Here is a 57,671-nt window from a genome sequence, read left to right on the forward strand (position 1 = left end):
CCCTCAGCCAGATTGGAGCGGTCAGATGCGTCGGCACGGTCCCCGTCATGGGAACCGTTTACGTCCTCGGCACGGTCCGCGCCGGCAGTGCCGCGGTCGTTTGCGCGGCTGGCATCGGCGGGTCGGGCCGAAGCGGCATTCGGATCAAGCTTTTCGGCATGCCGAAGATGTTCCTCGACGCGTCCGTGCGCTTCGTCGGCCTTTTCCGCGTGCTTTTCGGCGTCCATACGGAGCCGGTTCGCTTCGGCTTCAGCTTGCAAAGCATTGGCCTCGGCTTGGGCAGCATCCGCTTTGGCTTGATGGGCGCCAATGGCTTCTTCCTGCGCCTTTTCGCGCAATTCCTCGGCCCTGCGATGGTTGACTTCGGCCTTCTTGCGGCGTCCGACGACGACCGCGAAGATCACAGCGGCGATGACCACCACGGCCAGCACGATGATCAGTACCAGTTGTCCTGTATCCATAAGGATTACCTCCCTGGTGAGCGGGCTTCTGTGGGCGCCGCTCGCGGCCCTCGCTGTGCTTAATATCCGAGTCGTACCCAGATCGGGTTATTCCTAAACGTTTCCGGGTCCGCCTCTCCTTTATGGTAGCTAGTTATCAGGTTACTTACTAGTTTCAGCTGCCGGTCTCCTCCGGATCTTCCCTGGCGCGCTTCGCGTCCGGCGTCTCCCCGGAGTCATCCGGGACAAAAGTAGGGTCCAGTTCAGTTGTGAAGTCGCCCGATCCGGCGGTGCCTTTGTCATGTTCGACGGCGGCAGGCGCCTCTTGCCCGGACTGTTCCGCTGGCGTCTCTTCAGCCTTGTTTGCTTCCTCGCTCATGGCCTCAATGTAGGCTTCGCCGGGGAAGCCTGTCGAGAGCGGGCGACCTTGTGCCTCGGCATGATCTCTGTTTCGCTGGGAAGGTCTCCAGAAGAGCGGGACCCACCCCCAGCAGCACAGCAGGGAGATCCAAAAGTGAAAGCAGTGACATGGCAAGGCCGGCGCTCACTCAGCGTCGAAGACGTTCCGGACCCCTCCATCCAGGAGCCCACGGACGCGATTGTCCGCATCACCTCCACCGCCATCTGCGGCTCGGACCTTCACCTGTATGAAGTCCTTGGACCGTACATGCATAAAGGCGACGTCATTGGCCACGAGCCCATGGGCATCGTGGAAGAAGTGGGATCCGGGGTCCATCGCCTCAAGAAGGGCGACCGCGTGGTTGTCCCCTTCAACATTTCGTGCGGGCACTGCTACATGTGCAACCTCGGCCTGCAGTCCCAGTGCGAAACCACTCAGGTCAAAGCAAAGGGTTCAGGAGCGGCTCTGTTTGGCTATTCCGAGCTGTACGGCTCTGTTCCGGGCGGGCAGGCCCAGTACCTGCGGGTGCCCTTCGCGGACTACGGCCCCGTGAAAGTGGACTCGGACGCGCCGGACGAGCGCTATCTTTTCCTCTCCGATATTTTGCCCACCGCGTGGCAGGCAGTGGAGTACGCCAATGTTCCCGAAGGTGGAACCCTGGCGGTCCTGGGCCTGGGACCGGTAGGCCAGTTTGTCACCAGAATCGGCCTGCACAAGGGCTTCCGGGTCATTGGCGTCGATCCCGTTCCGGAACGGCGTGCCATGGCAGAGTCGCGTGGTGTGGAAACACTGGACTACAGTTCGGACGTTTCCGGAAAAGTCCGCGAGGAAACGCTTGGCCGGGGGCCCGACGCCGTGGTTGACGCCGTGGGCATGGAAGCGCATGGCTCCCCGGTGGCTTCCTTCCTTCACCGGGCAGTATCCCTCCTTCCGGACAAGCCCGCACAGGTCGCCATGGAGACCATGAGTGTGGACCGGCTTGCCGCGCTCCACACGGCCGTGGATATGGTCCGCCGCGGTGGCACCATTTCCTTGAGCGGCGTCTACGGCGGCCAAGCCGACCCCATGCCCCTCATGACCATGTTCGATAAGCAGATCCAGCTCCGCATGGGTCAATGCAATGTACGCAGCTGGATGGACGACCTGCTCCCGTTGGTAGAGGACGACGCCGATCCCCTGGGAGTGATGAACCTGGTCACGCACACCGGTGGCCTGGATGAGGCGCCTGCGCTCTACGAGAAGTTCCAGAAGAAGCAGGACGGCTGCATCAAGGTGGTGCTGAAGCCCTGACGGCGGGACGGGTATCCCGGACGCCTACGCCAGATGCTTTCCGCCCGTGACACCGATGACCGAGCCCGAAATGTAGCTGGAATCCTCGGTGGCCAGCAACACATAGGCAGCCGCGAGTTCGGCGGGCTGTCCGGCCCGGCCCAGCGGAATGCCCAAAGGGGACTCCCCCCGTTCTTCGTGGGCTGGGTTCTGCGCGGGCGGGGCGGACGGTTGCGCCGTTGTTCCTATGTCCCCGGGAGCAACGGCGTTGACGCGGATCCCCCGGGGTCCCAAGGCTTCGGCCAAGGAAAAAGTCATGCTGTTGACGGCTGCTTTGCTGGCGGCAAAGTCGATCAGCCACCGGCCGGGTTGGTAGGCCTGGTATGAGGAAGTGTTGATGATGGCAGCCCCGGGCTGCAGATGCGGCAGTGCAGCCTTGCAGAGCCAGAACAGGGCGTAGACGTTGGTTTTGAAGGTCCGGTCGAACTGTTCGTTGCCCAGGTCTTCAAGACCATGGCTGGTAAAGAGCTGATAGCCGGCATTGTTCACCAGGACATTGAGTCCGCCGAATTCGGCAACGGTCTGCGCTACGGCTTCCTGGCAGAATTCCTCGTCCTGCAGGTCACCGGGAAGGGCGAGCGCCCGACTTCCGGCGTCTTCGATGAGTTTGACGGTTTGCTCGGCCTCCTGCTCATCCTCCGGAAGATACGTAAAAGCGACGTCGGCGCCTTCACGGGCGTAGGCGAGCGCCACGGCCCTGCCGATACCGCGTTCACCGCCGGTGATCAACGTGCGCATGCCCATCATCCGGTGGTGGCCAACATAGTTGCGCTCGCCGTAGTCCGGGCGGGCAATCCCGGCCTCAGCCCACCCCGGGTCCTGGAGCTGAGGCCCGCTGGCTGCGGCCGGGTTTGCGCCAACAGGAGCTTCGGATTCCTGGGCGTCGTCTTCGGGAGGATCCTCGGAAGGGCGGATTACCTGGTTCACAAAGGCCATCGCGATGTCCTCATCCAAGTCCGCTTGTCCCGATTCCCCATTCGGGGTGTCCTGAACCATGGCTTCAGTGTAAGCATCCTGGCCGCTGGCGGAGTACGTTCAGGAAGTACCCAGAATTGCTCGTTAGCCTAGCAATTGTCAGCGTTGGACTACATCGAAGGAGATCCCATGGGACTCGGAGACAAGATCAGCAACAAGGCACAGGAAGTCACCGGCAAGGCCAAGGAAGCCTTGGGTGACGCCACGAACAACGAGAAACTGCAGGCCGAAGGTGTTGCCGACCAGGCAGCAGCCAAGACCAAGCAGGCAGGCGAGAACGTCAAGGACGCCGCGAAGGACGCCTTCGACAAGTAAGCCCCACAGCTCGACCAACAAACGCAGAACACACAGCAGAACGCCCCGGCTCCCCCAAAGGAAGCCGGGGCGTTCTGCGTCGGCCAAGCAGGTAGCAATCAATGCCGCCGGTTTCTGATAACCGCGTCGGCCGCTCCCCGTTGGGTGGGTCCGGCTACTTTTGAGCGGGAAGGACCAGGCCGCCCGACTTGTCCGTGGACAAGGCGAGGGACGAGATGTACTGCGGTTCGCCGTCGGGACCGTCCTGGCCGGAGCGGAGCATGTCGGGGCGTTCGAACTCCAGGCCTGTGACGTGGCAGAGGAGCTTGGCGTCGCTTGGGTTGCCGTCGGCGTCGAACATCGGCAGCTCGATGCCGTCGTCGGTGCGGCGCAAGTAGTAGCGGCCCTTGGTCGCCAGAGCCAGCACCGGCGGCAGCACCAACGCCAGGCCCACAGCGAAGATCGGCGAGAACGGCTGGACGGCGGAGCCGAAAGCACCGAAGAACACCGCGATGGAAACTCCGGCGGAAACCAGCATGGACACGAAGCCCACCGGGTTCACGGCGTACAGCATGCCGCGCCGGAATTCCGGAACCTTGGGCGAGATCTTCAGCAGGTACTTGTTGATGGCGATGTCCGAGGCTACCGTGACCACCCACGCCATGGCGCAGTTGGCGTAGAAGCCCAGAATGGTGTTGAGGAACTCGAACATGTTCGACTCCATGAGGATCAATGCGATCACCAGATTCACCACCACGAACACCATGCGGCCCGGGTAGGTCTTGGTGATGCGGGTAAAGGAGTTGGTCCAGGCAAGTGATCCGGAGTAGGCGTTGGTCACGTTGATCTTGATCTGCGAAATGACCACCAGCACCACGGCCAGGGTCATGGCGAGCCAGGCCGGCATCATCTCTTCGTAGACGCCCAGAAACTGGTGGACCGGCTCATTGGCGTGGACTGCGGCTGCGGGGTCGAGCTTGGCGATGAGGTAGATGGCGATGAACAGGCCGATGATCTGCTTGATGGCGCCGAAGATCACCCAGCCCGGCCCGGCGAGGATCACTGCACGCCACCAGGCGCCCTTGTTTTCGGCGGTCTTGGGCGGCATGAAGCGCAGGTAGTCGATCTGCTCGGCGATCTGGGCCATCAGGGACAGACAGACGCCTGCGGCCAGCATCACCGACGCCAGGTTGGGTCCGCCGTCGCCCGAAGCACCGGTGAACGCGAAGAAGGCGTCGATGCTCTCAGGGTGCGAAAGAAGAAGGTAGCCCACCGGAACCACCATCAGAAGGAGCCATAGGGGCGTGGTCCATACCTGCAGCGTGGCCAGGGTCTTCATCCCGTAGATCACCAGCGGAATGATGATGATGGTGGACACGGCATAGCCGATCCACTGCGGAATGCCCAGGCCCAGCTGGAGGCCCTGGGCCATGATGGAGCCTTCCAGGGCGAAGAAAATAAACGTGAAGGTGGCAAAGATGATGTTGGTGACCACCGAGCCGTAGTAACCAAAACCGGAGCCACGGGTGATGAGGTCAAGATCGATGTTGTAACGGGCCGCGTAGTAGGCAAGCGGAAAACCTGTGGCGAAGATGATCACTGCGGCCACGATGATGCCGAAGATGGCATTCACCGTTCCATAGGCAATCCCGATGTTCGCTCCAATGGAGAAGTCGGCCAGGTACGCAATTCCACCCAGGGCGCTGGTTGCCACCACGCCGGCGCTCCACTTCCGGTAGGAACGCGGTGCGAACCGGAGCGTGTAGTCCTCCAGGCTTTCTTTCGCTGCGCTCATTGCGTCGGCGTTGCCTGACGCTGGAACGGTTGAGGTGCCGTTGACGACGGCGGGGCCTGCCGCCGTCGTCGGCTCCAGCGTTGCGGTACTCGTCGTGTCGTCGCTCATGCGGGCTCGCTTTCTTCGTGGGTCCTGGGCTCGTCCACGACGCTAGTCACGCAGCGCGTCAATTCAGTCACGGGCGTGTTTCGCAGTTGTAACTTCTGCATCAGGGCTACCAAAGCTTCCATCACCAAAATCCCGGATCACCCTTTGTGCGCACCCCACAAAATGCCCTTCCACCTGCACGGATACCGTCGAGGACATGACCCACGCACCCCAGGAAAAGACCGTCCACGCCATTCTTGACACCGCCCGTCGGCAGGTCCTGGAACGCGGCGAGGGCCTGAACGAAGACCAGCTTGTCGAGATTCTGCGGCTGCCTGACGACGCCATCCCGGCGGCACTTCAACTCGCGCACGAAGTTCGGCTGAAACACTGCGGCGAGGACGTGGAGGTGGAGGGCATCATCTCCATCAAGACCGGCGGCTGCCCTGAAGACTGCCATTTCTGCAGCCAATCCGGGCTGTTCGACTCCCCCGTCCGCGGGGTCTGGCTGGACATCCCGGAGCTCGTCAAGGCAGCCAAGGAAACCGCCGCGACAGGAGCCACAGAGTTTTGCATCGTCGCTGCCGTGCGTGGCCCCGACATCAAGCTCATGAACCAGATCAACTTCGCGATTGACCGCATCAACGAAGAAGTGGACATCAACATCGCGTGCTCCCTGGGCATGCTCACCCAGCGCCAGGTGGACCAGCTGGCCGGGTGGGGCGTGCACCGGTACAACCACAACCTTGAAACGGCCCGCAGCTACTTCCCCGAAGTCGTCACCACACACAGCTACGAAGAACGCCTTGAAACCTGCGCCATGGTCAAGGCTGCCGGCATGGAACTCTGCTGCGGCGCCCTGATCGGCATGGGCGAATCCGTGGAGCAACGCGCCGAACTGGCCGCCCAGCTCGCCGCCCTTGAACCGCACGAAGTCCCCCTGAACTTCCTCAATCCCCGCCCCGGAACGCCTTTGGAGAACCAGGGGATCATGGACGGCAAGGACGCCCTCCGCGCCATCGCCGCCTTCCGCCTCGCCATGCCACGCACCGTGCTCCGCTACGCCGGAGGACGCGAACTGACGCTCGGCGACCTCGGCACCCGGGAGGGTCTCCTCGGCGGGATCAACGCCGTCATTGTCGGCAACTACCTCACCACCTTGGGCCGTCCTGCCAACGCCGACCTCAATCTCCTGGTGGAGCTGAACATGCCCATCAAGGAGCTCCAGAAGTCGCTGTGAGGGCCGCGGTGCCGCCCGCCTACTGCGGGCACTGCGGAGGTGAGGGCCCGACGTCGGACGCTCACCAAAGCTGCCGACAGCAGTTGGTGATGGAGCCGCCGCGCTATTGCCCGGCGTGTCGGAGGCGCATGAAGGTCCAGGTCACGCCGTTGGGATGGACGGCCGAGTGTTCACGCCACCCCCTCACGAGTTTTTGTACAGATAATGCTCCTAAAAGCGCTCCATAAGGCCATTATCTGTACAAAAACTCCCTGGGTAGAGTGGTCTTATGGGCGAAAGCCGGGACCTGTTAACACCGGAGCAGCGCAGCCGCAACATGTCCAAAATCCGGGGAAAGGACACCAAACCGGAGTTGCTGGTCCGCAGGCTCCTGCATGCCAAGGGCTACAGGTATCGCCTGCACGGCCAATCCGGCGGATCAAAGCTCCCCGGCCGGCCCGATCTGGTGTTCGCCGGCCGCCGCAAGGTCATCTTCGTCAACGGCTGCTTCTGGCATTTCCACGACTGCAAGGCCGGCCTGCATGCTCCTGCCGCGAATGCGGACTTCTGGGCGGCCAAGCGTTCCCGGACCCGGGAGCGGGATGCCCTGCAGCGGGAGCAACTCGGTGCGTCCGGCTGGCAGGTGCTGACGGTCTGGGAATGCGAGCTGAAGGATCTTCCGGTTCTCGAAAACCGCTTGACGGATTTCCTGGGCAGGCGCGCCGGCTACGGCCTGGAGGACGTTGAGGGGGCAGACTCGACGGGGTGATCGGAGCCAACACTGTGTGATCCCTGCTCCCAGAGAGCATAGGCCGCGGTCCCGCCGATGCCGAGGAGGATCGCCAGGCAAAAGGCAATAGTGACCATCAGCCCAGGCGATGGGCGAGCACTGCTGTCCACGCTTTTCCCCTCTCCTTGGTAGACGCTGGAAGGTCCCCCGGATCAGGGATTTCTTCTGTTCGCCCTACTCTGCGGCCCGGGAATCAAGACTCCCTCTGAGTCCGCTCAAGATTGGATCAAGCTTTGCTTTTATGGCACTTCCGCTGTTCCACGGGTTCTACTGTTGAAGCGTGAATCGATTGTTCGGAGGCGGGAGGGGTTTGGTGTCTGAGTATGACGAGTGCACAGACGCCTTGGTGGATCACACCGTTCTCACGGGACTCCAAGCCGAGCTCGGCGGCGACCCCACCATCATCCACGCGTTCGTTCGCAATTACGTGGCCCTGCTGCCCTGGCGGGTTTCCCGGCTGCATCGCGCCCTGGACAATCTCGACATCGAAGACGCCATGGACGCGGTCCTGAGCTTGAAGACGTCCAGCCATATGGTGGGGGCGATCTGCATGGAGCGCCTGGCGACGGAACTGGAGATGAGCATCCGGCTGCTGCCCACTGCCGATCACCTGCACGAACTGACGGATCAAGTCCGTGCGATCGAGAACTTCGTCTTCGGGACCATCCGGGAGTTGGAAACCCCGATTCCGTAAAATTCTTCACCTTAATGAAGAAAACCATTGACTCGCTAAAAATCTTCACTATAGTTGTGTGAGTTAGCTCACCAACGAAGGATGCGGCAATGACCACCGAGACTCCTGCCCCACCAGCCACCAGCGAACTGCTGGCGACTGTAGGAAACAAGGTGCGCACCATGCGCAAGGCAAAGGGCATGACCCTCGCCCAACTCTCGGACATTACAGGCCTCAGCCAGGCAATCGTCAGCCAGATCGAACGCGGCATGGCCAACCCATCCTTCACCACGTTGGCCCAGCTGGCCCACGGCCTGGACATCCCCGTAGGGAGATTCTTCATAGGCCAGGACGAATCAAAGTCCCCCGTGGTCCGCAGGTCCGATCGACGCAACCTGAAGAACGTCACGCGCGAATCCGTCGGTGAAGCAGTACATGAACTGCTCACCCCGAACCGCGATGGAAGCATCGAAGCACAGTGGATCAGCACGCCCCCAGGGCACGACACCAGCGACACCCCTTTTACCCACAGCGGTGAAGAGTTCTGCTACATCATCTCCGGCCGTAAAGACGTCTATTTGAACGGCGTCTGCTACAGCCTCGAAGAGGGCGACTCCATCACCTACTCCTCAGAGATCCCCCACTGGTACAAGAACAGCTACGAAGAGGTATGCGTAGCCATCTGGGTCAACGCACCACACGCGTGGTAACCCTGCCGCCGTACAACGGCGCCGGCGTTTTCCCTTAACCGTCCGGGCACGAACACGTGGCCGCTGACACTCCTTGCCACTTTCGCATCAAACGCCTCCAACGGGCGTTCCTGCGTCATACCCTCCCACGCCCTCCCGGGCGTCAGCGTAAGGACACTTCCATGCTCGACATCCAAACGGACAACGTAGTCCCCTCACCCAAAACCCATGAATCCACTGCCGTGAAGAACGCCAGGTTCACCCCGGAAGTCCGTAAGGGCCTCCTCGGACTTGGCCTGGGCAACGCCCTTGAATGGTACGACTGGATGGTCTTCGGCCTCCTGTCAGCCTTCATCGGCCCCAACTTCTTCCCCAATACCGATCCCCTCTCGGCAACGCTGAACGCCTTGGCCGTGTTCGCCGTCGGGTTCGCTTTCCGCCCCTTGGGCGGCATCCTCCTGGGCACGCTGGCGGACCGGATCGGCCGACGACGCGTCATGCTCCTGTCCATCATGCTGATGGCAGGCACCACCCTAATCATCGCTATCACCCCGAGCTACGCAACCATCGGCCCTGCCGCCGGCATCATCCTCCTGGTGTGCCGCGTCCTGCAGGGAATCTCGACCGGCATCGAAGCTCCGCTCTCCACGTCCCACGCCGTGGAACTGGCACCGGAAGGCCGCGAAGGGTACGTCGCAGGCATCATGTCCTTCTATGTGAACATCGGCATCCTCATGGCCTCCCTGGTCAGCTTCCTCTGCAGCCTGGTCATCGGCGGGACCGCCATGGGCGAGTGGGGTTGGCGGGTCCCGTTCATCATCGGCGCCCTCTTCGGCTTCGTGGTCCTCTACCTCCGCCGTTCCCTCCCGGAAACCCTCAAGCAGGAGGAAATGGCAACCAACACCCCCCGCGCAGTCTGGAAGGGCGTCGGCAAGCACTGGTTGTCCGTCCTGGCCATCATCTTCGTGGTGGGCGCGGCACAGGCCTACAACTACGCCTGGAACGTAGGCCTCCCCAGCGCCGCCCGCAGCGGATTCAAGGAAGATCCCACCGCTGTATTCGCCCTGACCACCATCCTGGGCGTCATCCTGGTCATTGGCAGCTGGGTCATCGGAAAACTCGCCGACGGCAAAGCGATGTCCACCTGGTTTCTGGTCACCCGCATCCTTGCCATCCCCGCGGTCTTCCTGATGCTGCTCTACGTACAGCCGGGCATCGGAGGCTTCGCCGCAGTCCTCCTGGGCGGCTCGATTGTCCTGGTGCTCAACATGACCCTCTACAACGTGGTCAGCTCCTCCCTGATGCCCAAGAACATCCGCGGCACCGGCGTAGCCCTTGGCTACGGCATCGGTGTGGCCCTCTTCGGCGGAACCGCCTCCTACCTCCTGGTCTGGTTCCAATCACTAAACCTCAGCTGGATCTTCCCGGTCTACGTGGCCGTCCTGTCCATCCTCAGCATCGTTTTCTACATCGCCGCCCGCCGCAGCAACGGCATCTTCGTCGGCAAGTAAGGACTTCACCATGAACCCGTTCGAACACCACACGTCCCTCGAACTCAGCACTTCGACGGCGGACCTCACCGCCCCGGTCATCTCCCGCTCCGATGTCCTCGTCGTAGGTGGCGGGCCCGCCGGTGTGGCCGCCGCCGTCACCGCAGCGCGCTCCGGCGCGAAGGTCACCCTGCTCGAACGCTACTCATCCCTGGGTGGCCTCGCCTCCGGCGGCATGGTCCTTGTCCTCGACGACATGATCAACGGCCAGGAAATCACCGTCACCGGTATCGTCTCCGAGTACGTCGAACGCCTGCAGAAGCTGGGCCTGGCCATCGTCCCGCCGGCCGATGACCGCAAGACCTCCGAGGAACTCTGGAACAAGTGGGGGCGCTTCGGCACCTTCGACTTCCACTCCCACACCAACCCCAAGCCCATTTGCTACGCCGCCGCCTTCGACCCCGACGGCTGGAAGCGCGTATCCAACGACCTCGTCCGCGAAGCCGGAGTGGACCTCCGCCTGCACTCCTGGTTCTCCCGTCCCATCGTGGACAACGGCGTGATCAAGGGCGTCATCTGCGAAACGAAACTTGGCCCGCAGGCCTTCATGGCCGACGTCGTCATTGACACCACCGGTGACATCGACGTCGCATCCCGTGCCGGTGCCAGCTACGCCAAGGACAACTACCTCACCACCTTGGTCTTCCGCCTCGGGAACGTCGATACCAACGCGGCCGAAGCCTTCGAGCAGGCCAATCCGAAGGAAGCCCGCGCCATCAACCGCAAGATCAAGCGCCTCCTCGGCGGCGCCTGGGAACTGTGGTGGCTCAAGACCCCCATCGACGGCGTCGTCTGGTGCAACGCCCCGCACATGACCGGTTTCGACGGTGTCGACCCCGCCGACATGACCGCAGCAGAGTTCGCTGCCCGCGACCGGATCTCCGAGGCCGTGGATTACGTCCGCGCCAACCTCCCGGGCTTCGAAAACTGCTACATGCTGGACGTCGCCTCCCAGATGGGCGTCCGCCAGACCCGGCTCCTGCAAGGCGAATACGTCATGACCAAGGACGACGTCACCCAGCGCCGCCACTTCGCAGACACCGTGGCACGCGGCCGGGACTACTACTACCCCTACCGTTCTTTGCTGCCCAAGGAAGTGGACCAGCTCCTGGTGGCCGGACGGCACTACTCGGCAACGCCCGAGGCCCAGAAGATGTCCCGCGAGATCCCGCCCTGCATGGCCATGGGCCAAGCCGTCGGCGTCGCGGCGGCTCTCGCCGTCGAGAACAACGTCCTGGTCCGCGATGTCGCGGCAGCGGACATCCAGCAGGGCATGCGCCGCCACGGTGCAGACCCGGGCGACGTCCCGTCGTCGAACGCCACCGTCGACTCCGAAGCAGCGGTGCCGGCATGAGCACCGTGACCCTGGAACAAGCAGAACACACGACGGCGGCACACGCCGCAGAGTCCCGGGCACCCATGCGGCTCCCCCTGGACGGCATCAAGATCGTGGACTTCACCCAAGTGTTCATGGGCCCGTCCTGCACCCAGCTGCTGGGCGACTACGGTGCCGACATCATCAAAGTGGAACGGCCCGGCGCCGGCGACATTTCCCGCAACTCCTTCCCGGACCAGGACGGGCAGGACAACCCGATCTTCCTGTCCATCAACCGGAACAAGCGCAGCGTCTCCGTAGACACCCGCACTGATGAGGGACGCGAGGTACTGCACCGGCTCATGGCCGACGCAGACGTCGTGGTCAGCAACTTCCGCTCAGGCGTCATGGAACGCATGGGCTTCGGCTACGAAGACCTGCGCGCAAAGAACCCTGGCATCATCTGGGCTTCCGGCACAGGCTTCGGCCCCGAAGGACCCTACTCCCACAAAGGCGGCCAGGATGCGATCGCCCAGGCCTATTCCGGCGTGATGTGGCGCCGCGAGTCCGAAGACGCCAAGCCGGCCATCTACCCCACCACCCTGTGCGACTACATCACCGGCATGCACCTCATGCAGGGCATCCTGCTGGCGCTGCGTACCCGGGAGACCTCGGGCACCGGCCAAAAGGTGGAAGTGACCATGTACGACTCCATGCTGCACCTCCAAATGCAGGAAGCGTGCATGCAGCTCAACCGCGGCTACGAGGTCAACTGGGGTGCCATGCCTTTGAGCGGAGTCTTCGAAACCACCAACGGCGCCGTGTGCATGGTGGGTGGCTTCACCCCGGACCCGTTGGCCCGGATCTCCGATGCGCTGGACCTCGACGAGGACCTCACCGAACGGCCCGGGTTCGCCACCTTGGAACAACAGTTCAAGAACAAACCCGCCCTCCAGGCAATCTTCCGGGAGCACTTCGCCACGAACACCACCGAATACTGGACCGCGAAGCTTGAGGAACAGGGCCTGCTGAACGCCCCCGTGCACACCTTGGAGCAAGCGCTCGCCGACGCACAGACCGAAGCCAACGGGATGATCGTCGAAGCTGAACATCCGACGGTGGGCACCGTGAAAATGCTGAATGCTCCCATCCGGCTCTCCGCCACCCCTCCCACCATCCGCAGGACAGCACCCCGGCTGGGCGAGCACAACGTCGAGGTCCTGCTGGAAAACGGCTTCGATGAGGAAACCATCGAACGCCTGCAGCAGTTGGGAGTCCTGCGATGAGCGTCGTGGTTGAAGAAACCGTGGACGAGGTCACGCTGACGATCACCGGTGGAGTCGCCACCGTGGTCATCGACCGGCAGGGCGTGCTCAACGCCGTGGACGGCGCCACGCACGCACGGCTCAACGAAATCTGGGCCCGGCTGGAGGCAGATCCATCCGTGCGGGCCGTGGTGGTCACCGGCGCCGGGCCTCGCGCGTTCTGCGTTGGCGCCGACATGTCGGCAGAGGCAGTGGACAAGACCGGGCTGGAATACTGGGCAGGGCTGGACCCCAACGGCTTCGGCGGCCTCAGCCTCCGCACCAGCCTGGACATCCCCGTCATCGCCCGGGTCAACGGGTATGCCTTGGGCGGCGGCATGGAAATCGTGCTCGGCGCAGACATCGTGGTGGCGGCCGATACCGCGAAGTTCGGTTTGACCGAACCCCGGGTCGGGCGCTTGGCGCTCGACGGCGGCATCCACCAACTGGTGCGACGCGTCCCCTACACGCAGGCCATGGGAATGCTGCTGACCGGACGCAAGGCCGATGCTGCCGAAATGCGTTCCATGGGGCTCGTCAACGAGGTGGTACCCGCCGAGGAACTCGACGCCGCAGTCCAGCGCTGGGTGGAGCAGATCCTTGCCTGCGCGCCCACTTCGGTCAAAGCCGTCAAACAAATGGTCAGCCGGACCGGCCACCTCACGGCCAAGGAAGCCCGGGGCATGCGTCTTCCCGCCCTGATGGCCGCGCTGGACAGCGAGGACTCCGCAGAAGGCGTCCGGGCCTTCCAGGAGAAGCGTCCGCCTGTGTGGCCCGGCCGCTGAGTAAGCGCCCACCACCAGCCACTTCAGGCACCACAGCACCGCATTTGCACTGAAAGGAACCACATGCCTCTCTCTTCTGCGCCCAAAAACCGTGAATCCCTCCCGCCCGGCGTATGGGGCGTTGTCGCCACGCCGTTCCAAGGCAGCACCCTGGACGTGGACCTGGACAGCCTCGCCGGACTCGTGGAGCACTACGAGGCCATAGGGACAACCGGCCTCACCGTCCTGGGCGTCTTCGGCGAAGCGGCCTCCCTGACACCGCAGGAACGCCGCGATGTCCTGGAAACGGTCATCGACAGCACCGCCCTTCCGCTGGTGGTGGGCATCACCGCTCTGGCCACCCGGCCGGCCATCGAAGAGGTCCTGGCCGCACAGCAGATCGCCGGCCCGCGCCTTGCCGCGGTCATGGTGCAAGCGAACTCGCCCCGCGCCGAAGCAGTCATCGCCCACCTTGATGCCATCCACCGGGCAACAGGGGCGAAGGTTGTCCTGCAGGACTATCCCCTCGCCAGCGGCGTCAGCATCCCGACACCGGCATTGATCACTGCGGTCAACGCCTGCGCCTCGGTCATCGCAGTCAAAGCCGAAGCCCCGCCCACCAGCGTGGCCATCGCGCAGCTGCGGGCCGCCGTCGGGGTTTCCATCTTCGGCGGCCTGGGCGGCCAGGGCCTCCTGGATGAACTCCTGGCAGGCGCAGCCGGTGCCATGACCGGTTTCTCCTATCCGGAAGCCCTCATTTCCTGCGTGCGGGCCTGGCAGGACGCCGGATATGCAGCCGCCGAACGCGAACTGCAGCCATACCTGCCGCTTATCAACTTTGAGCAACAGGCGAAAGTTGCCCTCGCCATCCGCAAGGAATGCCTTCGCGAGCGCGGCCTTATCAAGGACTCCGGCGTCCGTGCACCGGCGGCCGGATTCCCGGACGTGCTGCGCGAGGCCATGAACTTGCACCTGGCAGAAGCCGCTGCCGCACTGGCAGCACACACCACAGCAGGGAGCATCTGATGGATCTGGGCATCGCAGGAAAGACAGCGCTCGTAGCGGCCTCGACAGGCGGGCTTGGGTTGGCCGCTGCACGGGCACTGGCCGCCGAAGGCGTCCGGGTGGCAGTGGTGGGCAGACGGCGTGAGCGGGCCAAGGAAATCGTTGCCGAACTGCAGGCCGCCTACGGCACGGGAACTCTTGGCAGCACCGGCTTCGACGCGGTCGCGATCGAAGCTGACCTGGGCACTGAGGAAGGCATCGAATCCGCCGTGGACCAGACCGTGGCAAACCTCGGCCCGATCGACATCCTGGTCCTCAACGGTCCCGGGCCCAAGCCCGGCGCCGCCGCGACCCTGAGTTCGGCGGACATGGCAGCGGCTTTCGACCTCCTGGTCAAACCCCATCACGCCCTGGTCTCCAGGGTCTTGCCGGGAATGCGTGAACGCCGCTGGGGACGCATCCTGGCCATCGGTTCCAGCGGGGTCACTGCCCCGCTCCCCAACCTGGCGGTCTCCAACACCGGTCGTGCCGCGCTTGCCGGCTACCTCAAGACCCTCGCGGCCGAAGTCGCCTTGGACGATGTCACGGTGAACCTGCTCCTTCCCGGCAGGATCGCCACGGACCGCGTTGCCCAATTGGACCAGGCCGCCGCCAAACGCCGGGGTACCACACTGGAGGACATCCAGCTCGAATCCCGCAAGACCATACCCGCCCGACGGTATGGAGAACCTGCCGAGTTCGGTGCCGCCGCGGCCTTCCTGTGCAGCGCACCGGCGTCGTACATCACCGGAGTCGCGCTCAGGTGCGACGGCGGCCTGATCCGCAGCCTGTAACCCATCTACCTAAGGACCGACATGACCTCCACGACTTTTGATACCAGCCTCACAACCGGCGACACCCCCGGACCACACCTCACCGCCCAGCACCTCATCAACGGCCAATGGCTCGGCGAGGCCGGAACCAGGCGGATGAACCCGGCCCGTCCGGATGAGCTCGCCGCGCTCTCCCCCAGCGGCTCCGCCCAGGACGTGGACGCCGCCATCACGGCCGCTGCTGCCGCGCAGCCTGCGTGGGCCGCCCTGCCCGCACCGGCTCGCGGTGCCATACTGATCGCAGCCGGAAACCTCCTCCTCGACCGCCAGGCCGCCATTGCCGAGGATCTGGTCCGTGAAGAGGGCAAGACCCTGGCCGAAGCCAAGGGCGAAGTGAAACGGGCTTCCGACGTGCTCCGCTTCTTCGGCTCCCTGGGCTGGGCCGCCACGGGTGAAGTCCTGCCCAGTGGGCTTCCTGACACCACCATTACCACCCGCCGCGAAGCATTGGGCGTTGTCGGGCTCATTACGCCTTGGAACTTCCCTATCGCCATCCCCGCCTGGAAGACCGCACCGGCCCTCATCAGCGGCAACACCGTGGTGATCAAACCCGCCGAGCTCACTCCCCTCTCGGCCACGCACCTTGCCCGCGCCCTCCAGGATGCGGGACTCCCGGCGGGAGTCTTCAATGTGGTCCACGGCAAGGGCCGCATCGTGGGCGATGCCCTGGCCCGGGACACCCGGATCGCCGGGCTGTCCTTCACCGGCTCAACCAAGGTAGGTCTCGGGCTGCAGGAAATCCTCAACGCACGCCGGGCCCGTGTCCAGTTGGAAATGGGCGGCAAGAACGGGGTCCTGGTGCTGGACGATGCCGATGCCCGCAAAGCCGCGCAGGTGGTGGCCGCCGGGGCATTCGGGCTGACGGGCCAGGCGTGCACGGCAACGTCGCGCGTCTACGTGACACCCGGAATCCGCCCTGCCTTCCTGGAAGCCCTCGTAGCGGAAGCGGCCACCTACAACCCCGGGGACGGCCTTGGCAGTGGTGATTCGGGTGAAGCCCGAATGGGGGCCGTGGTGAGCAGGCAGCAGTTCGAGCAGGACCAGGACGCGGTGCGGACCGCCGTCGAACGCGGTGCGACGCTCCTGCACGGAGAGTACGACGGCGACCCCACCGGTCCGCTGTTCCTCGCACCGGCCGTCCTCACGGACCTGCCGTTCGACGACGCCGCAGTCACGGAGGAGATTTTCGGTCCGGTAGTGGCCGTGCTCGAGGTTGCCGACTACGAAGCGGGACTGGCCGCCATCAACGATTCCCGGTACGGCCTCACGGCAGGAATCTGCACGGACTCGCTGGCGTTGGCCACCGACTTTGCTGCACGGGCACAGGCCGGAGTAGTGAAAGTGAACCGTCCAACAGCGGGTCTGGACCTGAACGTTCCCTTCGGCGGAGTCAAAGATTCCTCCACCAACACGTTCCGCGAACAAGGCCGCTCCGCGCTGGACTTCTTCACTTGGGGCAAGACCGTTTACACAGGGGTGTAGCCCGCCATGAGCTACGTGATCGCCCAGCCGTGCGTGGATGTGAAGGACAAAGCCTGCATCGACGAGTGTCCGGTCGACTGCATTTACGAAGGCGACCGTTCACTGTATATCCACCCCTCGGAGTGCGTGGACTGCGGGGCCTGTGATCCGGTGTGCCCGGTGGAAGCGATCTACTACGCGGACGACGTCCCGGACGAGTGGGCAGACTATGTCCGGGCGAACGCCGAGTTCTTCGAGGATCCGGCCCGCGACCATCCTGTGGTCGCGGCCGAGCCCTTGCGGATTGCCTAGTTGTTGTTGACGGCCGGGGCGAGCCGGTACCCGACGCCGCGGACCGTCTCGAGCCACCGCGGGCCCTGGATGCTGTCGCCCAGCTTCTTGCGCAGGTTGCCCATGTGCACCTCTACGGCACGTTCGTCCGCGTCGCTGACGTAGCTGCCGACGTCGTAGGGTTCGTTGCGAAGGCGACGGGCAAGATCGGCCTTGGTCCGCACGATCCGGCCGGTTTCCAGGAGCGCCAGCAGGAGATCGAACTCCGTGCGGGTGAGCTTCAACTCGGTGCCGTTCAGGATTGCCGTGCGGGAACCGGCCGAAACGGCCAGTCCATTGTGGATCATCTCCGGATCCGCTTCTTCCGGCGCGCTCTTGATGTCCGACGACGCACGCGGCCTGCGCATCATGGCCTCCACCCGGGCACGCAATTCGCGCGGCCGGAAAGGCTTGGTGAGGTAGTCGTCGCCACCGGCCTCCAGGCCCATGAGAGTATCGAGTTCCTCGGCGCGGGCCGTGAGCATGATGATGTAGGCGTCGGAGGACTTACGGATCTGCCGTGCGACCTCGAAACCGTCGATGTCAGGAAGGCCGAGATCCAGGGTGATGACGTCCGGGTTGAGTTCGCGGGCCGACGTCACACCGGCAGAACCCGTCGACGCAGTGTGAACATCAAATCCTGCTTGGGAAAGAACTACCCGCACCAACTCGCGAATATCCTGGTCGTCTTCAATGACCAGCCCCACACGTACTTCACTCATCGCTGCCCCTCAGCCCCTTCGATAACCTCAGAAGTATATCCGTTATGGTTAGGCTGATCTCATGAACCGAATTTCTTCCGCACCCGTGGTGGTTGTGCCATGACCCAACCCTCAGCTTGGGATATTGGCGAAAAGAAGAAATTGTTGATTTTTCAGCGCTCGTTCCACGAACATACCCTGCGGATGCGGGTTGTCCTCAGTCAATTGCCGTTATCGGTGTGTGTCTGTCTTTCGGCAATTCTGGTGTGGCTGTTTATCCCCGCCACACTCGAAAACCCGTTGTTCCTCATCTTCCTGCTGAGCCAGGCATTCCTGTTGGCACTGTGCATTGTGGTTCCTTGGCACCGCCTGCCCTTCGCCAGCTTCCTCACCATCCCCATCCTGGACATGGTTTCCATAGCCTTCGGCAGGGAAGGCGGACAGGAGGCGCTTACCGGCCTCAGTGTCCTGGTGGTGTTGCCTGTCATCTGGTTGTGCGCTTCCGGCCTCTACCCGCGGCTGGCCATCGTCATGTCCTTCCTGGGCCCGCTCGGAATTGTCTGGGTACCGGTCTTCCTTCATAACCAGGTCAGCGAACAGGCCCTCACCAAACCCCTGCTGTTCCCCATCCTTATCCTCGGCATCGGCGTTTCGGTGAGTGTGCTCACCCTGAGCATGGTGCGCCAGCAGCGCGTCCTGGAGCAAAAGGACGAGGCCCTGAAAGAAGCGCTGGGTATCAGCACCAAACAGGAACGGCTGCTGAACACCGTCATGGAAGCCCTGCCGCTGGGCGTGGTGGCTGTTGACGGCGACGGGCACGACATCCTCATGAACAGGCGCCAGCGCCAGACCCACGCATTGGCCACACCGCCGGACAACGACGACCCCAACGAATCCCAGCTGCTGGTGTTCGACATTGACAGGAGCACTCCCCTGCCGCCCGACCGCCGGCCGGTGCGGCGCGCCGTCCTGGGCGAACGCTTCACGGACCAGCTGGTCTGGCTGGGTACAGGAGAGGAACAGCGGGCCTTCACCACCAGCGCCCGTCCCATGCTGGACGACGCCGGAAAGTTCGCGGGCTCTGTGGTGGTCTTCAGTGACGTCACGGATCTGGTGAACGCGCTGGCAGCCAGGGATGACTTCGTGGCCAACGTCTCCCACGAGTTCCGCACCCCGCTGACGTCCATCCTGGGTTACGTCGAGCTGATCCTCGACGACGCCTCCCTCGATGCCCATTCCCGCAAACAACTCGACGTCGTCAGACGGAACGCGGAGCGGCTGCTGACCTTGGTTTCGGACCTGTTGGCGGTGCGATCCGGACAGATCGTCATTCAACGACACACGGCAGACGTTGCCGAATTGGTGCGGGGAAGCGTCACCTCCGCCGAGCCCCGCGCAGCCAAGGCCGGCATCCGGCTCTCGATGGACCTGCCCGATGCCCTGGAAGCACGCGTGGACTCATCACGCCTGGCCCAGGTCCTGGACAACCTGGTGTCGAATGCCATCAAGTACTCCCCCGACGGCGGCGATGTGGAAGTTGCGGCCTGGGAAGATGAGGACTTTGTCTTCTGCCGTGTCACCGATACGGGCATGGGCATGAACGAGGAAGAACAGGCCGAGGCCTTCACCAAATTCTTCCGCGCCGGCGGGGTCCGCAAGAGCGCCATCCCCGGGGTTGGGCTGGGACTGCCCATCAGCAAGGCCATTGTTGAAGCGCACGGCGGGACCATCACCTTGGAGAGCGAGCCCGGGCGCGGAACCACCTTCACAGTGAAGATGCCCGCCTAGCTCTCAGCGTTTTGCCGGGGTGCCGCCCACCAAGCCGGATTCGCGTCGCCTGCCGAACAGGAAATAACTGACCGGCCCAAAGAAATTGATGAACGAAAGCGCACGCCACATCACTTTCTTCCCCCTGATGTTCGAGTCCGGGGTTTTGGCGATGCTTCGCTGCGCTGCCACCAGCAACGCCAGGTTCACGGCACCACTGACCAGCACAGAGATGCGCTGCCCTTTGCTCATATCACGCCACGTTTTCTTGCCGGCCATGGTGCCTCCTCAGGGCGAAAGGTCTACTTCACAGGCTAGTCCGACGCCGATCGTCCCGCCACAGCCTGGCGTACTACTTCGCCCCACGACTGTTCAGCGAGGTCTGCCACTGCAGCAAGGATTTCCGACGGCGGCCGGGACAGGTCCAGCGGGTACTCCACGATGTCGATGTCCGTGTTCAGGATGCGCCGCAGCTTCACTTCCCCCGCCCCGGCATAAACCAGCCAGGCCGTAGGGACCCGCAGGGCGGTGCAGTAGGCCAGCAACTGGTAGTGGTCAGCGCTGAGGGAAGCCCCGGCGTCGGAAGCTGCCTTGTACTTGGAGTCGTACACCACCACGGGCCGGCCGCCCAGGAAGTGCACCGCATCCGGACGGACGGTCAAACGGTCTGAATCCCGGACGGCCTCGTTCAGGAGCGCGCCGTATTGAAGGCGCATCTCACCCGGGTGGGCGGCCATAGCGCTTCGCAGGGCGGTCCCCACGAATTCCTCGAACACCTGCCCCATGTCCACCACGAAGGACGCCGTCTGCTGCCTGCCCTGGCCTGCCTCCGCGGAGGCATTGCGCAGGATGACTTCAGCCAGGCGCAGCACCGCGTGGAATCTCAGGTTCATCCGGCTGGCCCGCCACGGCGGCAGCGGCGCGCCGGGCTGAAGGCGGGTCACGGCGTCGAGCTTTCCCTTGAGCTGCCGCAAGCGGCTCAGGACGTCGGGACGGACCCCGGGAACCTGGCCCATGCGTTCCAGTGCGGCCCGGAGGATCCTGTTCTCGGCGATGTCTTCGGTGAACTCGTCATAGGAGACCTCCAGCGGCACCATCATTCCCGGACGCCGTGAGATCTGGTCCGAGATCCGGATACGGCCCTTGACGGTGCGCAACGACTCTTCGACGGTGAGGTAGCCCTGCAGAACCCCACGGCTGAGCGCTTTATCGGCCAGCTGCGCCAGGGACTCCGCCAGCGCACTCCACAGGTCCGGGTGCTCCACGGCTTCCACGGAATGGTCGCGAAAACCTTGGTCCCCGGCGTAGCTGAGCAGGAACAGCAAGCGGCTGAGACCCAAACGGTCCTTGGGCCGGACTTCCAGTTGCACTGTGGCCGTCCGAACGGAGCCCACCTTGCCCGCGGGCTCAATGCGGTAAAGGCCCATGCCCATGGGGGATGCCTTGGCCAGCCCGCTGGTGTTGATGAAAGCCGCGGATTCGGGATCGAGTTTTTCCACCACCCCGCCCGAGAGCTCGTCCATGACGATGTGCCGGGGCCCCTTGTTGGCGCCCCGGGCACTGGACGGTGCCCTCGCCGGCCTTGGGGGGATGGCGTTAGCGGTCCCCAAGACGTCCCAGCAACTGGTCCAGGCCGAAGCGCTCTTCCAACTGGGCCCGGTTCAGCTGCCCGTGGTAGTGCTCCTCCAGCAACGGCATGAGCTCGTACTTCCAGATCCGGCGCAACCCAGTGGGGTTCTGGGCGGCGTTCTTCATGAAATACGAGGGTCCGATCATGAGGTCCCGGTCCCAATCGTCGATCGAATCATTAAGGGCATCCAGCAGGTCCGCGTTGAGGGTGTCCAGCCCGCGGGCCTCCAGGAAGCGGCGCAGCGAACCACGGACCGGTTCCACCTTGGGGTGCAGCTCGATGAACGCGAAGCGGCGGCGGATGGCCGCATCCATCATGGCGATGGAGCGGTCCGCGGTGTTCATGGTGCCAATGATGTAGAGGTTGTCCGGCAGGCTGAAGGGCTCGTTGGGGCTGTACTGCAAGTAGATGCGGTCGTCCCGGTACTCCAGCAGGAAGTACAGCTCACCGAAGACCTTGGCCAGGTTGGCGCGGTTCATCTCGTCGATGATCAGGAAGTACGGCTTGTGGGCGTTTTCCGGCTTTGCCGCTTCCTCGGCGAGTCGCCGCAACGGTCCGGCGACCAGCTTGAAGGACACCTGCCCGTCGTCGGTCTTGTCCGGCCGGTACCCCTCAAAAAAGTCCTCGTAGGCGTACGACGGGTGGAACTGGACCAGTTTCACCCGTTCATCGGTGTGGTCACCGGCGAGCTCAGCGGCCAGGTGCTTGGCGAGGTAGGTCTTGCCGGTCCCCGGGGGGCCGTAGAGGACCAGCTGGCGGTTCTCTTCGAGCAGTTCCGCGATCTCCTGCAGCGGCTCAAGGTCCATGTGGAGGGACGCTGCGAACTCTTCGGTCAAAGGCCGGAAGCCCTGCTGCACAACCTCGACGGCGACAGTGGGCGGCGCTTCGTCCTCGCCGTCGGTTTCGGCTTCCACGGGGAGCAGTTCCTGCAGCGCCTGGATGACCCTGGTGACATCGACGAGGATGCCGGGGGTGGACAGCTGCCGCTGGGCGTGGCGGGGAAGTTCGGGGATGGCATAGCTGTCGTCGAACCACCGGACTTTGCGGCGGATGCGGCGGTTGTCCTCGTCGTGCTCCGGCTCGCCAAGGACCACGCCAACGCGCACACGGCCGGCATGCTGGTACAGCGTGAGATCGCCGGGCTTCATGACGGTGAGGAAAGCGAAAACAGCCGTCTTGGTGTCTTCGCGTTCCACGTAGCCCAAGTGTTTGTAATCCTCGTCCACGGCGTGCTGGACGACACCGGCTGTGACGCCCGCGGTCAGGGTGCGGAGGTGCTGCACGTCCAGGGTTGCCTTCTCTTCGGCGACCCAGGAAGCGAGCAAATCCGCGTTGTCATGGTGGGTCCGCAGGAGCCAGGACCGGCGTCCCGGGTCTCCCACTTTGCGCCATTGGCTCACCAATTGCCGTGCGTACCAATCGATGCGCTGCCCGGCCTGCTCGTCCAGGTGCAGCCGGATGCGGTGGATGTCCGCTGTGATGTCCTCATCCGTGTCACCCTTGGCACCGCCCACCAGCGAGGCGAAGGCGTCCCGGATTTCCTGGCGTTCAACGTCAGCCACCACGGGCTCGAAATAACTTGGCCACACCAAGTACTCGATGCTCCGGCGCAGGGCAGGCTGGTCATCGGGCGTTGCTGCTGCCAGTTCGTGGAACATCAAAGGGTCCGCGAGGGCCCTGTTGATGGTTGCCGTGCTTTGGCTGTCCACGTGGGCTACGAAACGGCACAGCCACTTCAGGTGATCCCAGATGGTCCAGTTGAATTCTGCGGTACGGTCGCGGATCACCCCGTGGTCCGTCATGCCCTCGTACAGTTCTTCCGGAAGCTCGATGGGCGGCTCAACCCACGACGCAGCCTCGGCTACCCGGGCGCGCTTGACCCTCAGGGACTTGACCTCGTGCGCCAGCGGCAGCGACTGCAGGAAGAGCAATTCGACGGCCAGCAGCTTGGCTTCCCGGGAAGCGCCCTCCAGATTGTTCCGAAGGTTGGTCATCATGGGCGCCTTGGAGTCTTCCACCCCGCGCTCGAGCCTCTCGAGGAGCTCGGCGGCAGCATCCGCAGTCCAGGTGAGCGTCCGGCCATCCAGCGCCGAGGGTTTCCCGTGAAGCGCCGGACCGAGCACATACCAGGCTGCGTCCTCGATCTCCTTGGAGACTCCGGGGGCGCGGTCAATGGCAGGTTTCAGGGAGGGAATCACCCTGCCAACTTACCTTGTTTGGTTTAACCAAGCATCTGGATATCCACAAGCTTCACGTGCTATTGGCCCCACCTGCTGCTAGCTGCCGTCCCGGAGGTCGGCGGGTGGTTCCTCCGTCAACTCAATGGCGTCAAAGCGCGCCTCGCAGCTGGGTCCGAGTGGCGCCTGGGACATGAAACCCACGTGGACCGGTTTTTCCGTGTCCAACCGGAAAAGCCTGACGAATGACCATTCCCGCCCGTCCGCCGAGGAGTGGAACGCCCATGCCGGCCCTACCCGGCTGACCCGCAGATATACCCAGGGTGCGGTGACCACCGGCCCGTTGGAGTCGTCCGAATAGCTGTTGGTCACCACGCTGACCACCATGGCCTCGCCTTGCGGAGAGAACTCGAAGCAGAGCTTGGCCCAGTGTTCGCTGTCCGCCCACAGACTCAGCACCCCGGCGTCGAACGTTGTCCTGGGCGACGCGACCAAAACCCTGGCGGAGAGCGAGAAAGCCGCTGGGGCCCTGAAGCCCAGCGCTGTGGCTCCGTGTTGCGGCTCTCCGCCAAGGGAGTCGTTGGTCCAGTCGACGCCGGGTGCGGCGGTGAGCACCAGCGCTCCCTCTGCGTCGTCGTAGCTGGCTTGGCCAACCGTCGAGGTCCACTCCAAGGGCGGGAGTCCTGCAATTTCGGGTATCACGTCCGTGCTCCGTTCATCGTCGCTTTAGTCGTCCAGAACACGCTTTCAGAGCTTGCCCCGGATGTGCGGGAGGCCACACCGGGGCACCCCTCAATGCATTCCGAACTGGTAAGCGGCCGGCACCGGTTCGTCAGGACACACCTCTTGCCACAATGAGGCAATCGCGTCCTCGCCCTCGCGGAGGTCCGGAACCTCCACGCCTTCGCGCAGAATCGAGGCCGCTTCATTGGCGTTTCCCGTTCGTGCCAGCGCCAGCGCCTTCAGGAAACGCAAACGCCCGACGGCGGCACCATCGTGGAGTACCGACTCCGCCAGTTCCAGGGCCATGGCGGGGTCCCCGTGGCGGATGCTGAGCGTCACGGCCTCCGTGAGCAGGGCTCTGTTGGAAGAGTCTGCCCCGACGCCCTTGCGGAGTTCAGCCAGCCCTTCGGCGTCCTGGCCGTTTGCGAGCAAGGCCAGCCCCAGTCCACGGTGCGCGAGCGCCTTGATACCCGGTGCGACCCCGTCGTCGGAGATTACCTCGCGGTAAAGATCCTTGGCGCCGTTCAGGTCCTGGCGGGCATGGCGCATGGTGGCCAGGTGGAACGTAGCCGCGGGACCGTCCTGATCGGCCAGCAGCTGTTCCCAGTCCACCCCCGCGACGAAACTGGTCGCGCCGTCGAACGCCTTTCCCTTGAGCAGCCCAAGCCATGGCTCCTGTTCCGGGGAAACGCCCTCATCCACGAACGGCGTACCGCTTTCGTCAATCCACGACAGACCGGCCTTCAGCCGCCGGACCCTCTCCACCACGCCCCAGCCGCTGCCGTGCAGGAGCATTTTCGACGGCGGGACGTTGGCATTGGTGATGGCCTCGGGCAGCATGGCTTCAAGGGATTCGTGTGGCAGGAGCGCTTCCAAACGCTCACCGGCGTGGGCTACCGCGGCATCCCAGTCAGTGCTGTGGGCCGTATCCGTATTCAGGTGTCCGTTGCCGTACGCCTCCACCCACGCCCACTCTGCACCGGCGGGCATGACCAGGTGTTCGAACTGCGTCTGTGCCAGGCCGGCCTGGATCTCCGCGTACGGGCCGGCTCCCGGGCTCAGCCATTCCTGCCAGCGTTTGCCGCCCTGTCCCTGGCCCCATACGAAGAGCTTCTTTCCCCGCAGGAGCCCCGTTGACAGCATCGCCAGCCCGTCGCCGTCGTCGTCCGCTGCCACAACCCAGCGCCGCTCGGAAGGGTCGATGTCGAAGAAGAAGTCCGCCGCGTGCGGGCTGTTGACCGGCCACGTGCCGTCATAGCCTTCGTGGGTGGTGGGCCTGACGCGGGTGATGTCCGTGGTGTAGTCGCTGCCGTAGGCCTCGTGGGCGGGCGCGATGACACGGGTGCGGTCAGTCTCCGGGATCGCGGCATTGCTCCACCAGTACATGGGGACGTCGTGGTCGTTCGGGTTCCGGATCCGAACCGCTGCCAGCACCACGGGCGATTCTGCGGGCAACCAGATGTCTACCTGGAACACCACTTCCCGGAGCCGTTCGTACTCCCACATCCGCAGGATGTGTTTGCCGTCCGGGGTGTGGACGATCGCCGTGTGCAACGGATCGCAGCTGGTGGGCGAATGGCCGCGGGTCCCGATGTTCCACTCAAGCCCGCCCGCGAACCAGGCCTTGCGCAACGCGATGTTGGCCAGCTGCGGGGCGTCATGGGTGTGGAGGAGCTGCTTGCCTGTTGCTTTGTCGAACAGTTCCCAGATTAGGCCGCCCAGGGACGGGAGGACTGTCACCTTGAGCTTGCTGTTTTCAAGCACGACGGCGGGAAACTCCCTGGGTGCCGTCTCCCGGCTGTAGCCGTCCTGCATGAGATACGGGTAGATGTTGGGCACCACGCCGTAGCGGGCCGATGCCTGCAGTTCCTCCGGCACGCCTTCGCCTACCGTGTAGGGCTGGTCCAGTTCGGCGGCAACCACCGGTAGCGGGTTGAGCGGGCCGAGCTCAGCCATGGTCAGGGAGATGGTGGTGACGGTGATGCTGGAAGTTGCGGTGTCTGGCACGTCAGTATCCGATCATGAGAAGGAGGCCGCGCTGCGGCTCAAGGGTGATGGCCTGGCCGGGCGCGTAGTCCATGGCGGGCTGGAAGCCGCGGATCGCGGGCGCCTTGATACTGGCGGCGGGGGCTGTGGAGGTTTCGTCGGTGAGGGCCGCGTTGTCGAAGATCAACGTCACATCCTCAGTTTCCCCGGCCCATGAGGCCAGCGCCACCACCATCCCGTTGTCCGTCAACCACGTGGTTGCCAGGACATCCGGGTGGCTGGTCCGCACTGGCGTGTGGGGGTCCCAGAACCCGTGCATCCGGGCACGTTCCAGGTTGTTCGCCGCCCAGAACTCCCACAGCGGACGGTTGTCCACCGCGGGTGCCCGGCCCGTCATGCCGAACACCATTCCGCGCCACGGGTTGCCGCCGCCTTCGAGCATCTCGCCCATGAGGCCGAAAGGAATGCCGGACAATTCCACCAGCCAATAGTCGGGGTCTGTGCCGTTGTAGTCGAAATACTCCCCCAGCCACAGCCTGTCCACATACGGCAATTGCTCCATGTACAAATTGGCTGATGAGGCGTAGCCGTCGTTGGCGGTGAACTGGTTGGCAGAGTGGAGGTCAATCTCCGGGCCCTCTACTCCCCTTTCCCTGCAGGCCCTTTCCAAGACCTTGCGGACGCGCACCATGGCGTGCCGGTCAAAGGCCAGGTCATCGAGGTAGATACCGTCGATTCCGTCGTCACCGGCAGCCAGTTCCTGCAGGCTGCGCACGTAGAAGTTCTCCCACCGCGACCCGCCCGTGGTCACCACCGCGATGTCCTCCACGTTCGGGGCAAACCAGGCCGAGACGTAGCCACTGCCGGCATGCTCCTGCAACCAGCTGTGGCCGGCGCCCGGACCGTCGCTGAAGATCTCGTGGTCCAAATGTAGCAGCGGCAACAGCTCCGGGCTGTGGAACGTGAGCTCACGGACAGTGTTGTAGATCTTGGCTGTCAGGCCCTCCCGATGGCACTGCGCCACGTATTGCCGAAGCGTTTCCTTCGTGAGCAACGGATCATTGATATACGGTGCAGGCGCTGTCGCATGGTGGATATTGACCACAGTGGCTCCGGCCGCCCTGATCTCCGATGGGTCTTCAGGGGCGTGGAAGTAGCGCTTGCCCAGATGCCTGCCGGGTTGGATTGGCTTGAAGGGTGTGAGCAGAAGCCGGAAATCGAAGTGGAGCGGCTCGTTCGGCGTCAGCGTGCGGGCACCGCTGAACGCGCGGACCGACACTTTGCCGTTGGCAGTCCGAAGCCGGACGCCACCCCTCACCCCGTCCTCCTGGCGGTTGGCCCACGACGCCGGTTCCAGCAACGGCTTTTCCCGGTAGAAGTTGGTGTTCAGGGGACGCTGGTACTTCTCATCCCGCAACGACAACTGAAGCCCGGCGTTCACCCTTCCCAGCCACAGTGCATCCTGGTTCCTGGCAGCCACGTCCCACATCCAGTCCAGGGTCTCCGGCCGCCGGCCGCCCGGAACGCCCAGACCCATGGCCAGCGGGACGGCGTCCTCGTCGAACGAAAGCTGCAGCCCGACGTCGTTCACGTCCAGAGTCTTCCGCGGCGCGAGCCGCAGCGAGTACTCAACTGTTCCATCGGCGTCGAGGGTGGCGTTCAGCTCCAGTGACAACATCGCAACGCCGTCCTGGCTGCCCGTCCAGTTGCAGCACCACGAGACCCGTGCAGGCCCTTCCGCGTTGAACGTCAGTGGCGAAAACTCCCAGCTGGTCCCCTCGATGTGCACAGCCATCGGAACGTCGAAAAGCCCGACGGCGGGACCATCCGTCGACGTCACGTCGCCCGTGAAGCTGGACGTCACTTGGGCGGGCAACCCCGATGCCGACAACCGCAGGCTCCGGCCAAGAATCCCCAAGGTTCGTTCCCGCTCGTCCACGGTGATGGCAGTGAAAGGAGCCACGAGCTCGGCGTCCTGGGCCACGGCAGAATCCAGCCATGCCAAGCGCCGAAGGAAACGTGGATCGCCGAAACCACCTTCCAGGATGTCCGGGTCCGTTTCCGTCGCCACGTCCAGCGTGACCTCGATTTCCTGCGCAGCCTCACCTTCCGCATGGATGGTGACCATGGCGGAATGCGTGCTTCCGGCGGCGCCACGGGGCACGGGAAGGACCACGAACAGGGCCCGCACCGTGCCCGCCGGGACGGCCAGCTCCTTGTGCCATGGCCTGCCCAGCCGGTCTACGCCGTCGGAGTTGATGCAGTGACCCCCGGCTGATGACATGACGTCCACGGAGACGCCAGCAAGGTCCTTGAGCGCGTACAACCCCAGCTGCACCACATAGTCCTCGCCCGCAACGGCGCCCGCCCGAAAGGTGTCCGACGGCCCGTTGGCCACCCAGTGCGCAGGCAGGCCAGTACTCATGGAGACGGGATTCAGCCGGTCTTCGGGAAACACCAGGAAGGCCTCGCCCTTGTGGCACGAATGGAACTGTTCCAGTTCGTCCGCCCGGGCCGTGAAGTTCATCGGCGCGAACGAGTCCCGCTCACTTGCGGCCTCGTAACGGACGACCGTCGCGTTGGGCAGCCCGGCCTGCGCCGGTTCCCGCCAGGCCGAATACCCGACGGCGGCAGCCCACCCCGGCTCTGCCGTCGGACGACGCGGGAGGTACTGGGCCTGGGGATAGTGGGGTTTGCCCAGCATCGCGTAGGGCAGGTAGTAAACGTAGTAGATCCCCGGGCCGTCGATGGCTTCGAAAAGGAGGGTTCCTGATTCCCTGGTGCACTCCTCTATGACCACATTGCGGACCCTGGCGCCCGTCTTCCCGGAGACGACGATGACATCCACTGTCGCGGGGTCCTCATCCTGGCGCCGCCACGGCAGGACAAGCTTGTATGCCGGGGCCGTTGGGGCAACCTGGGCCGTCGAGACAACCTGGGCCGTTGGGGCAACTTCCACCACGAAGCGGTGGTTGCCGTACAGCAGTTTGTCCCACGTTCCGATGCCGCATGCCACCTCAGGATGGCCGGAGGTTGCGCTGTTGCTTCGACTGCTGGGTGGACGGGAATTGACGGCCGGTGAAACCGGCGAGGGCAGCGGCATCGCTGGGACTCCTGGAAGTAGCTTCGGGGCTTCTTCACCGAGTTGGTGAATCCTTACATCATCCGGTCGTTCCGCGGAATCGTAAAGGGTCATTGCGATGCGTACTCACTGGGATTTGCCCTGCCAGAGGCTGGACGGCAGGACTAATTCAGCCTAGCCAGATTCAAGGCGTTGATTTTCGCTTTGGCGGCACGGACGGTTTCGCGGTCCGTGACCGTGTAGGCCGTGGGATCGCTGCCGTCCTGGGTACCCAGGGAAATCGTTCCTCGGCCGAGCGTGGAGACGGTTTTCTTGGCGGACAGGTGGACCGCACTCAAACCTGCAGCGTGCATCGCCGGGATGTCTGCCAGGGCCAGTCCCCCGCCGGCCATGATCTCGATGGCACCTCCGGCGCGTTCCACCATGGTGGCGAGCGTGCCGAGGCCTGCTCCCGCCGTCGCTGCATGCCCCGAGGTGAGGACCCTGGTGAACCCCAGCTCCATGAGCTGGTCCAGGGCAGCCAACGGATCCTTCGATTGGTCGATGGCCCGGTGGAAGGTCAGCTGTGCCTCCGGCCTGGTCTCCTTTGCCGATTCCAACAAGCGCCGGATGGTGTGCACGTCGACTGTCCCGTTGGGTTCGAGTGCCCCGATGACAACCCCGTTTGCTCCTTGGCGCAGCAGATGCCTGATTTCATGCACCATGGTGTCCACGTCGGAGGCCGAGTACAGGAAATCACCGGGCCGGGAGCGGATCAGTGGATGGATTTCCAAACGGCCGTCGACGTGTTCCATGCTGGCTTCCAGCAACCCCTGGCTGGGTGTGACGCCGCCCAGTTCCAGGCTGCTGCACAGCTCAATGCGATGGGCACCCTCAGCGGCAGCCACACCTGCACCGGCGGCGCTGACCACAGCGATTTCAAGTTTCATGGTGAAACTCTACGGGCAATCGGGCAAAGTCCTCCCGGCTAGGCCTTATAGCGTTCGAGCTTTTCCTTCTGGGCAGCCGTGAGCCTTAGAACCCTTCCGGTTGCCTCGGCGACAAAGGCCAGGTGGGTGGTAGCCTTCACGCACTCTTCCCGGGTCACGGGATCCTTGATGACGTAGTGAAGATCGAAGCTGGCCCCTTTGATGGCGCCCACCCAGATCTCCACGACCGCCGGAATATTGCGGTAGTCCAGGGTCCGGACGTAGCGGACCCTGTGCTCCACCACCAGGGTCATGACGCCCTCCTCAACGTCGTTGAAGAGGGCTGCCGGTGGTTCGACGCCGGGAAGCCCCGCACCGCTGGGCGGCCCGAAGGCTGCGATGCGGGCTTCCTCGAGGATGCGCAAAATCTGGACATTGTTGATATGTCCGTAAGCGTCCATGTCACCCCAGCGCATGGGCACCAGGACCTCGATGCGCCGGGGTTCCACGGACTCCTCCGGTTGCTGCGTACTCAGCTGTGCACCGCCGTCGAATCATCCACCGCAGTCTCTTCCCCGCCAGCGAACTGGGACATGTACAAGCGGTAATAGGCGCCTTCGAGGGCGAGGAGCTGGGTGTGGTTACCCTGCTCCACGATCTGGCCGTTTTCCATCACCAGGATGGTATCGGCGTCGCGGATGGTGGACAGGCGGTGGGCGATGACGAAGCTGGTCCGGTCCGTCCGGAGCGCTGCCATGGCCTTCTGCAGCAGCAGTTCCGTACGGGTGTCCACCGAGCTGGTGGCTTCGTCCAGGATCAGCAAGGAAGGATCGGACACGAATGCGCGGGCGATGGTGATGAGCTGCTTCTCACCGGCGCTGACATTGTTGCCTTCTTCATCAATGATCGTCTGGTAGCCATCCGGCAGGGCACGGACAAAGCGGTCCACGTACGTGGCCTTCGCCGCTTCCATGATCTGCTCTTCCGTGGCATCCAGCTTGCCGTACTTGATGTTGTCGTAGATGGTCCCGCCAAAGAGCCAGGCGTCCTGCAGCACCATGCCCACCTTTGACCTGAGCTCGGAACGGGTGAGGTCCTTGATGTCCACGCCGTCCAAGGTGATGCGGCCGGAATTGAGCTCGTAGAAACGCATCACCAAGTTCACCAGGGTGGTCTTGCCGGCTCCTGTGGGCCCAACAATGGCCACAGTGTGGCCCGGCTCGGCACTGAAGGAAAGATCCTCAATGAGTGGCTTGTCCTCCACGTAGCTGAACGAGACATGCTCGAACTCAACATGGCCGTCAGTCTTTGCCGGAAGGTGGCGCGTACCGTTCTCTTCGACCTCTTCATCAGCGTCCAGGAATTCGAAGACACGCTCAGCGGAGGCGACGCCGGACTGCAGCATGTTGGCCATGCCGGCAATCTGGCCCAGCGGCTGCGTGAACTCGCGTGAGTACTGGATGAAGGCAGTGGCATCGCCCAGGCTCATGGAACCCGAAGCAACCCGCAGGCCACCCACCACGGCGATCCCGACATAGGACAGGTAAGAGACGAAGTTCATGGCCGGGAAGATCACGCCTGAGACGAACTGTGCACCGAAAGATGCCTTGTAAAGTTCCTCGTTCTTCTCGTCGAAGCGCGTCAGCATGTCAGCGTCGCGGCCGAACACCTTGACCAGGTCATGGCCGGAGAACGACTCTTCGATCTGCCCGTTCAACGCGCCGGTGTTCTTCCACTGCGCAGCGAAGAGCTTCTGGCTGCGGGCACCGATGACCCCGGCAACAACACCGGAAAGCGGCAGTGCGATCAACGCGATAAGCGCCAGCTCCCAGGACACGATGAACATCATGACCGTAATGCCCAGGACCGTGAGGACGGAGCTGACCAATTGGGAGAACGCCTGCTGGAGGCCTTGCTGGACGTTGTCGACGTCGTTGGTCACGCGGGACAGGATGTCGCCGCGCTGGCGGGTGTCGAAGTAGTTCAGCGGCAGGCGGTTGAGCTTGGCCTGGACATCGTTGCGCAGTTTCTTGATGACCCGCATGACGATCCTGTTGAGCAACCAGCCCTGCGCCCACAGGAAGATGTTGGCCACGAAGTACATGAGCAGCACTATCGAGATCAGGAACGTCAGCTTGGAGAAGTCGATCCCGTTGGTGAGTTCCATCTTGGAGACCATGTCGGCAAAGTTCCCCTGGCCCTGCTGCCGCATGAGCTCAACGAACTGTTCCTGCGATACCCCGGGCGGAATCTGCTTGCCCATCACACCGCCGAAGATGACATCCATGGCACTGCCCAGAACCTTGGGTGCGATCACGTTGAGGACCACGGAAACGATCACGAGGCCGATCACGATGAACACACCGATGCGTTCGGGCTTCAGCAAGCCCATGAGCCGCTTGGCGGAAGGCCAAAATTCCTTGGCCTTCTTTGCGGGCACATCACCGAACATGCCGCCATCGGCCTCCGAGGGGACGTACTCCTCCTCAACGAAGTCGTCGTCGTCCAGTGCTTCCGTTGCAACCTCTGCCGCAGCGGTTGCCTTGGCATCCTTCGCGGCTTCGGCCTTGGCAGCCCAGCCACGCTTCTTCTGCTGGTTCTGCTCGCTCATGCCACTTCCTCCACACTCAGCTGGGATTCGACGATTTCCTGGTACGTCGGTGACGTCTCCAGCAGTTCGTCATGCGTTCCCCGGTCAACGATGCGGCCGTTGTCCAGGACAAGGATTTCGTCAGCATCGGCAATGGTGGAGACACGCTGGGCCACGATGATGACCGTGGCATCCTTGGTCTTCCCCTTCAGGGCCTTCCGGAGCCGGGCGTCGGTAGCCACGTCCAGTGCCGAGAAGGAATCGTCAAACAAGTACACGTTCGGCTTGGTCACCAAAGCCCGGGCGATGGAAAGCCGCTGGCGCTGTCCACCGGAGACGTTGATACCGCCCTGGGCGATGCGCCGGTTGAGGCCGGAGGACTTCTCCTCCACGAAACCCTTGGCCTGCGCGGTTTCCAGCGCGTCCCACAGTTCCTCATCCGTGGCATCGGGCTTGCCAAAGCGCAGGTTGTGCTCGATGGTTCCGGAGAACAGGTACGGCTTCTGGGGTACCGCCGATACACGACTGGTGATTTCAGAGGCATCCATCTCGGTGACAGGAACGCCGTCGAGCAGAACCTCACCGGAGGCGACGTCATAAAGGCGCGGCAGCAGGGAGACCAGGGTGGTCTTGCCCGCACCGGTGGATCCGATGATGGCGAGGGTCTTGCCCGGCTCCGCCGTGAAGGAGATGTTGCTCAAGACCGGTGCTTCAGCACCCGGGTACTTGAAGGTGACGTCACGGAATTCGACGCGTCCCTTCTTTTCAGCCGGCACTACCGGCGAAGAGGGGTTGTGGATGGACGGCTCAACGTCCAGGACCTCGCCGATGCGGTCTGCACAGACGGAGGCGCGCGGAATCATCATGGCCATGAAGGTTCCCATCATGACGGCCATGAGGATCTGGAGCAGGTACTGCAGGAAGGCCGTGAGGGCACCCACCTGCATGTCACCGGAATCGACCCGCTGCCCGCCGAACCAGAGCACCGCCGCAGTGGACAGGTGCAGGATCATGCCGATCGCCGGGAACATCAGGACAAAGAGGTTGCCGATCTTCACGGATACGGCCGTGAGGTCCTGGTTGGCATCGCCGAAACGCTTGGCCTCGTGGGGTTCGCGAACGAAGGCGCGGACAACCCGGATGCCGATGATCTGCTCGCGCAGAACGCCGTTGATGGCATCGATCTTGGTCTGCATGGAACGGAAAAGCGGCATGAGCCGGACAACGAGATAGCCAACCACTGCCACCAGGACAGGGACCGATACCCAGACGAGCCAGGAAAGGCTGAGGTCCTCACGGAGGGCCATGATGATGCCGCCAACGCACATGATGGGCGTGGAGACCATGAAGTTCAGGCCCATCAGGACGAGCATCTGGACCTGCTGGACATCGTTGGTGCCGCGGGTGATCAAGGTAGGGGCGCCAAAGCGGTTGACGTCCTGGGCGGAAAAGCTGCTGACCTGGCGGAACACGCTGCGGCGCAGGTCGCGGCCGATGGCCATGGCAACGCGGGCGCCGAAGTACACGGCGATGATGGCGGAAAGCACCTGTCCCAGGGCGACAGCGAGCATGAGCGCACCGGTCTGCCAGATGAAATCAGTGTCGCCGCGGGAAACTCCCTCATCGATGATTTTGGCGTTCAGGCTGGGGAGGTAGAGCGTGGCGATGGTGGACGCCAGCTGAAAAAACAGCACGGCCACAATCTGCGGCAAATACGGCTTTGAGTAGCGCCGTATAAGGGTGACAAGCATGCCCACGGGTCCTTAGAAAGAGTGCGTGAATGTGATGAAAAGAAGTTTGGCAGCAGAGGCCGACAGTATTAGCCTCCCCACTCTACGAAATCCGTTGCCCCGGCGAAACAACTTCGGGAAAAGATCATCCCAGCGGAGTATCTGCCGTGTCGTGCATGCTCCCCCAGCGGCAGAAGGTTGCCGGAACACAGCAAAGCGCCGGCTGGAATCCCAGCCGGCGCTTTCAGTCCTGCCCTGTTCGGCCCTGTTCGCTGGACCTGTCCCGGGCCCCGTTCGCTTGACCTGTCAACTGCTCTGTTTCGCTGCAGCCGGCCTTGCGGGCCCGGAATCCCGAACCGGGTGGGGTCAGTGCCTTTCAGCCTGCGTGCTTGCCGTGTTCCTGGCGGGCTTCAACACCCTGGAGCAGAAGCAACGCCATACGTTCCTGCTGCCTGCGTTCGCGCTTGAGTTCCTTACGGATCGCGGCAAGTTCCTCAGCGGTGCGGGTCTGCTGTTCCGCGATGGTCTGCTGATCCCGCAAGCGGGCCTGCAGTTCCACGTTGGCACGGCTAAGCTGCAACTGCTGTTCGGCCAGGACGTACTGCGTGCGTGTCAGTTGCTCCTGTACTTCCTTGACGTCGGCCGTCGCTGAGGGCCGTTCCTGGGTCAGGATGCGGGCGAACTCCAGGTCGAGGTCGGAACCGGAATCCTCCGGCCGTATCTCACGCCCGGACCCCGGAAGCGGACGACGGGCACCCACGGGGCTCGCGGCGTCGTCGGTCTTCACCCTGTCGCCGGTCTTCACCGCGTCCATGGACGCAGTGTCCAGCGACATGCCGGCCTCTCCCGAGGCCGTGGCCACGAGTTCCTTTTCCGGTGCGGCATCAACGGTGCGGCGCAACGGGCGTTCCTTGATGAAGAGGACTGCCAGGAGGGCCACCACGCTGATGATCGCGGAGATCAGGAAGATCTGTGCTGTCGCGTCACCGTAGGCGGCACGCATGATGTCTGCGATGGGAGCGGGCATATCCGCCAGGTCCATGCTGGCGCCTGAAGCGCCGCCCTGGACGGGGATGCCGGCGGCGGCCATGCCTTCAACCGCCAGGTCCTTCACGTGGTTGGACATGATGGCGCCAAGAACGGAGACGCCGATCGCGCCACCCACCGAGCGGAAGAACGCCACCGATGCACTTGCGGTGCCGATGTCCTTTGCCTGAACGGTGTTCTGTACGGCCAGCACCAGGTTCTGCATCAGCATGCCCAGGCCCAGGCCGAACACGCCTGTGTAGATGGCCACGATCCAGAGTTCGGTGGTGTGGTCCATGGTTCCTGCAAAGGCAAGCCCGCCGATAAGGAGAACGGAGCCTGCAATCAGGAACCTCTTCCACTTGCCGAAGCGGCTGATCAGGATGCCGGATGCCACCGAACCGATGAGGTTGCCGGCGATCATGGGCAGCGTCAGCAGGCCGGCCTCGGTGGGTGTGGCTCCGCGGGCTACCTGGAAGTACTGTCCCAGGAACGTGGAGGAGCCGAACATGGCGATACCAACCGCAACGGAAGCAACGATGGCCAGCGCCGTGGTGCGCTCGGAGATGATCTTGAGCGGAATGATCGGCTGGGCAACCTTGGTTTCAACGAACACCAGGAGCGCAAGGAGTGCTACGCCGCCGCCGACCATGAGTGCCGACTGCCACGAGACCCAGTCGTAGTACTCCGGGTTGCCGGCAAAGGAGACCCAGATCAGGAGCAGGCTCACGCCGGAGGTCAGCAGGATGGAACCGAGCCAGTCGATCTTGGCGGGCCGCTTGATGTGCTCGATCTTCAGGGTGATCTGGAGCAGGATCAGCGCGACGACGGCCAGTGGCACGCAGACGAAGAACGTCCAGCGCCAGCCGAGCGGGCTGTCCACGATGAAGCCACCCAGCAACGGGCCGCCGGCCGTACCGACAGCCATGACGGCACCCATGTAACCGGAATACTTGCCGCGGTCGCGGGGCGGGATCATGGATCCGATGATCGCCTGTGCCAGGGCCGTGAGGCCACCCATGGCGATGCCCTGGATAACGCGTGCGGTCAGCAGGAGCGGGATGGTTTCGGACAGGCCCGCCATGACCGAGCCGGCCACGAAGATGATGATGCTCAGCTGGACCAGGAGCTTCTTGTCGAAGAGGTCCGCGAGCTTGCCCCAGATGGGCGTGGTGGCCGCGTTCGCCAGCAGGGCGGCCGTGATGACCCAGGCGAAGTCGGTCTGGGTGCCCTTGAGCTCGGACATGATGGTGGGAAGTGCGTTGGCGACGATGGTGCTGCTGAGGATCGCCGTGAAGAAAGCCGCGAGGAGGCCGGTCAGGGCTTCCATGATCTGACGGTGGGTCATGGGCGCGGCAGCCTTGGCTGCGGCGTCCACCGCCTGCGGATGTTGTGGTGCTGCTGTAGCCATGCGTGGGCTCCTAAGCTGTCTGGTCTGTTGTGATGGAGCCGGCCGCCGTTGCCCGGATTGAATCCTTGAGGGATTCGGTGAGTTTGTTGATGACCTGGGAGGCCTCGAGGGCGTCAGCCTCGCTCCAATCCGCCAGGTAATCCCGCAGTCTCACGCTGCGTTGTTCTTCGAATTCGTGCAGCTTCGCCGTCCCGCGTTCAGTCAGGGCCAGAAGCTGCGCCCTGCCGTCCGCAGGATCCGGCCGCCTGGTAACGAAGCCGAGTTCTTCCAGCTCCGCGACGTGGCGGCTCAGTACCGGCGCACTCACACCAAGGCGAGCGGCCAGGTGCGTGGCACGGGTCTCCCCCTCGCCAATGAACCGCATCACCCCTTGGACCGCCATTCCGACGTCGGGAACGCGGGCCATGTGCGCGGTTACCACGCAGCGCAGAGTCCGCTGCAGGTCAAAGATCTGATGCACAAGATCGGTTGCTGTGGCAGAACCGACAGACATGTAAAACACCCCTTTTGTTTGCCTAAAGCAACTATAACGCAGATTGATTGCTTTGGGAAACTAAAGGGAGAGCTTAGGCCTCCGGACGGGTCAGCTCCCGGGCCGCGTTGATGACTTCCTCCACGCGGCGCGGACGGCTTACGCCCGGCGCCACTACGGCTGCCAGTTCGTTCGCCGGCACCTTGTCCTCGATCGGGACAAGCGCAACACGCGCACCCGTGTAGAGGGACTCGATTCCCGGCCAGACATTCGTCACCGAGTACGCCCGGCCGCTGGCCACAATGCCGCGGATTGTCTGGGCCACCACGCTGCGCCACCGCACTCTCGGCTCGATGCCCGCCGAATGGAACATCGCGATGACCCGCTCCGCGCTGGGTGGAACATCGAACAGGACTACATCCTCATCGGCGAGATCGGCAAAGCGCAGCGAGGCACTGCCGGCCAGAGGATGATCGGCGGCCAGCATGAACTGCGGCCGGGAAGGAGCCACCGTCAGGATTTCGACGCCGGGAACCGCCTGGAGCGAATAGATGAACGCAACGTCCAACTCGCCTTCCCCCACGGCACGCTGCAGCTCTTCGGCGTTTCCCTCCACGAAGTCGAGCTCCACCTCCGGCCATTTGGCCGCAAAGACATGGATCAGCTCGGGAATCAAGCGAGGCGAGATGGCAATCATGCAGCCGATGGCGACCCGACCACGCATGTCCTCATGGGAACCACGAAGTGCCCCCTGGAGATCTGCGGCTTCACGGAGGATCCGCCGGGCCCGGACGCCGAGCTCAACTCCGGCCGGCGTCGGTTCCACCCGCTTGGCGCGCGTCCGGATCAGCAGGTCCAGGCCAAGGTTTTTCTCCAACTGGGCGATGGCCATGGATGCGGCAGCCTGGGAGATATTGCTTTCACTGGCGGCCTTGGTGAGCGAACCGTGGTCCAGCACGGCCACGAAATATTCCAGCTGCCGAAGCGTAAACTCACCCATCAGTTCTCCTTATGAACTTCTTTGAATTGATTGATTATACAAGTGACGTGGTCCGCACCACACTGGAAGAAAGCCCATTCAGTCAAAGGAGCATCCATGACACCGACGTCATCCCTGAAGCCGCACATCGTCACCCTCGGAACGGCCGGCGGACCGCGATGGTGGGCAGCGGCTGACACCGGCGAGCGCACCGGGATCGCCACCGCCGTGGTGGTGGGGGATGCTTTCTACCTGGTGGATTTCGGCCAGGGCGCCGGACGGCGGCTCAGCCAGTCCGGCTTGCAGCTCAAGGACCTCCGGGCACTCTTCATCACGCACCTGCACTCGGACCACGTCTACGATCTCGCCGGGCTGGGAATCTTCGGCCTCTACGCCCTGACAGACCGCCTCGACTCCCCCGTAAAGATCATTGGACCGGGCAACCGCGGCGAGCTGCCCGCCGTGTCGCCGCGCGCCGTCGTCGAGCCTCAGCCGCTGGCGCCTGAAAATCCGACGCCGGGTACCCGGCAGATGTTCGAACAGCTCATGAAAGCGCACGCCACCGACCTCAACGACCGCATCCTGGACAGCCTGCGGCCCAGCCCCTTGGACATCTTCCACGCCGAAGACATCCGGATCCCGGCGGAATCGGGCTACCACCCCAACAACAACCCGACGCCGGACATGGAACCCTTCGAGGTCTACCGCGACGAACTCGTCACCGTGACCGCGATCCTGGTGGAACACCCTCCCGTGGCCCCGGCATTCGCCTTCCGCTTCGACACCGCCGAGGGTTCCGTGACCATTTCCGGTGATACCGCTTACACGCAAAACATGATCACTTTGGCGCAGGACACGGACCTCCTGCTGCATGAAGCGATCGACTTCAACTGGGTGGAGTCGCTGTACGCAGACAAGACCGATGAGTCCAGCCGGGCTTCCCGCGACCACCACTACAAGTCCCACACCAGCGTCCGCGAAGCCGCGAAGCTCGCCGAGCTTGCCGGTGCCGGCCACCTGGCCCTGCACCACCTCGTGCCCGGTTCCGCTTCCGAAGCCGTATGGCGGGAAGCCGGGGAGCATTTCTCCGGGACGTTCACGGTTCCCAATGATCTCGACACCATCCCGTTCGCCCGTCAGCGCTGACGAGCCAGTACCCACACTGAGGAAGCACATGAGCTCAGCACCAACCGCCCCGAAGACAGGCACGGCCACTTCGGCGGATGCGTCCATGAACACCAAGGACATGCGTCGCATCCTCGCATCCAGCTTCATTGGCAGCGCCATCGAATACTACGACTTCGTTCTCTACGCCACGGCAGCAAGCCTGGTCTTCAACAAGGTGTTCTTCGCCAACCTCGGCCCCGGCTTTGATTTGTTCGCCTCGTTCGTCACGCTCGCCGTGGGCTACATTGCCCGGCCGGTGGGCGGCCTGATTTTCGGACACTTCGGTGACCGACTTGGCCGCAAGAAGATGCTGGTCCTCTCCATGCTCATCATGGGACTGGGCACCACGGCGATCGGCCTGCTGCCCACCACCGCCCAGATCGGCATGGCCGCGCCGCTGGCTTTGGTCCTTCTCCGCCTGGTCCAGGGTGTTGCCGTCGGTGGCGAGTGGGGTGGTGCCGCGCTCATGGCGATCGAGCACGCCCCCAAGAAGCACCGCGGTTTTGCGGCCGCCTTCGCCAACGCCGGTGGACCGGCCGGCGCCATTCTCGGCACCCTTGCCCTGTCCTTGTTCGCCGCGGTTTCCGGCAATGACTTCCTCGTGTGGGGTTGGCGCGTGCCGTTCCTGCTGAGCGCATTGCTCATTGTCGTCGGCATGGTCATCCGGCTCAAGGTGGCCGAAACACCCGCCTTCCAGCGCCTGGAAGCTGCCGGCGAACAGCGCCGGGTGCCCTTGCTCGACGTCCTGAAGAACAACCCCCGCGCCGTAGTCCTGGGCCTGCTGGCCACCACCTCGTTCTACGTGTGCCAGTCCATGACCACGGTGTGGGGCGTCTCCGTCGCCGTCGAGAGCGGGGCGGACAAGAACGGTGTCCTGAACATCAAGGCTGTTGCCGCGCTGCTGACCCTGGTGATCTGCTTCTACTCCGCCCGCCTCAGCGACCGGATCGGCCGGCGTCGTGTCCTCATTGGCGCGTCCCTCCTGGGCGCCGTGCTGGTGTACCCGATCCTCATGCTGATGAGCAACGGTGAGTTGTGGGGCTTCGCGGCCGCGATCATCCTGGGCAACGGACTGGTCCAGGGCTTCCTGTACGGCCCGATTGCCGCTTACGTCGCCGAACAGTTCCCTACCCGCAACCGCTACACGGGAGCATCGCTGGCCTACCAGGGTGCCTCGATGATCGGTGCGGGCTTCACGCCCATGATCGTAGCCGGACTGAGCCTTGCCGCCGGCGGTGGAATCTGGCTCATCGCGGTCTTCTGGATTGCCGCCATGCTGGCATCGGCCATCGCCGTGAAGGCCACGCCCGAAGGCACCCAACGCGAACTCGACTAACCGCTTCCCTTGCCGCCGGCATCCCCGCAACGCAGTCAGCCCCCTCACGGTATTCCGTGCGGGGGCTGACTCTTGAGGGGCTTGATCGCTTTAGTCGTCCAGGTGGGTGGGGCCGAACATCTTCAGCAGCGTCTCAACCACGACGACGTTGGGTCCGTCCGCTGCGAAGGACGCCTTAAGCGCGTCCCCGACATCCTCCGGGGCAACCCGGCGGGCCGGGACACCGAAGGCTTCAGCGAGCTTCACGAAGTCCGGGCGGGCGAGCTCGGTGGCTGTGGCCTGGCCGAAAGCGCCCACCATGTACTCGCGCAGGATGCCGTAGCCGCCGTCGTCGACGATCAGCCAGGTGACCGGGACGTTGTGCTGCTTGGCGGTGGCGAGTTCCGAGATGGAGTACATGGAGGAGCCGTCACCGGACACGGCGAGTACCCTGCTGGGTTTACCCGTGGTTTCCAAGCCGACTGCTCCGCCGATGGCCGCGGGGAAACCGTATCCAAGCCCGCCGGCGCCCTGGGCGGAGTGGAACTGGCCCTGCCGGGCATCCCAGCAGCTCCAGCCCCAGTAGGCGGAAATGGTCATGTCCCAGAACGTCTGCATGTCCGCCGGGACGGCCTCGCGGATGTCCGACATGAACTTCAGCTCCTTGGCCAGGTCCTGGGATTCCAGGCGGGCCTTGACCTTCGCCAGGGATTCCTTGACCACATCTTCCGGAGCAGTTCCGTGCCAGGAGCGCGTTGTTGCATTCGCGGCTCCGGCTGCTTTGAGCGCTTCGTCCAGGGCCGCGAGGGCCTGGCCGGCGTCGGCGCGGATGCCCAGGCCGGGCCGGTTGGACTCGAGGACCCGGGGCTCGGCGTCGATCTGGATGATGCGGCCGCGGGGTTCGAACGTGAAGTAGTTCGACGTCACCTCGCCCAGGGAGGAGCCGATCACAATCAACACATCGGCGTCTTCGAGGACATCGGTCATGTACCGATCCTCGATCCACGACTGCAGGGACAGCTCGTGGGTCCACGGGAACGCGCCATTGCCGCCGGGAGTACAAATGACCGGTGCGCGCAACTGCTCGGCAATCGAGAGCAACGACTTTTCGGCCCGGCCACGGCGCGTACCGCCGCCTGCGATGATCGCCGGACGTTCCGCCGTCGAAAGCCACTTCACGGCCTCGCGGACCAGCTCGACGCGCGGCGGGTTATCGAATGCCTCGGCGAGGGCGTCTTCCACCGGGGGCACCATGATCGGATCCAGCAGGACGTTCTGCGGGATTTCGATCCAAACCGGACCCTGCGGCGAAGAAATCGCCTCGGTCCACGCGTCCTGGATGGCCGACGGGATACCGGAGGCGTGCTGGATCAGTCGCTGGCTCTTGGTGACGTTCGCGGCCGAAGCCTTCTGGTCATCGAGCTGGTGCAGCATGCCCTTGCGGCGGGCGCCCAAACCGTCGAGCGGGATCTGGCTGGCAACAACCACCATGGGAACACCCGTGGCATACGCTTCCTGGAGGCCGGCGAGGGACGTCAGCGCGCCCGGACCGGTGGACAGGAACAGCACACCGACTTCGCCGGTGGCACGGGAGTAGCCGTCAGCTGCGAACGCCGAGTTGTTCTCCACACGGGAGGACACGAAGTGCAGGTTGCCGCGGCCCATGGCGTCGAAAAGACCCAGGGCGTGCTGGCCCGGGATACCAAAAACAGTCTTGGCACCCAGCGCTTCAAGGGTCTCGACGACGAGGTCCCCACCGTTGCGCTGGTTGGTCCCCTTGGTGGGAGCTGCTGTCCCAGGATCGAAATCGATCATCGCTGCCCTCCGATGGCCTGTGCGACTTCCTGGATGCGGGCGCCGAGGGCCTGCTGCGCGTAGCCGTTCGGGGCACCGTGGCGGTCGCCTTCAACGGCGTTGTCTGCCATGAGGGTCACCAGTTCATAGGCAACGTGGCTGCCGGCGACGCCGGTGATTTCTGCGTGGTCGTAGGCCGGGGCGACTTCCACCACATCCGCGCCAACGAGGTTCATGCCGCGGAAGCCGCGGATGATCTCCAGCAGTTCGCGGCTGGTGATGCCGCCCGCTTCGGGGGTGCCGGTGCCGGGGGCGTGGGCCGGATCAAGGACATCGATGTCCACCGAGATGTACAGCGGGCGGTTGCCGATGCGGTCGCGGATCTTTGCCACCGTCTCCAGGACGCCCTGGTAGTAGACGTCGGCGGAGGTGACGATTCCGAAACCGAAGCGGTGGTCGTCGTCGAGGTCCTTCTTGCCGTACAGCGGACCGCGGGTACCGACGTGGCTGATGGCCTCCGTGTCCAGGATGCCTTCTTCGACGGCCCGGCGGAACGGCGTACCGTGCGTGTATTCGGCGCCAAAGTAGGTGTCCCAGGTATCCAGGTGGGCATCAAAGTGCAGCATGGCGATGGGTTCGCCTGCGCGTTCCGCTGCTGCCCGGAGCAGCGGGAGGGCGATGGTGTGGTCGCCGCCGAGGGTGACCAGCTTGCTGCCGTTGGCCGTGAGGTCCAAGGCGTTCTGCTGGATGGTTTCGATGGCCTCGTTGATGTTGAACGGGTTCACTGCCATGTCGCCGGCGTCGGCTACCTGGATGTTCTCGAACGGGCTGACGTCCCAGGCCGGGTTGTACGGGCGGAGCAGACGGCTGGCCTCACGCACGTGGTTGGCGCCGAAGCGGGCTCCGGGGCGGTACGAAACGCCGGAGTCGAAGGGAACGCCGACCACGGTGACGTCGGCCTTGGAGACCTGGTCCAGGCGGGGCAGGCGGGCATACGTGGCGGCACCGGCGTAGCGCGGGATACGGGATGAATCGATGGGGCCCAGGTTGCCGTTGGCCTCGATGCGGAGCTCTTCCAAAGTACGCCACTCCTTGAGTGAATAGGGGGATTGATTCTGCGGACTGTGACACCCATCATACACTCAAAGTTGTCTAATATGCATCACTTGTTTACAACCTTCCAAAAGGATGAGACGCCGCTCACAGCAGGCGTAAAGATTCCATAAAAACCGGTGTCCCGGCGTCGAACCGGGCCATACGCTCCATGCGGAAGCAGTACCGTGCTGCGCGAAAGGACACCGTGACCACCCTGTCGAGGCCTCCGGCCGACCCGGCCAACCGGCCCAAGAATTCCTTCAAGCTCAAACCCTGGTTGCTTGAGGGAATGCCGGACACTTCAGGCAAGCGGCAAGGCCCCCACGGCCAGCCCTCGGAGTCCCACAAGCCGCAGGCCTGGTGGAAGGTCATGTGCCTCACGGGCCTGGACTACTTCTCGACACTGGGGTACCAGCCCGCCATCGCCGCCCTGGCAGCGGGCCTGCTTTCTCCCTTGGCGACGTTGCTGCTGGTCACAGCAACCCTGGCCGGAGCGCTGCCGGTTTACCGCCGGGTGGCAAAGGAAAGTCCACGCGGCGAGGGCTCCATTTCCATGCTGGAGCGGCTCCTCCCCCGCTGGGGCGGCAAGCTCTTCGTCCTGGCACTCCTTGGCTTCGCGGCCACGGACTTCATGATCACCATTACGTTGTCGGCTGCCGACGCCACGGCCCACCTCATCGAGAACCCGTTCGCGCCGGACTTCCTTGAAGGCCAGAACGTCGCCATCACCCTGGCGCTCATCGCGGGTCTGGGCATCGTCTTCCTCCGCGGATTCAAGGAGGCCATCAACGTGGCCGTCGTCCTGGTGGGCGCCTTCCTGATGCTCAACCTTGTGGTCATCGCCGTATCCATCGGCCACGTCTTCACCGAGACCCGCGTCATCACGGACTGGTGGACTGCTTTGACCACCTCCCACGGCGATCCGATCATGATGATCGCCCTGGCATTGCTGGTGTTCCCCCGCTTGGCGCTGGGCCTCTCGGGTTTTGAAACAGGCGTCGCCGTCATGCCCCAGATCAAAGGCCATGCCACGGACACGGAAGCCAATCCGGCCGGCCGCATCAAGGGTGCCCACAAGCTCCTGACCACCGCCGCGATCATCATGAGCTCGTTCCTCATCACCTCCAGCTTCACCACGATCATGTTGATTCCGGCCGCTGAATTCGAACCCGGCGGAAAGGCCGATGGCCGCGCCCTTGCCTACCTCGCGCATAAGTTCCTGGGCGATGGCTTTGGAACCGTGTACGACATCAGCACAATCGCCATTCTGTGGTTCGCCGGAGCCTCCGCGATGGCCGGATTGTTGAACCTTGTTCCCAGGTACCTGCCGCGCTATGGCATGGCACCGGCCTGGGCGCGGGCACTGCGCCCCCTGGTCCTCGTCTTCACGGTCATCGCCTTCATCGTCACCATCATCTTCCAGGCTGACGTCAACGCCCAGGGTGGCGCCTATGCCACTGGCGTGCTGGTCCTGATCACTTCCGCGTCCATCGCCGTGACGCTGTCGGCACGCCGAAGGAAGCAAAAAGCACAGGTCATCGGCTTCGGCCTCATTTCCCTGGTCTTCGTTTACACCACCGTGGTCAACTCCATCGAGCGCCCGGACGGCCTGAAAATTGCCGCCCTGTTCATCCTTGGCATTCTGGTGGTCAGCTTCGTCTCCAGGATGAGGCGGGCATTCGAGCTGCGGGCCACGCACATCAAGATGGACCGGAAGGCCCTGGAGTTCACGGCCAACAACACGCACGGACCGGTCCGGATCATCGCGCACGAACCCAAACGCTTCAGTGCCGACAGGTACCGGGAGAAGCTGCAGCACGCCCAGCAGGCCAACCACCTCCCCCTGGACTGCGACGCCGTCTTCATCGAGATCATCGTGGACGACAGTTCAGACTTCGAGCAGGAGCTCCAGGTGGTAGGCAAGGAACGGCACGGGTTCAAGATCCTGGAAGTGCACAGCAACAACGTGCCGAACACGCTGGCGGCAGTACTCCTCCACATCCGCGACGTCACCGGCTTCATGCCGCACATCTACTTCCGGTGGACTGAGGGCAACCCGATTTCGAACCTGAGCCGCTTCCTCTTCTTCGGCGAAGGGGAGATCGCGCCCGTCACCCGCGAAGTGCTCCGGGAAGCCGAGCCGGACATCACCCGGCGCCCCTGGGTCCACGTGGGCTAGCCGCCTCGCACGCTCCTGCCCGGTTAGTCCCTTCGCAGGCTGCGCTCCTCCCCAGTTCGTCCCCCCGCGGACTCCGCTCATCCCCGGATTTCGGGCGCTCCGCTTGGCCCGTGGGACGAAGGGCGGCGGCAACCGGGGAGGAGCGCCGCCACCAGGAGCTCAAACCGGGATGGAGCGTCGGCTGGAGTTGCCCACATACGGCAAGTGCGTCATTTCGTGGAACGTTGGAAGCCTGTGGACTGGTCCGATGGACGCCTTCCAGTACCTCGAAAAAGTAGGCGGCGTGGCTCGGACCGGACAACTCCTGGCCGCAGGCTATTCGCGCCGGGACATCGCGCGCCTTCCAAGCAAGGGTGCGAAACAACCCCGGCGGGGCATCTTCATGCTTGCGGATCACAGACCCGAGTTGGCAACCGCCCTCCGCTACAACTCCTACGTCTCCTGCGCCAGCGCAGCTCAACACTACGGATTGTGGATACGCAAAGCACCTGATCTCCACCATCTGGCATGCGATCACGGTCACGGCACCGGGTTCGTCAGGCACAGGACCATGAGATTCGAACCTCATCCCAGCCTCCCAATCGCCGCGGTGGAAGATGTAGTCCTACATGCCATGGCTTGCCTGGCGCCGCCCGCTTCAACGGCAATGGCAATCTCGGCGGTTCGACTGCACGGTGTGCCGTTGGAACTGCTGAAGGAACAGTTGCAGGGAGACAGGTCGCGGCCCGTCCTCAACGCGCTCAAGGATCTCGACCTGCGTGCAGAGTCCATTGTGGAGGTCGATGCACAGCATCTGCTCCGCACCCACGGCATTGCATTCGACGCCCAAGTGGCAATACCTGGCATCGGGCGCGTCGACCTCCTTCTGGAAGAGTTCCTCATTATTGAAGTGGACGGCTTCGCGTTTCACTCCGATAGAAAGGCCCTCCGCAACGACTTGGCACGCAACAACGCCTCCACCATCAACGGGTATTTGGTCCTGAGGTACCCACCGGAAGTCATCTGGTTCGAGCCGGAGCGCGTGATCGCGGAGATCCAGGCGGTTCTCAAGCTGCGTCGTGACGATCCCGCCCGGTTGGTGGACGGCTTTGCCCAGCCGAGCCCCGGACTTTCGGGGATCGGCCCGGTCCCTGGCTTCCAATACAGGAGGTAACTGGGAGGGAGTGCACAACGCCGGGAGGGAAAACTACCGGCTTGCTGCGGGCACCAGCACCCAGAGCACTTCCACGGTTTCGTCCGTCGGGTTGATCCACGTGTGCGGTTCGCGGCCCGGGAAGGAGAGGGTGTCCCCTTCCTCAAGGTCGTATTCTTCGTTGGTCAGGATGAGCTTGATGCGGCCCTTGACCACATGCAGCACGTCCACGTCGCAGTCCACCGCGTAAAGCTCGTTTTCGCCGCGCCCGCGGGGCTCGATGGTGGCTTGGAGTATCTGCAGGCGCCGCTCGGAACGTGCGGTCAGCAGGCGTTCCACAATGCCCTGGCCGCCCAGCGAGATCCTGGGGCCGTCGTCGCGACGCGTCAGATGGGTCTCCGGCGCGGCGAACAAGTCGCCGACGGAGACGGACAGAACCTGGCAGAGGGTCACCAAGGAAGCAACCGACGGCGATGTCAGGTCGCGCTCCACGCGGCTCAGGAAGCCTTTGGTCAACCCGGTAGCGTCCGCAACCTGCTCGATGGTGAGGCGCTGCGCTTGCCGGGCTGCGCGGATTCTGGAACCGATGGCAACGGGAACATTGCTCGGTTCAACGGGTAGAGCCTTCATTCACGAACCTTTCAGGCCTGTCATGTGGCCCTGTCATTGGAGCAATAGTAGCCGGGAGGCACGCCAACAGGGCCACTGCGGGCGTAACCAAGTCCAAAGGATCTTGACTGTTACTCCGATCACAACATATCCTCATAGGCAACAAGTGTTGTCTGTGAGGCACACAACACATCCCCAAGCTCCAAACCCAAATCTCCAATCATCCGCACAGAGACTTCGACGCATCGCAGGAGTATCGTCGAAAACCCCAACCTCCGTGCATCAGCTCCAAGGACCGTTCATGGAATCTTCGGCTATTAATATCGCAATCGTGGTGGTGTACCTGCTCGCCATGCTGGCCTTCGGCTGGTGGGGCAAGTCCCGCACAAAGAACAACAGCGACTTCCTGGTGGCCGGCCGCCGCCTGGGACCCTTCCTCTACACAGGCACCATGGCCGCCGTGGTCCTCGGTGGCGCATCCACCGTGGGCGGCGTGGGCCTCGGCTACAAGTTCGGCATCTCCGGCATGTGGCTCGTGGTGGCCATCGGCTCCGGCGTGCTGCTCCTTAGCCTCCTGTTCGCCGGCACCATCCAGCGGTTGAAGATCTACACGGTCTCCCAAATGCTGAGCCTGCGATACGGCAGCAAAGCCACCCAGACATCCGGAATCGTGATGTTGGCCTACACCCTCATGCTCTGCGCCACGTCCACCGGCGCCTACGCCACCATCTTCGTGGTGCTCTTCGACTGGGAACGCTGGTTGGCAATCGCCGTCGGCGGCGCCATCGTGCTGGTCTACTCCACCATCGGCGGCATGTGGTCCATCACCTTGGCAGACCAGGTGCAGTTCCTCATCAAGACCGTAGGCATTTTCTTCCTGATGCTGCCGTTCGTCCTGAACGCAGCCGGCGGAATGGACGGCATCCGTGAGCGCCTGGACGCCAGCTTCTTCCAGATCGACGGCATCGGCGTCCAGACAATCATCACTTACTTCGTGGTCTACACCCTCGGCCTCCTGATCGGCCAGGACATCTGGCAGCGCGTCTTCACCGCCAAGACCGCCACCGTTGCACGCTGGGGCGGAGCTACCGCCGGTGTTTACTGCATCCTCTACGGCATCGCCGGCGCACTGATCGGCCTGGCTGCCCGCGTCGCCCTCCCGGACATCGATGTCGCCAACCTCGGCAAGGACGTTGTCTACGCAGAGGTGGCAACCCACATCCTGCCCGTCGGCATCGGCGGACTGGTGATGGCCGCGGCTGTGGCTGCGATGATGTCAACCGCTTCGGGCGCCCTGATCGCCGCCGCCACGGTGGCCCGCGCAGACGTTGTCCCGTTCGTGGCCAGCTGGTTCGGCAAGACGATCAACACCGACGACACGGAAAACCCCGAGCACGACGTCAAGGCTAACCGCTACTGGGTCCTGGGCCTGGGCATCGTTGCCGTCCTGATTTCCATGGCAGCGCAGGACGTCGTTGTTGCCCTGACCATCGCCTACGACATCCTGGTAGGCGGACTCCTGGTCGCCATTCTCGGCGGCCTGGTCTGGAAGCGCGGAACGGGCATCGCGGCTGCATGGTCCATGGCAGTCGGCTCAGTTCTGACACTGGCCCTGCTCATCATGTACGCGGTTGGTGTCATCCCGAGCGAAGACGGCGTCTACGCCAACGAGCCCATCTACTGGGGCCTCGGTGCTTCTCTGGTGGTTTACGTCGTGGTCTCCCTGCTGACTCCGCCCACGGACGCAGCCGTCCGCGAGGCCTGGGACAAGCGCGTAGCCGGCGCCATCTCCGAGGAACTGCCGCCGGAAGTCCACCCGGTGGGCAGCAGCAAGTAACCAGGCAATACCCGACGGCGGTGCCGCCCCCTTCACGGGGGCAGCACCGCCGTCGTTTTGTCCCCGGCAATAAGGCCTTCACAACCTCAGGTGCGGTACTGTTGTCCCAGCTTCAAGAGATGTGGCGCCAAGCTCCGACTGGCCATGCACCAACCCCATGTTCACGGGTGGTTCGGATGAGGAAGCGGCCCGTCCCGGACCTGAGACAACCGAGCGGGCAAGAGCACTCTCCACAGGAGCAGCACCTTGCCGTATCAGAGCGATACCAGCCACGCCCACAGCACCTCCGGCCAAACCGAAGCCCGGACCGTCACGGTGATCCCCGCCGTCGACCTTTACCTGGGCACGGTCACCATAGTGGCCAGGAAGGAAACCCTGTTCTTCCGGCATCCCCATCCGCAGCAGATCGCCAAAGCGCTGGCCCAGGCCGTCCGGCCCTCAACGTGGTGCGGGGCGTCCCGGACCCTGACGGTTACTGTGGCCGCGACAGGAAAACGGGATGGCCAGCCGCGCCTGTTCGCCCTCGGCAGCCGGGACGAGGACTAGATTTCCTCTTCCTCCCCACGGAATTCCTCGGTCTCATCGATCGGCACCACCCGTTCATCGTCCTCGGGGGCGTCCACTTCCTCAACCCAGGGCTCGTCCACTTCCTGGTCTTCGGCGTAGTCGTAGGCCGGGTCCGACTCGATGGTGGTGCGTTCCGGGTACTTGGCGTGTGATTCGGTGGTGTCCATGGTGCAACCTCCGTCCCGTGGGCCTGTAAGAGCCCGCTAACCGAGTGCGGGGAGGCTCCCCGCCCCTGTCCTTCCATCTGAGCACCGGCCAAAGCGAGGGTCAAGCAGAGCCGGAAATTACGGTGCACCGAACATTCCAGCTAAGGAATACCAGCCAAAAAACCCTGCAAATAAGCGGTAGTGTGGGGCGTGCAATGGGGCCGCAACTACCCCACCCAGCACAGGAGATAAAGTGCAGATGCACCAGGAATCCCACAGTTCGTCGAGCCCCGCTCCGGACCCCGCAATCGAACCCGCAGCCCTCCACCACACCGCAGACCCGGCAGCACCCACTGCGTCGGACATCAGGCGGTGGCGGCAGTACCTTGCCGATGAACGCGCCGAGGCTGCGGTCTACCGCGAACTCGCCCAGCGCCGCGACGGCGAGGAACGGCAGATCCTGCTGGCTCTGGCCGAAGCCGAAGGGCGGCATGAAGCGCACTGGCTCAAACTCCTGGGTGAGCACGCAGGCATGCCCAAGGCAGCTTCCGCCCGCAGCCAGTTCTTGGGGTTCCTGGCCCGCAACTTCGGTTCGGTCTTCGTCCTGGCCCTGGCGCAACGTGCAGAGGGCCGCTCCCCCTACGGAACCGAGCCGGCCGCCACCCCCGCGATGGTGGCCGATGAACAAATCCACGAGGAAGTAGTCCGGGGCCTGGCGACCCGTGGACGCAACCGGCTCTCGGGTACCTTCCGTGCTGCAGTTTTCGGCGCCAACGACGGTTTGGTGAGCAACCTGTCGCTGGTCATGGGCATGGCCGCGACGGGTGTACCGAGTTCCGTCGTCCTCATGAGCGGCGTTGCAGGGCTCCTGGCCGGCGCACTGTCCATGGGTGCCGGCGAATACGTCTCCGTCCGCTCGCAACGCGAACTGCTCAATGCCACCCTCCCCACCCAGGCCACCCTCACCGCAGCCCCGTCGCTGGACATCGACCACAACGAGCTGGTCCTCGTGTACCTGGCACGCGGCATGACCCGCGAAGCCGCCGAGCACCGGGCAGCCGAGCGCATGGGATTGTTCAGCTGCGACTGCGATCCCAGCCTCTCCCTGCAGCCCGAGAAGCCGGTGGCCGATGAGCATGAATCGGTGGGTTCGGCGTGGGGCGCGGCGCTGTCCAGTTTCTGCTTCTTCGCCTCGGGAGCCATCGTTCCGATCCTGCCCTTCCTTTTCGGGATGACGGGTATGGCCGCGCTCCTGGTGGCCGGAGTCCTGGTGGGCATCGCGCTGCTGGCGACAGGCGCCGTCGTGGGTTTGCTGTCCGGTACGTCGCCGCTCAGCCGCGGCCTGCGGCAACTGGCCATCGGGCTCGGAGCAGCTGCTGCCACCTACGGTCTCGGTTTGCTGTTCGGCGCGGCGATCGTCTGAGTTTGGACTGCTCCCCCGGCAGACCGTAATGTTGGTTCGTCCTCCGCGCTGCCCCGCGTGACCAAGGGCCTGAGGAATGGAGAACCGTGGACTGGGAGCGGGAAGCTACGCACGCGCCGAAGCACCGGCGATCGGGAACAACCCAGCGCGTTCTGCTCGGCCTGCTGATGGCATTCATTGCGGCGACGGTCGCTGTGCTGGTGTCCTGGTTCCTGAATGGCGACCCCCGCATCACGGCACTGTTCCCGGGCGTCAGCGTCCCGGGCGGCCCGCAAACCGGGAAGATACAGCCCACCTCGGCCCGCATTCCGGACGCACCACCGCCGGGACTTGAGGAAGCTGACGCCCCGCTGGCCTCGCCGACGGCACCGGGCACCACCAATGATTCGTACAAGTTCCTGGCCATGAACGACGACGGCACCCCGGTGGGCTATTCCCCTTGCCGGCCGCTGCACTACGTGGTGAACAACGCCTCCGCTCCCGAAGGAACCGACCCCCTCCTGGCGACGGCCATTGCCAATATCTCTGCAGCCTCAGGCATCCGGTTCGTCAACGACGGAACAACCGACGAACAACCCGCGGACCGGCGCGAGCCCTACCAACCCAACCGCTACGGCGACCGGTGGGCTCCCCTGCTGATCTCGTGGACCACACCAGAAGTGGCACCGGCCCTTGAAGGGAAGGTCATCGGCACGGGCGGCAGCACCATGTATTCGCTGGACAAGGGCCCCAAAAGCTACATCACCGGAAGCCTGGAGCTGGACACACCCCAGATCGCGGAACTTCTGGCCGATCCCGGCGGTGCGGACTACGTCCTTGCCGTCATGCAGCACGAGCTGGGACACGTGATGGGACTGGACCATGTGGACGATCCGATCCAGCTCATGTACCCGGAAATCGGGGCACCGGACGGTCTGGCCGCCGGTGACCTGAACGGCCTCCATCTCCTGGCATCAGCCCCCTGCCGCAAGGACATCTAGCAGCTTTCCGGCGTTGGGTACGAAGGCCATGGACTCACGGGGACACTGGACTTATGCTGGCGAATACGGCCGACGGCGGCGCCCCACCGCCCGTCCGCGGCCTCCACGTCAGGGGGTTCCATGGAACCTTATGGGTCGTCCAAGTGGCCGGACCCGGATCCTCCCCGGCCCCATTACCTTCCGCCTTCGGGTCCGCACGAGCCGCCTGAGCCCCGCCCGCCGATCAAGCACAGCAGCGTCGCCGCCATCCTGTTCCTGCTGGGCATCCTGGGGCTCGTGTGCGCCGGAGCCTATTTCGGCGGAGAGCTGCAGCAATTCCTCTACGGATCATCGGAAAGCCAGAGCCAGCCGCCACGTCCCGGGCTGGCACCCTTCGGACAACGGGACGATCCCCTGCCCGGACGTGAAGAAGCCGACGCGCCCCTCGGCACGCCGCCCCCGCTGGTCCAAGCCAGCAGCTCGTACAAGTTCCTGGCAGTCAAAGAGGACGGCACGCCCTTGGCGTACTCGCCCTGCAGGCCCATCCACTACGTGGTGAATTCGGACCTCGCGCCGGCTTCCTGGCAGGTTCTCGTGGAGAAGGCTGTCCATGAAACCGGGAGAGCTACGGGGTTGAGATTCATTTACGACGGGCCGAGTTCCGAGGTTCCCTCCCCCAACCGTTCCGGATACCAGCCGGCCAGATACGGGGACCGTTGGGCGCCGGTGCTGATCGCCTGGAGTACCCCGGAGCAGGTACCGCGCCTGACCGGGCAGACGGTGGGTCTGGGCGGAAGCTCCTCCATTGGCCTGAGCAACGGCTACAAGGCGTACGTGACCGGGACAGTCTCACTGGATGCGCCACAGTTTGCCGGGATCGTGGACACCCCGGACGGGGAGGACATCGGCGTGGCAGTCATCATGCACGAGCTCGGACACCTGGTGGGCCTGGACCACGTGGACGATCCCCGGCAACTCATGTTCGGGCAGGCATCGTGGGTACGGGAATATGCCGCAGGCGACCTGACGGGGCTCGCGGAACTGGGTTCAGGTCCTTGCAGCAAAGACTTCTGATCCGGGCTGTGTCTTATCGGGCCAACACCGCGAGCGCATCCTCCACCGTGTCCACCAAAAAGATACGCTCCGCCATGGGCTTCCCGGCGGCCAGGCTCTGCAGCATAGGCCACGCCGGGAAGGTCCGTTCCCAGTGTTCGCGGCCCACCAGGACCATGGGCGTAATGGTTTCGGGCGCGCCGTAGTAGTTCTCACAGGCGTCCTGGAAAATTTCCTGCACCGTGCCTGCCGCTCCCGGCAGGAACACGATCCCGCCGTTGCAGACTTCCAACAGGATGGCTTCCCTGATGGCGTTGGCGAAGTACTTGGCGATGTGGGTGGCGAACAGATTGGGCGGCTCGTGCCCGTAGAACCAGGTAGGGATGCCGAGGGTCGGGGTGCCTTGCGGGTAATGTTCGACGACGGCCGCCGCCTGACGCGCCCAAGCCGTCACCGAGGGCCTGAACCCCGGGACATCGGCGAGGGTCGCAAGGGCCGCCTGCAGTTCGGCGTCGGGCCTTCCGCTGAAGTAGGCGCCCATATTGGCCGCTTCCATGGCACCGGGACCCCCGCCCGTGGCGACGGCGAAGCCGGCTTGGGCGAGCAGGCTGCCCAGCCGGGCGGCGTCGGCGAATTCCCTGGATCCTCGCTGGGCGGCATGGCCGCCCATGACTCCCACAATCCTGCTTCCTGCGAAGGGGCCCTGATCCAATGCCTCGTCCAGGGCGTCGCCTATGGCGTGATCGTGCAGCGCTGCGGCGAGCGTGGCGTCGAGGCTCTGACGCTGGCCGGGCAGGATGCTCCACTGGTAGACCTGCGCGTCGAGGGTGGACTCGTACTCAGTAGCCGGGATGTCCCGGTAGAGCTCCGCCGGGGTGTAGAGAGTGCCGCGGTACGGGTCAAAGGGAACACCCAGCAGCTTCGGAAAGATCAGCGCGCCACGGCTTCGCAGACTTTCTTCCACGCCGGTGTCGAAGGTGCAGCCGAGGAAGATGGCACCTTGCGGATCCATCGCTTTGAGCTGGCGCGAGTAGCCGCGAAGGTCCAACGACTGCGCGTGCCAACCGTGCATTGACCGGGCTCCGGCACTGACCAGCCGATCGAAATGAACCACGCTTTCGACGTCGAGTGTTCGAGGACTTGGGTTCAAAGCTGCGGTGCGGTTCATGAATTCAGCGTAATGCGGGGTTTATGCGGACCGCCGGGATTTCGAAGGGAGGGGCCCGGACCCTAGCCATGTATTTCGCCGAGGAGTACAGTATCGATCACTGCTCCACTTTCGAATCATGAAAGGCAATGGCAGTACCCAACTGAATTCCGCAATGACGTCCCGGGGGCGTCGTAAATTTGCCGGCTGGGGGGCCCAACATCTGCTCGAGGAGCATGGTTGTGGACCGTCCAAAATACGCTCGGCGTCATACTCATTCCACCCTGTTCAGCACCCGTTCCCTTTTCCGGAAAATCCTTGTTTTCCTGCTGGGTTCCGCTGTTGCCTTTTCTGCCCTGACCGTTGGTATGGCGGCGCCTGCCGCTGCTGCGGTCCCGCCGTGCCCAGGCACAGGCGGCGCCATGCAGATAGTGGCCCACACCGATGATGACCTGATTTTCATCAGTCCGGATTTCATGCGTGACATCCAGTCCAAGCGCTGCGTGCAGACCGTGTACGCAACGGCGGGTGAAGCCGGTGAAGGGGCTGCATACTGGAACAGCCTGGAAGCGGGAATCAGGGCAAGCTACGCGAAAATGGCGGGCGTAGCCGATGCCTGGACCACCTCCGACGCGGGCGTTCCGGGCCGACCCCTCACCCTTCAGACCTTGAATGCGGCACCCAACGTTTCCGTCGTTTTCATGCGGCTTCCGGATGGCTTCCCGGATGGGAGGGGCAGCAGCCGCTACAACGGCCAGAGCATCCTGAAACTGTGGGACGGCCGGCTCAGCTCCATCCGCCCGGTTGACGGTGCCGCAGCGTTTACCAAGGCGCAATTCCAGACGACGTTGAACCAGCTGGTGGCCAATTACCAACCCACCACCTTCCGGACCCAGGATTGGACGGGAAATTACCAGGACCCCTACGACCACAGCGATCACTGGGCCACGGCAAAGTTTGCCCAGCTGGCCAGCAGGGCCTACACGGGACCCCATACGGCATCTGCATACGACGCCTATGTAATCGATGAATACGCCCAGAATGTGACGGGCGCGGACCTGACCAACAAAGTCAACACCTTTGTGCGCTTCGCCGATTTCGATAAATACCTCTGCGACACTCCCTGCCCGGCGCCGCCTTACAGCGACTGGCTCAAACGGCAGTACATCACGGCCATCGAGTGGACGGGCAATGCTGCCAAATCAGCAGGCACAACAGTGAGCGCTTCCTCGCAGAAGGCCTCGGGGCAGAGCCCCGAGAAGGCCCGCGACGGGTACGCATGGGGTACGCCCATGGACGCCAACCGCGAATGGGTCACCAACGGCGGCAAGGCAGGCAGCTGGATCCAGTACAACTTCTCCCCTGCCCGGACCATCAACGCCGTGACGCTTTTTGACCGGCCGATCCTCAGCGACCAGGTAACCGGCGGCAACCTGGCCTTCCCGGATGGCAGCACCGTGCCAGTGGGCGCCCTGCCCAACAACGGTTCGGGACTCACAGTGAACTTCCCGGCACGGACAGTCAGTTCGGTCCGCTTCAACATCACCTCCGTGAGCGGCTCCACCACGAACATCGGCTTGTCCGAGTTCGAGGCCCACATCACGGCCGACGTCGTTGCACCCGAAGTGACGGCGACACCGCCCGGCGGCACCTATGACATCGGGCAAAAGGTCACCCTGTCCGCGAACGAACCTGCGACGATCTTCTACACGCTGGACGGGACGACCCCCACCACCGCGAGTGCCAAATATGCCACGCCGATCACCGTGAATGGTCCACTGACGCTGAAGTACTTCGCCGTGGACGCTGCGAACAATCCGTCGGCCGTCGTGACGCAGAGCTACTCCACCGGCCCGGACGTGACCAAGCCTGTGGTGACGGCCAACCCGCTGGGCGGCGCCTACGCCCCGGGCACCAGCATCACGCTTACGTCCAACGAGGCAAACTCCGTGATCAAGTACACCAAGGACAGCAGCGATCCCCTCACTGCAGGATTGGTCTACTCCACGCCGATTGTCTTCGCAGGCCCGGATCCGATGACCCTGAAATTCTTCGCCACGGATCCTGCCGGAAACGTCTCCGATGTCGTCACGCAGACCTACAACGTTCCGCCTGACACGCGGGCGCCTGTGGTGACGGCGAATCCAACCAGCCGTGCGCTGGCCAGCGGGGCAACCATCACGCTTTCCGCCGATGAACCAGGCGCAAGCATCTACTACACCACAGACGGCAGCAGCCCCACGGCTACGGAGTCTGCCACCAACTTCAAGTATTCGGCTCCGCTTGTCATGGGGACATCACAGCTGACCCTGAAGTACATCGGTGTGGACGCTGCAGGGAACACCTCACCCATTGGAACCCAGACGTACAGCGTTCCCGCAGCCGGGCCGCCGTCGTCCCATGACTTCAACGGCGACGGCAAGGCCGACGTCTTGTCCTCCGATACTGCCGGCAACCTGTACCTCTACCCGGGCAATGGCGGAGGCGGTCTGGGGCCGCGGCAAACGGCCTTGGCGGCACCTGCATGGTCCACGATCACCGACACCATAACCCCCGGCGACTTCAACCGGGACGGCAAACCGGACCTGCTGGCCCGTGCAGGTGACGTCCTGTGGTTCTACCCGGGCGACGGCGCCGGCAGCTTCGGCGCCAGGGTCCAGGTGAGCACCGGATGGAGCACCATGAGCCAGTTGTTCTCCCCGGGCGACTTCAGTGGCGACGGAATCCCTGACCTGATCGCCAGGCGGAGCACCGGCGATCTGCGCCTTTACGAA

The 57,671-nt window shown here is 63.8% G+C and carries 48 protein-coding genes, 1 pseudogene and 1 riboswitch (2 of these 50 cut by a window edge); of the genes and pseudogenes, 26 read left to right on the forward strand and 23 right to left on the reverse strand.

Annotation, left to right across the window (positions count from 1 at the left end; genetic code table 11):
* A protein-coding gene (locus PV760_RS04580; RefSeq protein ID WP_055974429.1) for a hypothetical protein crosses the window boundary here: on the reverse strand, nucleotides 1-461 show its 5' portion. The gene continues 67 nt to the left of window position 1, outside the view; the window shows 461 of its 528 coding nt (coding positions 1-461); the start codon lies at nucleotides 459-461; its stop codon lies beyond the left edge, outside the window.
* Nucleotides 462-615: 154 nt separating this feature from the next.
* Nucleotides 616-819 carry a hypothetical protein gene (locus PV760_RS04585; protein ID WP_354627254.1) on the reverse strand — a complete coding sequence of 68 codons (204 nt, stop codon included), beginning with the start codon at nucleotides 817-819 and terminating at the stop codon, nucleotides 616-618.
* Between the two features lie 135 nt (nucleotides 820-954).
* Between PV760_RS04585 and PV760_RS04590 the strand changes: the two genes are divergently transcribed.
* Nucleotides 955-2,130, forward strand: coding sequence for a zinc-dependent alcohol dehydrogenase (locus PV760_RS04590; protein WP_110505854.1), 1,176 nt, complete (start codon nucleotides 955-957; stop codon nucleotides 2,128-2,130).
* Nucleotides 2,131-2,154: 24 nt separating this feature from the next.
* Here the strand turns inward: PV760_RS04590 and PV760_RS04595 are convergent, their stop codons facing one another.
* Complete coding sequence (locus PV760_RS04595) at nucleotides 2,155-3,165, reverse strand: SDR family oxidoreductase (protein ID WP_354627256.1); 1,011 nt, start codon at nucleotides 3,163-3,165, stop codon at nucleotides 2,155-2,157.
* 108 nt (nucleotides 3,166-3,273) lie between these two features.
* Between PV760_RS04595 and PV760_RS04600 the strand changes: the two genes are divergently transcribed.
* On the forward strand, nucleotides 3,274-3,459 hold the full coding sequence (locus PV760_RS04600; RefSeq protein ID WP_018777112.1) for a CsbD family protein: 186 nt from the start codon (nucleotides 3,274-3,276) through the stop codon (nucleotides 3,457-3,459).
* 154 nt (nucleotides 3,460-3,613) lie between these two features.
* On the opposite strand, the gene PV760_RS04605 is transcribed toward PV760_RS04600, so the two are convergent.
* Complete coding sequence (locus PV760_RS04605) at nucleotides 3,614-5,341, reverse strand: purine-cytosine permease family protein (RefSeq protein WP_018777111.1); 1,728 nt, start codon at nucleotides 5,339-5,341, stop codon at nucleotides 3,614-3,616.
* A 196-nt stretch (nucleotides 5,342-5,537) separates the two neighbouring features.
* Between PV760_RS04605 and bioB the strand changes: the two genes are divergently transcribed.
* The 13 genes from bioB (at nucleotide 5,538) to fdxA (ending at nucleotide 17,274) form a co-directional block, all read left to right on the forward strand.
* Entirely contained in the window at nucleotides 5,538-6,560 is a 1,023-nt protein-coding gene (bioB, locus tag PV760_RS04610; protein WP_354627257.1) for a biotin synthase BioB, read from the forward strand.
* Nucleotides 6,561-6,568: 8 nt separating this feature from the next.
* Nucleotides 6,569-6,787, forward strand: coding sequence for a biotin synthase auxiliary protein BsaP (gene bsaP / locus PV760_RS21455; RefSeq protein ID WP_082499785.1), 219 nt, complete (start codon nucleotides 6,569-6,571; stop codon nucleotides 6,785-6,787).
* A 41-nt stretch (nucleotides 6,788-6,828) separates the two neighbouring features.
* The gene (locus PV760_RS04615) at nucleotides 6,829-7,308 is read left to right on the forward strand and encodes a very short patch repair endonuclease (protein ID WP_354627258.1); all 480 of its coding nucleotides are present in this window, start codon (nucleotides 6,829-6,831) and stop codon (nucleotides 7,306-7,308) included.
* A gap of 334 nt (nucleotides 7,309-7,642) precedes the next feature.
* Nucleotides 7,643-8,023, forward strand: a complete 381-nt coding sequence (locus PV760_RS04620; protein WP_018777108.1) for an Hpt domain-containing protein — start codon at nucleotides 7,643-7,645, stop codon at nucleotides 8,021-8,023.
* Nucleotides 8,024-8,112: 89 nt separating this feature from the next.
* The gene (locus PV760_RS04625; RefSeq protein WP_018777107.1) at nucleotides 8,113-8,712 is read left to right on the forward strand and encodes a helix-turn-helix domain-containing protein; all 600 of its coding nucleotides are present in this window, start codon (nucleotides 8,113-8,115) and stop codon (nucleotides 8,710-8,712) included.
* A 161-nt stretch (nucleotides 8,713-8,873) separates the two neighbouring features.
* Nucleotides 8,874-10,202: an MFS transporter gene (locus PV760_RS04630; RefSeq protein ID WP_018777106.1), complete on the forward strand. Its 1,329-nt coding sequence runs from the start codon at nucleotides 8,874-8,876 to the stop codon at nucleotides 10,200-10,202.
* A 10-nt stretch (nucleotides 10,203-10,212) separates the two neighbouring features.
* Complete coding sequence (locus PV760_RS04635) at nucleotides 10,213-11,595, forward strand: FAD-dependent oxidoreductase (RefSeq protein ID WP_354627259.1); 1,383 nt, start codon at nucleotides 10,213-10,215, stop codon at nucleotides 11,593-11,595.
* Nucleotides 11,592-12,842, forward strand: a complete 1,251-nt coding sequence (locus tag PV760_RS04640) for a CaiB/BaiF CoA transferase family protein (RefSeq protein ID WP_026267074.1) — start codon at nucleotides 11,592-11,594, stop codon at nucleotides 12,840-12,842. Before PV760_RS04635 ends, PV760_RS04640 begins: the two co-directional genes overlap by 4 nt.
* A complete protein-coding gene (locus PV760_RS04645; protein WP_354627260.1) occupies nucleotides 12,839-13,645 on the forward strand; it encodes an enoyl-CoA hydratase-related protein in 807 nt (268 codons plus the stop codon). The genes PV760_RS04640 and PV760_RS04645 overlap by 4 nt, the downstream gene beginning before the upstream one ends.
* A gap of 63 nt (nucleotides 13,646-13,708) precedes the next feature.
* Nucleotides 13,709-14,650, forward strand: coding sequence for a dihydrodipicolinate synthase family protein (locus tag PV760_RS04650; protein ID WP_354627261.1), 942 nt, complete (start codon nucleotides 13,709-13,711; stop codon nucleotides 14,648-14,650).
* Nucleotides 14,650-15,462 carry an SDR family oxidoreductase gene (locus PV760_RS04655; RefSeq protein WP_354627262.1) on the forward strand — a complete coding sequence of 271 codons (813 nt, stop codon included), beginning with the start codon at nucleotides 14,650-14,652 and terminating at the stop codon, nucleotides 15,460-15,462. Before PV760_RS04650 ends, PV760_RS04655 begins: the two co-directional genes overlap by 1 nt.
* A gap of 21 nt (nucleotides 15,463-15,483) precedes the next feature.
* A complete protein-coding gene (locus PV760_RS04660) occupies nucleotides 15,484-16,983 on the forward strand; it encodes an aldehyde dehydrogenase family protein (RefSeq protein ID WP_193591013.1) in 1,500 nt (499 codons plus the stop codon).
* A 6-nt stretch (nucleotides 16,984-16,989) separates the two neighbouring features.
* A complete protein-coding gene (fdxA, locus tag PV760_RS04665) occupies nucleotides 16,990-17,274 on the forward strand; it encodes a ferredoxin (protein ID WP_055974393.1) in 285 nt (94 codons plus the stop codon).
* Here the strand turns inward: fdxA and PV760_RS04670 are convergent.
* The gene (locus PV760_RS04670; RefSeq protein ID WP_064722050.1) at nucleotides 17,271-18,014 is read right to left on the reverse strand and encodes a response regulator transcription factor; all 744 of its coding nucleotides are present in this window, start codon (nucleotides 18,012-18,014) and stop codon (nucleotides 17,271-17,273) included. The two genes, fdxA and PV760_RS04670, sit on opposite strands and share 4 nt — an antisense overlap.
* A gap of 99 nt (nucleotides 18,015-18,113) precedes the next feature.
* Here PV760_RS04670 and PV760_RS04675 point away from each other — a divergent pair, with 99 nt between their 5' ends.
* Complete coding sequence (locus tag PV760_RS04675) at nucleotides 18,114-19,781, forward strand: ATP-binding protein (protein ID WP_354627263.1); 1,668 nt, start codon at nucleotides 18,114-18,116, stop codon at nucleotides 19,779-19,781.
* Between the two features lie 3 nt (nucleotides 19,782-19,784).
* On the opposite strand, the gene PV760_RS04680 is transcribed toward PV760_RS04675, so the two are convergent.
* From PV760_RS04680 to PV760_RS04740, 13 genes and pseudogenes are all read right to left on the reverse strand, one after another.
* A complete protein-coding gene (locus PV760_RS04680; RefSeq protein WP_018777096.1) occupies nucleotides 19,785-20,039 on the reverse strand; it encodes a PLDc N-terminal domain-containing protein in 255 nt (84 codons plus the stop codon).
* 35 nt (nucleotides 20,040-20,074) lie between these two features.
* Nucleotides 20,075-21,283, reverse strand: coding sequence for a 5-methylcytosine restriction system specificity protein McrC (locus PV760_RS04685; RefSeq protein WP_039240112.1), 1,209 nt, complete (start codon nucleotides 21,281-21,283; stop codon nucleotides 20,075-20,077).
* Between the two features lie 73 nt (nucleotides 21,284-21,356).
* Nucleotides 21,357-23,588 carry an McrB family protein gene (locus PV760_RS04690; RefSeq protein ID WP_055974383.1) on the reverse strand — a complete coding sequence of 744 codons (2,232 nt, stop codon included), beginning with the start codon at nucleotides 23,586-23,588 and terminating at the stop codon, nucleotides 21,357-21,359.
* 78 nt (nucleotides 23,589-23,666) lie between these two features.
* A complete protein-coding gene (locus PV760_RS04695) occupies nucleotides 23,667-24,269 on the reverse strand; it encodes a DUF1349 domain-containing protein (RefSeq protein ID WP_079581190.1) in 603 nt (200 codons plus the stop codon).
* A gap of 1,077 nt (nucleotides 24,270-25,346) precedes the next feature.
* A pseudogene (locus PV760_RS21460) lies at nucleotides 25,347-26,246 on the reverse strand (DUF5107 domain-containing protein); the annotation flags it as partial.
* A 52-nt stretch (nucleotides 26,247-26,298) separates the two neighbouring features.
* Nucleotides 26,299-29,379, reverse strand: coding sequence for a glycoside hydrolase domain-containing protein (locus PV760_RS04705; protein ID WP_354627265.1), 3,081 nt, complete (start codon nucleotides 29,377-29,379; stop codon nucleotides 26,299-26,301).
* A 143-nt stretch (nucleotides 29,380-29,522) separates the two neighbouring features.
* Entirely contained in the window at nucleotides 29,523-30,287 is a 765-nt protein-coding gene (locus tag PV760_RS04710) for a copper homeostasis protein CutC (RefSeq protein WP_039240108.1), read from the reverse strand.
* Nucleotides 30,288-30,325: 38 nt separating this feature from the next.
* On the reverse strand, nucleotides 30,326-30,742 hold the full coding sequence (locus PV760_RS04715; RefSeq protein WP_354627276.1) for an acyl-CoA thioesterase: 417 nt from the start codon (nucleotides 30,740-30,742) through the stop codon (nucleotides 30,326-30,328).
* Nucleotides 30,743-30,798: 56 nt separating this feature from the next.
* Nucleotides 30,799-32,877, reverse strand: a complete 2,079-nt coding sequence (locus tag PV760_RS04720; protein ID WP_039240107.1) for an ABC transporter ATP-binding protein — start codon at nucleotides 32,875-32,877, stop codon at nucleotides 30,799-30,801.
* Nucleotides 32,874-34,607, reverse strand: a complete 1,734-nt coding sequence (locus tag PV760_RS04725) for an ABC transporter ATP-binding protein (RefSeq protein ID WP_354627266.1) — start codon at nucleotides 34,605-34,607, stop codon at nucleotides 32,874-32,876. Before PV760_RS04725 ends, PV760_RS04720 begins: the two co-directional genes overlap by 4 nt.
* Nucleotides 34,608-34,962: 355 nt before the next feature.
* Complete coding sequence (locus PV760_RS04730; RefSeq protein ID WP_354627267.1) at nucleotides 34,963-37,023, reverse strand: MFS transporter; 2,061 nt, start codon at nucleotides 37,021-37,023, stop codon at nucleotides 34,963-34,965.
* Between the two features lie 10 nt (nucleotides 37,024-37,033).
* Nucleotides 37,034-37,516: a MarR family winged helix-turn-helix transcriptional regulator gene (locus PV760_RS04735; protein WP_018777085.1), complete on the reverse strand. Its 483-nt coding sequence runs from the start codon at nucleotides 37,514-37,516 to the stop codon at nucleotides 37,034-37,036.
* Nucleotides 37,517-37,589: 73 nt separating this feature from the next.
* Nucleotides 37,590-38,495: a LysR family transcriptional regulator gene (locus tag PV760_RS04740; RefSeq protein WP_354627268.1), complete on the reverse strand. Its 906-nt coding sequence runs from the start codon at nucleotides 38,493-38,495 to the stop codon at nucleotides 37,590-37,592.
* A 96-nt stretch (nucleotides 38,496-38,591) separates the two neighbouring features.
* Between PV760_RS04740 and PV760_RS04745 the strand changes: the two genes are divergently transcribed.
* Nucleotides 38,592-39,620: an MBL fold metallo-hydrolase gene (locus PV760_RS04745; RefSeq protein ID WP_110505867.1), complete on the forward strand. Its 1,029-nt coding sequence runs from the start codon at nucleotides 38,592-38,594 to the stop codon at nucleotides 39,618-39,620.
* Between the two features lie 28 nt (nucleotides 39,621-39,648).
* Entirely contained in the window at nucleotides 39,649-40,977 is a 1,329-nt protein-coding gene (locus PV760_RS04750) for an MFS transporter (protein ID WP_110505868.1), read from the forward strand.
* A gap of 90 nt (nucleotides 40,978-41,067) precedes the next feature.
* On the opposite strand, the gene PV760_RS04755 is transcribed toward PV760_RS04750, so the two are convergent.
* Both PV760_RS04755 and speB read right to left on the reverse strand, forming a co-directional pair.
* Nucleotides 41,068-42,771 carry a thiamine pyrophosphate-binding protein gene (locus PV760_RS04755; RefSeq protein ID WP_110505869.1) on the reverse strand — a complete coding sequence of 568 codons (1,704 nt, stop codon included), beginning with the start codon at nucleotides 42,769-42,771 and terminating at the stop codon, nucleotides 41,068-41,070.
* On the reverse strand, nucleotides 42,768-43,829 hold the full coding sequence (speB, locus tag PV760_RS04760; protein WP_018777080.1) for an agmatinase: 1,062 nt from the start codon (nucleotides 43,827-43,829) through the stop codon (nucleotides 42,768-42,770). Before speB ends, PV760_RS04755 begins: the two co-directional genes overlap by 4 nt.
* A 221-nt stretch (nucleotides 43,830-44,050) precedes the next feature.
* Between speB and PV760_RS04765 the strand changes: the two genes are divergently transcribed.
* Nucleotides 44,051-46,024, forward strand: coding sequence for an APC family permease (locus tag PV760_RS04765; protein ID WP_039240095.1), 1,974 nt, complete (start codon nucleotides 44,051-44,053; stop codon nucleotides 46,022-46,024).
* Nucleotides 46,025-46,271: 247 nt separating this feature from the next.
* The gene (locus PV760_RS04770; protein ID WP_035733454.1) at nucleotides 46,272-47,177 is read left to right on the forward strand and encodes a type IV toxin-antitoxin system AbiEi family antitoxin domain-containing protein; all 906 of its coding nucleotides are present in this window, start codon (nucleotides 46,272-46,274) and stop codon (nucleotides 47,175-47,177) included.
* 33 nt (nucleotides 47,178-47,210) lie between these two features.
* On the opposite strand, the gene PV760_RS04775 is transcribed toward PV760_RS04770, so the two are convergent.
* Nucleotides 47,211-47,786, reverse strand: coding sequence for a helix-turn-helix domain-containing protein (locus tag PV760_RS04775; RefSeq protein ID WP_018777077.1), 576 nt, complete (start codon nucleotides 47,784-47,786; stop codon nucleotides 47,211-47,213).
* Nucleotides 47,787-48,066: 280 nt separating this feature from the next.
* Between PV760_RS04775 and PV760_RS04780 the strand changes: the two genes are divergently transcribed.
* Nucleotides 48,067-49,602 (forward strand): sodium:solute symporter family protein, encoded by a 1,536-nt coding sequence (locus tag PV760_RS04780; protein WP_018777076.1) that lies wholly within the window; start codon nucleotides 48,067-48,069, stop codon nucleotides 49,600-49,602.
* Between the two features lie 110 nt (nucleotides 49,603-49,712).
* Nucleotides 49,713-49,832, forward strand: a riboswitch (SAM riboswitch).
* A 16-nt stretch (nucleotides 49,833-49,848) separates the two neighbouring features.
* Nucleotides 49,849-50,148: a hypothetical protein gene (locus PV760_RS04785; RefSeq protein WP_354627269.1), complete on the forward strand. Its 300-nt coding sequence runs from the start codon at nucleotides 49,849-49,851 to the stop codon at nucleotides 50,146-50,148.
* Here the strand turns inward: PV760_RS04785 and PV760_RS04790 are convergent.
* The gene (locus PV760_RS04790; protein WP_018777074.1) at nucleotides 50,145-50,336 is read right to left on the reverse strand and encodes a hypothetical protein; all 192 of its coding nucleotides are present in this window, start codon (nucleotides 50,334-50,336) and stop codon (nucleotides 50,145-50,147) included. The genes PV760_RS04785 and PV760_RS04790 overlap by 4 nt on opposite strands.
* A gap of 238 nt (nucleotides 50,337-50,574) precedes the next feature.
* On the opposite strand from PV760_RS04790, the gene PV760_RS04795 reads away from it, so the two are divergent.
* From PV760_RS04795 to PV760_RS04805, 3 genes are all read left to right on the forward strand, one after another.
* A complete protein-coding gene (locus tag PV760_RS04795) occupies nucleotides 50,575-51,738 on the forward strand; it encodes a VIT1/CCC1 transporter family protein (RefSeq protein WP_035733445.1) in 1,164 nt (387 codons plus the stop codon).
* Nucleotides 51,739-51,824: 86 nt separating this feature from the next.
* Nucleotides 51,825-52,718, forward strand: coding sequence for a matrixin family metalloprotease (locus PV760_RS04800; protein ID WP_354627270.1), 894 nt, complete (start codon nucleotides 51,825-51,827; stop codon nucleotides 52,716-52,718).
* Nucleotides 52,719-52,838: 120 nt separating this feature from the next.
* A complete protein-coding gene (locus PV760_RS04805) occupies nucleotides 52,839-53,771 on the forward strand; it encodes a zinc metalloprotease (RefSeq protein WP_039240090.1) in 933 nt (310 codons plus the stop codon).
* A gap of 13 nt (nucleotides 53,772-53,784) precedes the next feature.
* Here PV760_RS04805 and PV760_RS04810 read toward each other — a convergent pair whose 3' ends face one another.
* Entirely contained in the window at nucleotides 53,785-54,918 is a 1,134-nt protein-coding gene (locus PV760_RS04810; RefSeq protein WP_181423358.1) for an LOG family protein, read from the reverse strand.
* 401 nt (nucleotides 54,919-55,319) lie between these two features.
* Here PV760_RS04810 and PV760_RS04815 point away from each other — a divergent pair, with 401 nt between their 5' ends.
* Nucleotides 55,320-57,671: the 5' portion of a chitobiase/beta-hexosaminidase C-terminal domain-containing protein gene (locus tag PV760_RS04815; RefSeq protein ID WP_354627271.1), read on the forward strand. It continues 381 nt past the right edge of the window; only the first 2,352 of its 2,733 coding nucleotides appear in the window; its start codon is at nucleotides 55,320-55,322; the stop codon falls past the right edge of the window.

Source organism: Paenarthrobacter sp. CC6 (genome assembly GCF_040560085.1).
Classification (GTDB): Bacteria; Actinomycetota; Actinomycetes; order Actinomycetales; family Micrococcaceae; genus Arthrobacter; species Arthrobacter nicotinovorans.

Excerpts from the sequence above, each read along its gene's own strand:
- PV760_RS04655 (WP_354627262.1), top strand. The coding sequence starts at position 14,650 with ATGGATCTGGGCATCGCAGGAAAGACAGCGCTCGTAGCGGCCTCGACA.
- PV760_RS04740 (WP_354627268.1), bottom strand. The coding sequence starts at position 38,495 with ATGGGTGAGTTTACGCTTCGGCAGCTGGAATATTTCGTGGCCGTGCTG.
- PV760_RS04585 (WP_354627254.1), bottom strand. The coding sequence starts at position 819 with ATGAGCGAGGAAGCAAACAAGGCTGAAGAGACGCCAGCGGAACAGTCC.
- PV760_RS04635 (WP_354627259.1), top strand. The coding sequence starts at position 10,213 with ATGAACCCGTTCGAACACCACACGTCCCTCGAACTCAGCACTTCGACG.
- bioB (WP_354627257.1), top strand. The coding sequence starts at position 5,538 with ATGACCCACGCACCCCAGGAAAAGACCGTCCACGCCATTCTTGACACC.
- PV760_RS04660 (WP_193591013.1), top strand. The coding sequence starts at position 15,484 with ATGACCTCCACGACTTTTGATACCAGCCTCACAACCGGCGACACCCCC.
- fdxA (WP_055974393.1), top strand. The coding sequence starts at position 16,990 with ATGAGCTACGTGATCGCCCAGCCGTGCGTGGATGTGAAGGACAAAGCC.
- PV760_RS04670 (WP_064722050.1), bottom strand. The coding sequence starts at position 18,014 with ATGAGTGAAGTACGTGTGGGGCTGGTCATTGAAGACGACCAGGATATT.
- PV760_RS04710 (WP_039240108.1), bottom strand. The coding sequence starts at position 30,287 with ATGAAACTTGAAATCGCTGTGGTCAGCGCCGCCGGTGCAGGTGTGGCT.
- PV760_RS04705 (WP_354627265.1), bottom strand. The coding sequence starts at position 29,379 with ATGCCGCTGCCCTCGCCGGTTTCACCGGCCGTCAATTCCCGTCCACCC.
- PV760_RS04780 (WP_018777076.1), top strand. The coding sequence starts at position 48,067 with ATGGAATCTTCGGCTATTAATATCGCAATCGTGGTGGTGTACCTGCTC.
- PV760_RS04595 (WP_354627256.1), bottom strand. The coding sequence starts at position 3,165 with ATGGTTCAGGACACCCCGAATGGGGAATCGGGACAAGCGGACTTGGAT.
- PV760_RS04640 (WP_026267074.1), top strand. The coding sequence starts at position 11,592 with ATGAGCACCGTGACCCTGGAACAAGCAGAACACACGACGGCGGCACAC.
- PV760_RS04810 (WP_181423358.1), bottom strand. The coding sequence starts at position 54,918 with ATGAACCGCACCGCAGCTTTGAACCCAAGTCCTCGAACACTCGACGTC.
- PV760_RS04605 (WP_018777111.1), bottom strand. The coding sequence starts at position 5,341 with ATGAGCGACGACACGACGAGTACCGCAACGCTGGAGCCGACGACGGCG.
- PV760_RS04775 (WP_018777077.1), bottom strand. The coding sequence starts at position 47,786 with ATGAAGGCTCTACCCGTTGAACCGAGCAATGTTCCCGTTGCCATCGGT.
- PV760_RS04650 (WP_354627261.1), top strand. The coding sequence starts at position 13,709 with ATGCCTCTCTCTTCTGCGCCCAAAAACCGTGAATCCCTCCCGCCCGGC.
- PV760_RS04795 (WP_035733445.1), top strand. The coding sequence starts at position 50,575 with ATGCACCAGGAATCCCACAGTTCGTCGAGCCCCGCTCCGGACCCCGCA.
- PV760_RS04600 (WP_018777112.1), top strand. The coding sequence starts at position 3,274 with ATGGGACTCGGAGACAAGATCAGCAACAAGGCACAGGAAGTCACCGGC.
- PV760_RS04770 (WP_035733454.1), top strand. The coding sequence starts at position 46,272 with ATGGACGCCTTCCAGTACCTCGAAAAAGTAGGCGGCGTGGCTCGGACC.
- PV760_RS04645 (WP_354627260.1), top strand. The coding sequence starts at position 12,839 with ATGAGCGTCGTGGTTGAAGAAACCGTGGACGAGGTCACGCTGACGATC.
- PV760_RS04715 (WP_354627276.1), bottom strand. The coding sequence starts at position 30,742 with ATGCGCTGGGGTGACATGGACGCTTACGGACATATCAACAATGTCCAG.
- PV760_RS04725 (WP_354627266.1), bottom strand. The coding sequence starts at position 34,607 with ATGCTTGTCACCCTTATACGGCGCTACTCAAAGCCGTATTTGCCGCAG.
- PV760_RS04680 (WP_018777096.1), bottom strand. The coding sequence starts at position 20,039 with ATGGCCGGCAAGAAAACGTGGCGTGATATGAGCAAAGGGCAGCGCATC.
- PV760_RS04805 (WP_039240090.1), top strand. The coding sequence starts at position 52,839 with ATGGAACCTTATGGGTCGTCCAAGTGGCCGGACCCGGATCCTCCCCGG.
- PV760_RS04750 (WP_110505868.1), top strand. The coding sequence starts at position 39,649 with ATGAGCTCAGCACCAACCGCCCCGAAGACAGGCACGGCCACTTCGGCG.
- PV760_RS04615 (WP_354627258.1), top strand. The coding sequence starts at position 6,829 with ATGGGCGAAAGCCGGGACCTGTTAACACCGGAGCAGCGCAGCCGCAAC.
- PV760_RS04745 (WP_110505867.1), top strand. The coding sequence starts at position 38,592 with ATGACACCGACGTCATCCCTGAAGCCGCACATCGTCACCCTCGGAACG.
- PV760_RS04730 (WP_354627267.1), bottom strand. The coding sequence starts at position 37,023 with ATGGCTACAGCAGCACCACAACATCCGCAGGCGGTGGACGCCGCAGCC.
- PV760_RS04675 (WP_354627263.1), top strand. The coding sequence starts at position 18,114 with ATGACCCAACCCTCAGCTTGGGATATTGGCGAAAAGAAGAAATTGTTG.
- PV760_RS04755 (WP_110505869.1), bottom strand. The coding sequence starts at position 42,771 with ATGATCGATTTCGATCCTGGGACAGCAGCTCCCACCAAGGGGACCAAC.
- PV760_RS04625 (WP_018777107.1), top strand. The coding sequence starts at position 8,113 with ATGACCACCGAGACTCCTGCCCCACCAGCCACCAGCGAACTGCTGGCG.
- PV760_RS04720 (WP_039240107.1), bottom strand. The coding sequence starts at position 32,877 with ATGAGCGAGCAGAACCAGCAGAAGAAGCGTGGCTGGGCTGCCAAGGCC.
- PV760_RS04735 (WP_018777085.1), bottom strand. The coding sequence starts at position 37,516 with ATGTCTGTCGGTTCTGCCACAGCAACCGATCTTGTGCATCAGATCTTT.
- PV760_RS04790 (WP_018777074.1), bottom strand. The coding sequence starts at position 50,336 with ATGGACACCACCGAATCACACGCCAAGTACCCGGAACGCACCACCATC.
- PV760_RS04630 (WP_018777106.1), top strand. The coding sequence starts at position 8,874 with ATGCTCGACATCCAAACGGACAACGTAGTCCCCTCACCCAAAACCCAT.
- PV760_RS04685 (WP_039240112.1), bottom strand. The coding sequence starts at position 21,283 with ATGGACGAGCTCTCGGGCGGGGTGGTGGAAAAACTCGATCCCGAATCC.